This is a genomic window from Brevundimonas sp. (assembly GCF_051860745.1).
Classification (GTDB): domain Bacteria; phylum Pseudomonadota; class Alphaproteobacteria; order Caulobacterales; family Caulobacteraceae; genus Brevundimonas.
Map to the genome: position 1 here is coordinate 51,781 of NZ_JBHYDN010000008.1, position 57,388 is coordinate 109,168.

The 57,388-nt window shown below is 67.1% G+C and carries 47 protein-coding genes, 1 tRNA gene and 1 riboswitch (1 of these 49 cut by a window edge); of the genes, 12 read left to right on the plus strand and 36 right to left on the minus strand.

The window, feature by feature from the left end:
• Positions 1–5: 5 nt before the first annotated feature.
• Both ACTIEW_RS10405 and ACTIEW_RS10410 read right to left on the minus strand, forming a co-directional pair.
• Positions 6–788, minus strand: coding sequence for an NAD kinase (locus ACTIEW_RS10405; RefSeq protein WP_439477832.1), 783 nt, complete (start codon positions 786–788; stop codon positions 6–8).
• 31 nt (positions 789–819) lie between these two features.
• Positions 820–1,962, minus strand: coding sequence for a DUF2336 domain-containing protein (locus ACTIEW_RS10410; protein WP_439477833.1), 1,143 nt, complete (start codon positions 1,960–1,962; stop codon positions 820–822).
• A 143-nt stretch (positions 1,963–2,105) separates the two neighbouring features.
• Here ACTIEW_RS10410 and ACTIEW_RS10415 point away from each other — a divergent pair, with 143 nt between their 5' ends.
• From ACTIEW_RS10415 to ACTIEW_RS10430, 4 genes are all read left to right on the plus strand, one after another.
• Positions 2,106–2,870 (plus strand): class II aldolase/adducin family protein, encoded by a 765-nt coding sequence (locus ACTIEW_RS10415; protein WP_439477834.1) that lies wholly within the window; start codon positions 2,106–2,108, stop codon positions 2,868–2,870.
• Positions 2,867–3,658: a hypothetical protein gene (locus tag ACTIEW_RS10420; RefSeq protein WP_439477835.1), complete on the plus strand. Its 792-nt coding sequence runs from the start codon at positions 2,867–2,869 to the stop codon at positions 3,656–3,658. The genes ACTIEW_RS10415 and ACTIEW_RS10420 overlap by 4 nt, the downstream gene beginning before the upstream one ends.
• Positions 3,659–3,781: 123 nt before the next feature.
• Complete coding sequence (locus ACTIEW_RS10425; protein ID WP_439477836.1) at positions 3,782–4,924, plus strand: efflux RND transporter periplasmic adaptor subunit; 1,143 nt, start codon at positions 3,782–3,784, stop codon at positions 4,922–4,924.
• Positions 4,924–8,139 (plus strand): efflux RND transporter permease subunit, encoded by a 3,216-nt coding sequence (locus tag ACTIEW_RS10430; protein ID WP_439477898.1) that lies wholly within the window; start codon positions 4,924–4,926, stop codon positions 8,137–8,139. Before ACTIEW_RS10425 ends, ACTIEW_RS10430 begins: the two co-directional genes overlap by 1 nt.
• A 3-nt stretch (positions 8,140–8,142) precedes the next feature.
• Here the strand turns inward: ACTIEW_RS10430 and ACTIEW_RS10435 are convergent, their stop codons facing one another.
• Entirely contained in the window at positions 8,143–8,652 is a 510-nt protein-coding gene (locus ACTIEW_RS10435) for a c-type cytochrome (protein ID WP_439477837.1), read from the minus strand.
• A 150-nt stretch (positions 8,653–8,802) separates the two neighbouring features.
• Here ACTIEW_RS10435 and ACTIEW_RS10440 point away from each other — a divergent pair, with 150 nt between their 5' ends.
• Together ACTIEW_RS10440 and feoB are read left to right on the plus strand one after the other, a co-directional pair.
• Complete coding sequence (locus ACTIEW_RS10440; protein WP_439477899.1) at positions 8,803–9,111, plus strand: FeoA family protein; 309 nt, start codon at positions 8,803–8,805, stop codon at positions 9,109–9,111.
• Positions 9,111–10,982 (plus strand): ferrous iron transporter B, encoded by a 1,872-nt coding sequence (gene feoB / locus ACTIEW_RS10445; RefSeq protein WP_439477838.1) that lies wholly within the window; start codon positions 9,111–9,113, stop codon positions 10,980–10,982. The genes ACTIEW_RS10440 and feoB overlap by 1 nt, the downstream gene beginning before the upstream one ends.
• 10 nt (positions 10,983–10,992) lie before the next feature.
• Here the strand turns inward: feoB and ACTIEW_RS10450 are convergent.
• The 5 genes from ACTIEW_RS10450 to ACTIEW_RS10470 all read right to left on the minus strand — a co-directional run bounded on the left by ACTIEW_RS10450 (position 10,993) and on the right by ACTIEW_RS10470 (position 17,574).
• Positions 10,993–11,068, minus strand: a tRNA-Thr gene (locus tag ACTIEW_RS10450).
• Between the two features lie 46 nt (positions 11,069–11,114).
• On the minus strand, positions 11,115–12,200 hold the full coding sequence (locus ACTIEW_RS10455) for a DUF2891 domain-containing protein (protein ID WP_439477839.1): 1,086 nt from the start codon (positions 12,198–12,200) through the stop codon (positions 11,115–11,117).
• A 2-nt stretch (positions 12,201–12,202) separates the two neighbouring features.
• Positions 12,203–13,168: a DUF979 domain-containing protein gene (locus ACTIEW_RS10460; protein ID WP_439477840.1), complete on the minus strand. Its 966-nt coding sequence runs from the start codon at positions 13,166–13,168 to the stop codon at positions 12,203–12,205.
• Positions 13,165–13,890 carry a DUF969 domain-containing protein gene (locus tag ACTIEW_RS10465; RefSeq protein ID WP_439477841.1) on the minus strand — a complete coding sequence of 242 codons (726 nt, stop codon included), beginning with the start codon at positions 13,888–13,890 and terminating at the stop codon, positions 13,165–13,167. Before ACTIEW_RS10465 ends, ACTIEW_RS10460 begins: the two co-directional genes overlap by 4 nt.
• A 42-nt stretch (positions 13,891–13,932) precedes the next feature.
• Complete coding sequence (locus tag ACTIEW_RS10470; protein ID WP_439477842.1) at positions 13,933–17,574, minus strand: hydantoinase B/oxoprolinase family protein; 3,642 nt, start codon at positions 17,572–17,574, stop codon at positions 13,933–13,935.
• Positions 17,575–17,697: 123 nt separating this feature from the next.
• On the opposite strand from ACTIEW_RS10470, the gene ACTIEW_RS10475 reads away from it, so the two are divergent.
• Complete coding sequence (locus tag ACTIEW_RS10475; RefSeq protein WP_439477843.1) at positions 17,698–19,140, plus strand: aldehyde dehydrogenase family protein; 1,443 nt, start codon at positions 17,698–17,700, stop codon at positions 19,138–19,140.
• Between the two features lie 160 nt (positions 19,141–19,300).
• On the opposite strand, the gene hemN is transcribed toward ACTIEW_RS10475, so the two are convergent.
• The 12 genes from hemN to ACTIEW_RS10535 are packed head-to-tail and all read right to left on the minus strand — an operon-like array spanning position 19,301 to position 34,320.
• A complete protein-coding gene (hemN, locus tag ACTIEW_RS10480; protein ID WP_439477844.1) occupies positions 19,301–20,659 on the minus strand; it encodes an oxygen-independent coproporphyrinogen III oxidase in 1,359 nt (452 codons plus the stop codon).
• Positions 20,656–21,237, minus strand: coding sequence for a molybdenum cofactor guanylyltransferase (mobA, locus tag ACTIEW_RS10485; RefSeq protein ID WP_439477845.1), 582 nt, complete (start codon positions 21,235–21,237; stop codon positions 20,656–20,658). Before mobA ends, hemN begins: the two co-directional genes overlap by 4 nt.
• Positions 21,234–21,932, minus strand: coding sequence for a carbonic anhydrase (locus ACTIEW_RS10490; protein ID WP_439477846.1), 699 nt, complete (start codon positions 21,930–21,932; stop codon positions 21,234–21,236). Before ACTIEW_RS10490 ends, mobA begins: the two co-directional genes overlap by 4 nt.
• Positions 21,929–22,489 (minus strand): hemerythrin domain-containing protein, encoded by a 561-nt coding sequence (locus ACTIEW_RS10495; RefSeq protein WP_439477847.1) that lies wholly within the window; start codon positions 22,487–22,489, stop codon positions 21,929–21,931. The genes ACTIEW_RS10490 and ACTIEW_RS10495 overlap by 4 nt, the downstream gene beginning before the upstream one ends.
• Positions 22,490–22,519: 30 nt before the next feature.
• Positions 22,520–23,758, minus strand: coding sequence for an alginate export family protein (locus ACTIEW_RS10500; RefSeq protein ID WP_439477848.1), 1,239 nt, complete (start codon positions 23,756–23,758; stop codon positions 22,520–22,522).
• Between the two features lies 1 nt (position 23,759).
• Positions 23,760–24,872, minus strand: coding sequence for a peptidylprolyl isomerase (locus ACTIEW_RS10505; RefSeq protein ID WP_439477849.1), 1,113 nt, complete (start codon positions 24,870–24,872; stop codon positions 23,760–23,762).
• On the minus strand, positions 24,869–25,588 hold the full coding sequence (gene narI / locus ACTIEW_RS10510; RefSeq protein WP_439477850.1) for a respiratory nitrate reductase subunit gamma: 720 nt from the start codon (positions 25,586–25,588) through the stop codon (positions 24,869–24,871). The genes ACTIEW_RS10505 and narI overlap by 4 nt, the downstream gene beginning before the upstream one ends.
• 11 nt (positions 25,589–25,599) lie before the next feature.
• A complete protein-coding gene (narJ, locus tag ACTIEW_RS10515; RefSeq protein ID WP_439477851.1) occupies positions 25,600–26,310 on the minus strand; it encodes a nitrate reductase molybdenum cofactor assembly chaperone in 711 nt (236 codons plus the stop codon).
• A gap of 2 nt (positions 26,311–26,312) precedes the next feature.
• The gene (gene narH, locus ACTIEW_RS10520) at positions 26,313–27,839 is read right to left on the minus strand and encodes a nitrate reductase subunit beta (RefSeq protein WP_439477852.1); all 1,527 of its coding nucleotides are present in this window, start codon (positions 27,837–27,839) and stop codon (positions 26,313–26,315) included.
• Positions 27,836–31,567, minus strand: coding sequence for a nitrate reductase subunit alpha (locus tag ACTIEW_RS10525; protein WP_439477853.1), 3,732 nt, complete (start codon positions 31,565–31,567; stop codon positions 27,836–27,838). The genes narH and ACTIEW_RS10525 overlap by 4 nt, the downstream gene beginning before the upstream one ends.
• A gap of 2 nt (positions 31,568–31,569) precedes the next feature.
• Positions 31,570–32,964 carry an MFS transporter gene (locus tag ACTIEW_RS10530; protein ID WP_439477854.1) on the minus strand — a complete coding sequence of 465 codons (1,395 nt, stop codon included), beginning with the start codon at positions 32,962–32,964 and terminating at the stop codon, positions 31,570–31,572.
• A 12-nt stretch (positions 32,965–32,976) separates the two neighbouring features.
• Positions 32,977–34,320 (minus strand): MFS transporter, encoded by a 1,344-nt coding sequence (locus tag ACTIEW_RS10535; protein WP_439477855.1) that lies wholly within the window; start codon positions 34,318–34,320, stop codon positions 32,977–32,979.
• A gap of 293 nt (positions 34,321–34,613) precedes the next feature.
• Here ACTIEW_RS10535 and ftrB point away from each other — a divergent pair, with 293 nt between their 5' ends.
• Complete coding sequence (gene ftrB / locus ACTIEW_RS10540) at positions 34,614–35,399, plus strand: transcriptional activator FtrB (protein WP_439477856.1); 786 nt, start codon at positions 34,614–34,616, stop codon at positions 35,397–35,399.
• Here ftrB and moaA read toward each other — a convergent pair whose 3' ends face one another.
• The gene (gene moaA / locus ACTIEW_RS10545) at positions 35,400–36,392 is read right to left on the minus strand and encodes a GTP 3',8-cyclase MoaA (RefSeq protein WP_439477857.1); all 993 of its coding nucleotides are present in this window, start codon (positions 36,390–36,392) and stop codon (positions 35,400–35,402) included.
• A riboswitch (molybdenum cofactor riboswitch) is annotated at positions 36,381–36,518 on the minus strand. (Overlaps the previous gene by 12 nt.)
• A 162-nt stretch (positions 36,519–36,680) precedes the next feature.
• Between moaA and modA the strand changes: the two genes are divergently transcribed.
• The 3 genes from modA to modC are packed head-to-tail and all read left to right on the plus strand — an operon-like array spanning position 36,681 to position 39,256.
• Positions 36,681–37,487, plus strand: coding sequence for a molybdate ABC transporter substrate-binding protein (gene modA / locus ACTIEW_RS10550; RefSeq protein WP_439477858.1), 807 nt, complete (start codon positions 36,681–36,683; stop codon positions 37,485–37,487).
• A 9-nt stretch (positions 37,488–37,496) separates the two neighbouring features.
• Positions 37,497–38,192: a molybdate ABC transporter permease subunit gene (modB, locus tag ACTIEW_RS10555; protein ID WP_439477859.1), complete on the plus strand. Its 696-nt coding sequence runs from the start codon at positions 37,497–37,499 to the stop codon at positions 38,190–38,192.
• The gene (gene modC / locus ACTIEW_RS10560) at positions 38,192–39,256 is read left to right on the plus strand and encodes a molybdenum ABC transporter ATP-binding protein (RefSeq protein ID WP_439477860.1); all 1,065 of its coding nucleotides are present in this window, start codon (positions 38,192–38,194) and stop codon (positions 39,254–39,256) included. Before modB ends, modC begins: the two co-directional genes overlap by 1 nt.
• Positions 39,257–39,262: 6 nt before the next feature.
• Here the strand turns inward: modC and ACTIEW_RS10565 are convergent, their stop codons facing one another.
• The 6 genes from ACTIEW_RS10565 to ACTIEW_RS10590 form a co-directional block, all read right to left on the minus strand.
• The gene (locus ACTIEW_RS10565; RefSeq protein WP_439477861.1) at positions 39,263–40,447 is read right to left on the minus strand and encodes an NnrS family protein; all 1,185 of its coding nucleotides are present in this window, start codon (positions 40,445–40,447) and stop codon (positions 39,263–39,265) included.
• 87 nt (positions 40,448–40,534) lie between these two features.
• The gene (locus tag ACTIEW_RS10570) at positions 40,535–40,837 is read right to left on the minus strand and encodes a chorismate mutase (RefSeq protein ID WP_439477862.1); all 303 of its coding nucleotides are present in this window, start codon (positions 40,835–40,837) and stop codon (positions 40,535–40,537) included.
• Positions 40,834–41,766: a ubiquinone anaerobic biosynthesis protein UbiV gene (ubiV, locus tag ACTIEW_RS10575; protein WP_439477863.1), complete on the minus strand. Its 933-nt coding sequence runs from the start codon at positions 41,764–41,766 to the stop codon at positions 40,834–40,836. The genes ACTIEW_RS10570 and ubiV overlap by 4 nt, the downstream gene beginning before the upstream one ends.
• Positions 41,763–42,776 carry a ubiquinone anaerobic biosynthesis protein UbiU gene (gene ubiU / locus ACTIEW_RS10580; protein ID WP_439477864.1) on the minus strand — a complete coding sequence of 338 codons (1,014 nt, stop codon included), beginning with the start codon at positions 42,774–42,776 and terminating at the stop codon, positions 41,763–41,765. Before ubiU ends, ubiV begins: the two co-directional genes overlap by 4 nt.
• Positions 42,773–43,297, minus strand: a complete 525-nt coding sequence (ubiT, locus tag ACTIEW_RS10585; RefSeq protein ID WP_439477865.1) for a ubiquinone anaerobic biosynthesis accessory factor UbiT — start codon at positions 43,295–43,297, stop codon at positions 42,773–42,775. The genes ubiU and ubiT overlap by 4 nt, the downstream gene beginning before the upstream one ends.
• Positions 43,288–45,534 (minus strand): adenosylcobalamin-dependent ribonucleoside-diphosphate reductase, encoded by a 2,247-nt coding sequence (locus ACTIEW_RS10590; RefSeq protein WP_439477866.1) that lies wholly within the window; start codon positions 45,532–45,534, stop codon positions 43,288–43,290. Before ACTIEW_RS10590 ends, ubiT begins: the two co-directional genes overlap by 10 nt.
• A 198-nt stretch (positions 45,535–45,732) precedes the next feature.
• On the opposite strand from ACTIEW_RS10590, the gene ACTIEW_RS10595 reads away from it, so the two are divergent.
• The gene (locus ACTIEW_RS10595) at positions 45,733–46,377 is read left to right on the plus strand and encodes a DUF542 domain-containing protein (protein ID WP_439477867.1); all 645 of its coding nucleotides are present in this window, start codon (positions 45,733–45,735) and stop codon (positions 46,375–46,377) included.
• Positions 46,378–46,383: 6 nt separating this feature from the next.
• Here ACTIEW_RS10595 and ACTIEW_RS10600 read toward each other — a convergent pair whose 3' ends face one another.
• The 9 genes from ACTIEW_RS10600 to ACTIEW_RS10640 all read right to left on the minus strand — a co-directional run.
• Positions 46,384–47,571 (minus strand): molybdopterin molybdotransferase MoeA, encoded by a 1,188-nt coding sequence (locus ACTIEW_RS10600; RefSeq protein WP_439477868.1) that lies wholly within the window; start codon positions 47,569–47,571, stop codon positions 46,384–46,386.
• Positions 47,568–48,056 (minus strand): cyclic pyranopterin monophosphate synthase MoaC, encoded by a 489-nt coding sequence (moaC, locus tag ACTIEW_RS10605; RefSeq protein ID WP_439477869.1) that lies wholly within the window; start codon positions 48,054–48,056, stop codon positions 47,568–47,570. Before moaC ends, ACTIEW_RS10600 begins: the two co-directional genes overlap by 4 nt.
• Positions 48,053–48,592 carry a molybdenum cofactor biosynthesis protein B gene (gene moaB / locus ACTIEW_RS10610; RefSeq protein WP_439477870.1) on the minus strand — a complete coding sequence of 180 codons (540 nt, stop codon included), beginning with the start codon at positions 48,590–48,592 and terminating at the stop codon, positions 48,053–48,055. The genes moaC and moaB overlap by 4 nt, the downstream gene beginning before the upstream one ends.
• On the minus strand, positions 48,592–49,062 hold the full coding sequence (locus ACTIEW_RS10615) for a molybdenum cofactor biosynthesis protein MoaE (RefSeq protein WP_439477871.1): 471 nt from the start codon (positions 49,060–49,062) through the stop codon (positions 48,592–48,594). Before ACTIEW_RS10615 ends, moaB begins: the two co-directional genes overlap by 1 nt.
• 1 nt (position 49,063) lies before the next feature.
• Positions 49,064–49,312 (minus strand): MoaD/ThiS family protein, encoded by a 249-nt coding sequence (locus ACTIEW_RS10620; protein ID WP_439477872.1) that lies wholly within the window; start codon positions 49,310–49,312, stop codon positions 49,064–49,066.
• A 13-nt stretch (positions 49,313–49,325) separates the two neighbouring features.
• Entirely contained in the window at positions 49,326–51,104 is a 1,779-nt protein-coding gene (locus tag ACTIEW_RS10625) for a pyridoxal phosphate-dependent decarboxylase family protein (RefSeq protein WP_439477873.1), read from the minus strand.
• A 214-nt stretch (positions 51,105–51,318) separates the two neighbouring features.
• Positions 51,319–51,561: a hypothetical protein gene (locus ACTIEW_RS10630; RefSeq protein WP_439477874.1), complete on the minus strand. Its 243-nt coding sequence runs from the start codon at positions 51,559–51,561 to the stop codon at positions 51,319–51,321.
• A gap of 311 nt (positions 51,562–51,872) precedes the next feature.
• Positions 51,873–52,475: a hypothetical protein gene (locus tag ACTIEW_RS10635; protein WP_439477875.1), complete on the minus strand. Its 603-nt coding sequence runs from the start codon at positions 52,473–52,475 to the stop codon at positions 51,873–51,875.
• 20 nt (positions 52,476–52,495) lie between these two features.
• A protein-coding gene (locus ACTIEW_RS10640) for a tandem-95 repeat protein (protein WP_439477876.1) crosses the window boundary here: on the minus strand, positions 52,496–57,388 show its 3' portion. 3,591 nt of this gene lie beyond the right edge of the window; 4,893 of the gene's 8,484 nt are visible here — the last part of the coding sequence; its start codon lies beyond the right edge, outside the window; it ends in the stop codon at positions 52,496–52,498.

A 57,388-nucleotide genomic window follows, 5' to 3' on the forward strand; every position in this document is an offset into this window, starting at 1 on the left:
GTGCGTCAGGATGCGAATTGTTCAGCCAGAACCCGCTCCTCGAATGACTTGCCGGCGTCGAACAGCATGGTCAGGGCGATGTCGCGGCGTTCCCTGACCTCGACACGGGCGACCCGCCGGATCTCGAGGTCGTCGGCCGTGGCGCTAACGGGCCGCTTGTCGGGTTCCAGCACCTCGAAGCAGACCTTCGATTGATGGGGGAGCAGGGCGCCCCGCCAGCGCCGCGGGCGGAAGGCGCTGATCGGCGTCAGAGCCAGCACCCGCGAGTCGAGAGGAATGATGGGTCCGTGGGCGGACAGGTTATAGGCCGTCGATCCCGCGGCCGTGGCCAGCATGCAGCCGTCGCACGACAGCTCCTCCAGTCGCACGCGGCCGTCGACCGAAATCCGCAGCTTGGCGCTCTGGCGGGTCTGGCGCAGCAGAGAGACCTCGTTGATCGCTACGCCGCTGTGCGTCTGCCCGGCCTCGGTCCAGGCGTCCATCTGCAGGGGGTGGATCACCGCTCGTCCAGCGCCCGCCAGCCGCTCAAGCAAACCCTCTTCCTCGAAATCGTTCATCAGGAAGCCGACCGAGCCGCGATTCATGCCGAACACCGGGGTTCGTTGATCCATGACCGTGTGCAGCGTCTCCAGCATGAAGCCGTCGCCGCCGAGCGCCACGATGACCTGGGCGTCGATGGGTTCGACCGTGCCGTAACGCGCAATCAGTCGTTCTCGCGCCGCTTGGGCCTCGGGTCGATCCGAGGCGGCGAAGGCGATTCGGATGGGGGCCGGCGCTGGTTCGGTCACGAATGCACGCAAGCCGAGCCCGGCGGGGAAGTCAAACGGCGGTTTGCAGCGCGCCTTGATCGGCGCCGATCAGAACCTTGAACGCGCGCGCTGCAGAGCCCTGCGACAGGGCTCCCCGCAACCAGACCGGTTCACCCCGATCGCCGGGGAGGGACTCATTGAGCTTCCGCAACTCGACCAACAGCGTCGGGAATACGGCCCGGTCGATCCCGACCGCGGCGCAGGCGTAGTAGAGGGCTTCCGGCGTCGGCGCTGAGAGAGCCATGCGGACCTGACCAACGGCGAACCCGCCCAGCGCCGACAGGCCGTGCGCGAACAGGCTCAGTCGCTTTTCACGGACAGCGCGGATCAGCAGGCCGGCGCGCAACTGCCCGGCGGATTGCAGCTTGTCGATCAGTCGCCGCTCCATCTCATCGCGGTCGCCCTGATCCACCGGGTTCTGTTCAGGAGCGGGGGGACGCATGACATGCTCCACCGCGTCATAGACCGCGGCCCCCAGCGCCCGCTCGTCGACGGTGAACCGGGCGGCGATTGATTGGCGCAATGCGGTCCCGACCCACTGGTAGAGCTGTTCGGCCAGGGCCTCGGTCAGCAGCGGATGGCGGGTGAGGGGGCCCCGCAGGGCGGCGATGCGCCGGGAATGCTCGACCAGCCGCCGCACGCCCTCGGTGCTGATCTCGGCTGTGCGATTGGTGGTGAGGGCCATGAGCACGGCCGGTTCGGCCTGGTCGATCACGGCGTCCGCCACCCGTCCGCTGATCCGAGGGCGGCGGGCAACAGCGATCTGGTGTTCCAGCGACGCCTCGATCAGCACACGCAACAGGTCTTCGTCCTGCAGGATGGGGCTGGACTCGAGGATGGGCCGCGCGATCTCGATCTCGTCCAGCGCCAGGACGTTCAACAGGGCGGCGGGCGCCCATTCGGCATGAGCCAGCTTTTCGGACAGGACCTTGCGCACTTCGCGCTCGGCCTGACGGGCGAGGGTCAGGAATATCTCGCTGAGCACGGGGGACAATTCCCCTGACGGCGGACAGGCGTCGCACAGGGCCACGACGCCCAGCAACAGGCGCTGGCGGGCTTCTGTGCTGGAGTTGTGGGCCAGGGCCAACAGGTCGCTGGCCCGCGGCGCGGCGCCGGCGGTGCGACTGGCGGGCACGAGTTTGACGAGGACCACAGGCGTCTCCGGCGCGCCGAGGATGGAACAGTTGGGGCGAAGCTAGGCCGGGGCCACTAAGACGCAGTTAACGGAAGCTGAATCTTGACGGCGGCTCCGCACGGCGCGAGCGTGCGCGGCCAAGTAGAATGAGGACCGAGACCATGGCCGACGGCGCCGCTGTTTCCCTGAAATCCAGGGTGTCCGAGGCGGAATGGACCGCACGCGTCGAGCTGGCGGCCCTGTACCGCCTGGTGGCGCTGCACGGGTGGGATGACATGATCTTCACCCACATCTCGGCTCGCGTGCCGGGACCTGAGCATCATTTCCTGATCAACCCCTACGGCTGGTATTTCGAGGAGATGACGGCCTCCTGCCTGGTCAAGGTCGATCTGGATGGAAATATCGTCCAGGACACGACCAGCTTCATCAATCCGGCCGGTTTCACCATCCACTCGGCGATCCACGGCGCGCGCGAGGATGCGCATTACGTCATTCACCTGCACACGGTGGCCGGCGTCGGCGTGGCGGCGCAGACCGAGGGGCTGCTGCCCATCGGCCAGAACGCCTGCCTGCTTCAGCATCAGGTCGCCTATCACGGCTATGAGGGACTGGCGCTGAACCACGACGAGCGCGCGCGTCTGGTGGCTGATCTGGGCGACAAGCCGCTGATGCTGCTTCGCAACCATGGCACGCTGGCGGTGGGCCAGACGGCGGCAGCGGCCTGGGTCGCGATGTTCTTCCTCGAGCGCGCCTGCGCCCAGCAAGTGGCGGCCCTTTCAGGCGGGCGCGAGCATGTGCTCTTCGCGCCGGATGCGGCCCAGGCCGAGACGAAGGAGCAGGGCCGGGGCATCGGCTTTATCTCGTCCCTGGCCTGGCCGGGCGCCCTGAGGATGCTCGATCGGAAATCACCGGGCTACGACGTTTGAAGTTCGCCGGCGGACTTCTGGTCGTGGTGACCCTGCTGGTCGGGACCGAACCCGCCGTGGCCGGCCCCTGGACCCAGGCGAAGGCTCAGGGCCAGCTGATCGTCAAATACGAGGATATGCAGGCCGACCGGGGCTTTGATCCAGACGGCTCGCTCGCGGACCTGCCGGGCGAACGCCGCGACATGGTCGCCGGAGTGTTCGCGGAGTATGGCGTCACTGACCGGCTGACCGTGCAGTTCAAGGGCGACTGGCAGTCGGGCGAGGACGCCTTTGTCGACTATGACGGTCGGGGACCACTCGAGATCGGAGTGACCTGGCAGGTGTGGCGCGACGAGCGCGGGGCGGCCAGCCTGTACGCAGGCTACGCGGACGGCGGCGAGGGGCGCAACGCCGGCTACGCGGCGCCCGGCGTCGGCGACAGCGACTGGGAGGTCCGGGCCTCCGTGGGTCGCTCGTTCGGCGGCCCATCGTCCGGTGGATTGGGGCGCTGGGGTCCCAGTGGCTCTTTCATCGATCTGCAGGCCGCGCGGCGGATGCGGCAGGGGCTGCCGGACGAAACCCGGATCGACGCCACCGCAGGGGCGCATCTCAACGAGGACTGGATGGTTCTGGCCCAGGCTTTCGGCGGGCAGGCCGACGACGGCGGGCCGCGCTGGCTGTCGATCGAGGCGTCGGTCGTCCGCGACCTCGGCGACTGGAGCATTCAGGCGGGCTGGCGCCGGGCCGTCGCGGGCCGTGAGACCCCCGAAAGCGGCGGCCCGGTCATCGCCCTGTGGAGGCGGTTCTGAGCGCGACATTGAGGCGCGCCTTTCGGCGACGGAAACCCAAACAGTATCCGTTACATGGACTTTAGTTGCGTCGACGGCGGCAGCCGTTAAGTCGGCTCGTTCAGTCGCCAGAAAGCCTCACGCGTGATCAAACGCCACTTCTTCCTCGTCGCCGCTGTTGTCCTGCTGGGCCTGATGATCGTGGCCGTCGTCCTGAGGATGGCCTTCGCCGGCGATGAGAAGGCCGGCGGTGGTCCGGGCGGACGCGGCGGCCCCGGCGGCGGGCGCGGTCAGACGGTCTCCGAAGCGGTCATCGGCGCACGGTCCTTCACCGATGAGATCCGGGTACTGGGCGTGGCGCGGGGCCGGCGGTCGGTCAACATCACCTCGTCAACCAGCGAACTGATCACCCGTGTCCTGTTCACCGACGGCCAACGGGTTTCTGCAGGAACGCCCCTCGTCGAACTTCAGGCGCGTGAGGAAGACGCCGGCATTATCGAGGCGCGGGCCGAGGTGGCCCAGGCCCAGCGCCAGTTTGATCGCTACCAGACGCTTGCTGATCGCGGCATCGCCCCGCGCGTGACGGCCGAAGACGCCGAAACGGCGCTGGCGACGGCCCAGGCCTCGCTGACAGCGGCCCAGGCCCGGCGCGGCGACCGCCTGATCCGGGCCCCTTTTGCAGGCGTCCTGGGGCTCAGCTCCGTAACGGCGGGCACCCTGGTCAATCCGGGCGGCGTGATCACCACCCTGGACGATATTGACGTCGTGCGGGTCGATTTCCCTGTGCCCGAACGTTACCTCGGAGTGCTGCGCGCGGGCACGCCGATCCGGGCGAACATCGATGCTTATGGCGATGAGGCCTTCGGGGGCCGGATCGCCCTGATCGACACCCGCATCAACGAACAGACCCGGGCCGTTACCGCTCGGGCCGAAATTCCCAATCCGGGCGCCCGCATACGGCCCGGCATGGCCGTGCGGGTCGCCGTCCAGCAGGGCCAGCGCACCGCGCCGGCCGCGCCGGAAGCGGCCGTCCAGTATGAGGGCGACGGCGCCTTCGTTTATCGCATCGCCCGCGGTGATCGTGGCTCGACCGCCCAGCGCGTCGAGGTCGAGACGGGCTCGGTCGAAGGCGGCTTCGTCGAAATCCTGTCCGGGCTTAACGTCGGCGATCGCATCGTCGGATCGGGCCTGAACCGCATTCAGCCCGGCGCCCCCGTCACGGTCGCGGGGCAGGGCGGGGCCAGAGGCCCGGCTGCCGCCCGCCCTGCACGGGGCGCCGCGCAATGATGCTGTCCGATCTCGCCGTCCGCCGCCCGGTGTTCGCGGCGGTCGCGGCCATCGTCCTGTGCGTGATCGGGGCCGCGGCCTTCTTCTTCCTGCCGGTGCGCGAACTGCCCGATGTCGATCCGCCGATCGTCTCGATCAGCACCGCCTACGCCGGGGCCTCGGCCGAGGTGATCGAGAGCCGGATCACCGAGCCGATCGAGCAGCAGATCGCCGGCATCCAGGGCGTGGAGCGGATCAACTCCACCAGCCGTGACGGCCGTTCCAACGTCTCCATCGAGTTCTCGCTGGACCGCGACATCGATGCGGCGGCCAACGATGTCCGCGACCGCGTTTCCCGCGTCGTCGGCCGCCTGCCGGATCAGGCCCAGCCGCCGGAGGTGTCCAAGGCCGACACCGACAGCCAGCCGATCATGATCCTGTTCCTGCGCTCCACCGCGATGAACCGGCTGGAGCTTACGGACTACGCCGACCGCTATCTGATCGACCGTTTGGCGACCGTGCCCGGTGTGGCCCAGGTGCAGATCTACGGCGAGCAGCGCTACGCCATGCGCATCTGGCTGGACGCCGCCGCACTGGCCGCCCGGGGCCTGACGGTCACCGATGTCGAATCCGCCCTGACCACCCAGAACGTCGAACTGCCGGCCGGCCAGCTGGAGTCGGGACAAAAGGACTATACCGTCCGGGTCGCGCGCACCTATGCGCGGGCCGAGGACTTCCGCCAGCTGCCCATCGGCACCCGCGGCTCGGGAACGGCCGCCGCCGCCCAGACAGGCAGCGCCACGGCCCTGCCCAGCGGCGCGTCCGGCGCCATCCAGGGCCAGTCCGGCTATGTCACCCGGCTGGGGGACATAGCCCGCGTCGTCGAGGGGCCGGCCGAGGACCGCCGCCTGTTCCGCGGCAACGGGCAGGACCAGATCGGCCTGGCCGTTACGCGTCAGGCCCAGTCCAACGACCTGGCCATCTCTGAAGGCGTCGAGGCGATGCTTGAGCAGGTTCGGCCCAGCCTGCCAGAGGGGACCGAACTGGTCGTCGGGTCTGACAACTCCGTCTTCACATCCCATGCCATCGACGAGGTCTGGATCACCATCGGCATCTCACTGGCCTTGGTGGCGCTGGTGAATTTCATCTTCCTGGGCAGTATGCGGGCGGCGTTCATTCCGTCGATCGTGGCTCCGATCTGCCTGCTGTCGACCTTCATCATCCTGGCTCCGCTGGGCTTCTCCCTGAACCTGCTGACCCTGCTGGCGATGGTGCTGGCCATCGGCCTGGTGGTCGATGACGCCATCGTGGTGACCGAGAACATCCAGCGCCGTCTGGACCATGGCGAACCACCGCTGGTGGCGGCCGAGCGAGGTGCGCGACAGGTGTTCTTCGCCGTTGTGGCGACCACCGTCGTGCTGCTGGCTGTGTTTGCGCCCCTGTTGTTCCTGCCCGGCTATGTCGGCCGGTTGTTCGTGGAACTGGCGGCGGCGATCGCGGCCGCCGTGGCGTTCTCCGCCTTCCTGGCTCTCACGCTTTCCCCCATGCTGGCGTCGCGCATCCTGCGGCCCGCGAAGACCGGCGGTTGGGTCGCTCGCAAGGTCGACCGCGCGATGGAGGCCCTGCGCAACTCCTATCAGAACTCGTTGCAGGCCATGCTGGGCAAGCGGATCGCGGTCGTCGGCATGGCGGGGCTCATCGTGGCCGTCGCAGGCGGCGCTGCGGTTATGTTCTTCACCTTGCCGAATGAACTGGTGCCGGGGGAAGACCGGGGCCGGGTGCAACTGCGTGTTCAGGGACCCGAAGGCGCAGGGTTTGACTACACCCGCAACATCATGATGGGGATCGAACCCATCCTGGCCGAGTACAAGGCCCGCGGCGAAGCGAGCAGCTATCTGATCTCCGCGCCCGGTTTCGGCGGCGGCAGCTTCAATTCCGGCAATGGTGTTCTGATCCTCAGCGACTGGTCCGAACGCGACCGCGCCGCAGACGAGATTGCTCAGGAACTTAACGGCAAGCTGCGGGGCCAGACCGGCGCCCAGGTCAACGCCTCGGTCCCTGGCGCCTTCCAGCGCGGCGGCGGGAACTCCAACTCGATCGAGATGGTCGTTACGGGCTCTGAATACGAGGACATCTACAACTGGCTGCAACCGGTTCTGGCCGCGTCGCTGGAGAACCCCGGCTTCTCACGCCCGCGCCTGAACTATGAGCCGAATGCGCCGCGGCTGCTGGTTGATGTTGATCCCGAGAAGGCGGCGGCGCTGGGCGTATCAGCCCAGACCATCGGGCGGACGCTGGAAACCATGTTCGGGTCCCGGCGCGCGACCACCTATCTGCGGGGCGGCCAGGAATATGATGTCATACTGCAGACCGAACGCGCCGAGCGCCGCAGCGTCGCCGACCTGGAGGCCCTGTACGTCGCGACCGGCTCGGGACAGCTGGTGCCCTTGTCGGCGGTGGTCACCACCGAGACCTCGGGCGATACGCCCGACCGACGGCGACTGGATCGCCAACGCGCCATTTCGATCTCCGCCGACCTCAATCCGGGCACGACCCTGGTGGAGGCGACCGAGTTCATGACTCGCATCTCGCAGGAGCAGCCGCAGGGCGTTGTCACGACCCAGTGGGGCGGCGCCGCGCGCGACCAGCAGGAGGCGGGCGGCGCTGTTGCAGCGGCCTTCGGCCTGGCGCTGCTGCTGGTCTTCCTGGTGCTGGCGGCGCAGTTCGAAAGCTGGATCACCCCGGCGGTCATCATGCTGACCGTGCCGCTGGCTGCGGCCGGAGGCCTGTTCGGTCTGGTGATGGCGGGCTCCAGTCTCAACATCTACAGCCAGATCGGCCTGATCATTCTGATCGGGGTGGCGGCCAAGAACGGCATCCTGATCGTCGAATTCGCCAACCAACTCCGCGATCAGGGCCGATCGATCCAGGAGGCGATCATCGAGTCGTCGACCTTGCGGCTGCGCCCGATCATCATGACTTCGATCGCCACCGCCTTCGGGGCCTTGCCGCTGGTGCTGTGGCAGGGCGCGGGCGCGGGCAGCCGTCAGACCATCGGCGTCGTGATCTTCTCGGGCGCCATGTTCGCGACCCTGCTGACCCTGTTTGTGGTGCCGGTGATCTATGGCGCGCTGGCGCGCTTCACCCGGTCGCCCGAGTACACCGCCCGCAAGATCGAGGAGTGGGAAGCTCAGGAGGCCACGGCCAACGACGCGGTTTCGGCGGCGGCGGAATAGTCTTCAGGACTGCGGCGGCGGCGTGTAGCCGGTCTCGACCTTGAGGAAGGCGATGACGTCGCGGCGATCCGTCGGGTCGGGGATGCCGGCGAAACTCATCTTCGTGCCCTTCAGGAAGGTGCGAGGGTTCTCAAGCCAGTCGTCCAGCCGGGCGCCGTCCCAGACGAAGGCCGCCTCCTTCATCGCTGTCGAATAGTTGAAGCCGGGATGGGCCCCCGCCTGACGCCCGAACACGCCGTACAGATTTGGCCCGGTCATGTTCGACCCGCCTTCTGTGATGGTGTGGCACGAGCGGCAGCGGGCGAAGGCGCGGCGGCCGTTGTCCAGATCAGCTGCGTTGTATGGGGCGGGCAGGGCGGCCAACAACGCCGCCTTATCCGCCGCCGTCGGTGCGGGACGGGCGGGCGTCGAGGCCGGGGAGGCGCGCGTGGCCGCGTTTTGGGGAGAAGCCTCGCCTTGACCGCAGCCGGTCAGCGCCAGGACGGCGAGGACGATCAGGGCGGGGCGGTTCATCGGCGGTCTCCGGTGGTGTGCGCCTGTGATAGCCCAACCATCACGGCGGACAACCGCCTGCGGCGAGATGCCGGGCTGGACGAATGCCAGTCGCACCTGATAATCAGTGTCAACAGGCGCAGAGGCATGCGCCGCTGGTCCACGAGCGTGATGTCCGACACCTTGAAACTCAGCCACGCCCGGAAAGGCGATCGCGGCGTTGTCGTCCGGGTGGGAGACCACGCCCGGACCGACGAGCATGCGTTGGAGCTGGAGCGTCGGTTGCTGGAACTGGGCTTCGTCGAGGGCGCCAACGTCGAACTCCTCCACGAGGGCCTGTTCGGCCGCGATCCCATCGCCATGAAGGTGGATGACATGCGGGTCGCGTTGCGTAGGCATGAGGCCGCCAGCCTGACCGTGCGGTTCGAACCGGCCTTCGTCGCCGGCCCTGAATTCGTGCCGGAAGAGGTTCCCGCCTGATGGACATGGCGGTGCGGAGCGCACGGGTCGCGCTCGTCGGAAACCCGAACAGCGGCAAGACAGCCCTGTTCAACGCCCTCACCGGCGCCCACCAGAAAGTCGCCAACTACGCGGGCGTCACGGTGGAGCGGAAAGAGGGCCTGATCCGGTCGGCGGCGGGCCGGACAATGTCGGTTCTGGACCTGCCGGGCACCTATTCCCTGCGCGCCCGCAGCCCCGACGAAGAAGTCACTCGCGACGCGGTTCTGGGAAAGCTGGCCGGCGAGGAGACGCCGGACGTGATCGTCGCCGTCGCCGATGCAACCAACCTGCGGCTGGTGCTGCGACTGGTGCTGGAGCTCAAGGCCGTCGGACGGCCGATGGTGCTGGCGCTCAACATGTATGACATCGCCCAGCGCCAGGGCCTGCGGATCGATCTGGAGCGGCTGTCGGCCGAACTGGGTCTGCCGATCCTGCCAACCACGGCGACGCGCAAGCGCGGCATTGAAGACCTGATCACCGCCATCGACGCCGCGGCGGGCGCGTTATCCGCCTCCGCGGAGAGCGCCTGGACCGCGCCGGACGCCGACGCCCTGCGCGGCGCGGCCCGCGAGGCCGAGCGGATCATGAAGGCCTGCGTCCGTCCGCCGGAACGGCCCGACACCCTGACCGGCCGGATCGATTCCGTCCTGTTGCATCCGGTCGGCGGACTGCTGATCCTGGGAACGCTTCTGTTCGTGATGTTCCAGGCCGTCTTCACCTGGGCCACCCCGCTGATGGACGGCATCGAAGGCAGCCTGGGCGCCCTGGGCGGCTGGGTGGCGGCGGTCATGCCCGACACTATCTGGCAGAGTCTGATCGTCGATGGCCTGATCTCTGGCGTCGGGAGCGTGCTGGTTTTCCTGCCGCAGATCCTGATCCTGTTCCTGTTCATCATCATGCTCGAGGACTTCGGCTACATGGCCCGGGCGGCCTTCCTGATGGACCGCATCATGGGCGGGGCGGGGCTGCACGGCCGCGCCTTCATCCCCCTGCTGTCCAGCTTCGCCTGCGCCATTCCCGGGATTATGGCGGCGCGGGTGATTGACTCGAAGCGGGACCGCCTGACCACTATCATGGTGGCTCCGCTGATGACCTGTTCGGCGCGGATTCCGGTCTACACCCTGATTATCGCCGCCTTCATTCCGAACGAGACGGTCTGGGGTTTCGCCAGCCTGCAAGGGTTGGTCATGTTCGGCCTCTACGCCGCGGGCATCGTCAGCGCCCTCGCCGTGTCCTTCGTCATCCGAAAGGTGTTCTGGCGCGGCGCGGTTGAGCCTTTCATGATGGAGCTTCCGGCCTACAAGACGCCCGATTTCAAGAGCGTGCTGTTCAATCTCTGGCTCCGGGCCCGCATCTTCCTTGAGCGGGCAGGGCGGATCATCCTGCCGTTGATGATCATCGTCTGGGCCCTGGCGACCTTTCCCTATCCGCCCGAGGGCGCGACCCAGCCGGCCATCGACTACAGTTTCGCCGGCATGATCGGCCACGCGCTGGAGCCCATCTTCGCCCCCATCGGTTTCAACTGGCAGATGGTCATCGCCCTGGTGCCGGGCATGGCGGCCCGCGAGGTCGCGGTTGCGGCCCTGGGCACAGTCTATGCCGTCGCCGATCCCGAAAGCGCCACCAGCCTGCTGGGCGCCACCCTGGCCGCCCAATGGTCGCTGGCCACGGGTCTGGCCTTCCTCGCCTGGTATGTCTTCGCGCCCCAGTGCGTGGCGACGCTGGGCGTAGTCAAGCGCGAGCTGAACTCCTGGAAATGGATGTGGGTGATGGTCATCTACATGTTCGGCCTGGCCTATCTGGCGGCCTTTGTCGTGTACCGGATCGCGGTCGCCATGGGCGGCGGCTGACGGAAGACGATGGTGCCGGCTGCAGGAATCGAACCCGCGACATCCAGTTTACAAAACTGGCGCTCTACCAACTGAGCTAAGCCGGCCGCCGCCTTGACCGGCGGCCCTTATGCTGGCGCATGGCGGACGACGTCAAGACAGGTCCGCCATGCCGGTTTCGTTCGCCGTGATTGTCGCCGGAGCCTGGTTCGTGTTCCGCGGACCGCTCCAGGCGGCAGGATCGGCCAGCAAGGCCAGAAGGGCGAAACTGGCCAGCCAGTGCTCACCCATATAGTCGCCGGTGACATGGGGCAGGGCGGCGTGGAGATGGTCGCGCGCCGCCTCGAGGACGATGGAGCGCCGCGGATCGTCAGGCGACAGGGCCGAGGCGATCTCGCGCCAGCACCAGGCCCGGCTCAGGTTCAGACCGTCGAGATGGGCGATCTTGCCGTCGGACCGGTCGCTGACGCCGGCGGGCTGGAACAGTGTCGCGGGCTCGCGCCGGTCAAGCCGGGGCAGGAAGCCCGCGAACCAGTCAGCAAAGGCGTCCGGCGTCATCACCCGCCGCATCAGGACGGCCTCCATCAGGGCCGGGGACAGGAACTCGTCCTGCGAGGGCTCCCATGCCTGGCAGTCACGGTCTCCCGAGTGCCAGCGCAAGGCGCGGTCGCGGCAAAGCGCGACCGTTGAGGCGTCGCCGGCGCTCTCGGCATAGTCGAGCGTCAGTCTCAGGGCGAAGGCGGTGTTATAGTGGGTCCCGACCCGGACCGGGTAGTCCGCCAGCGGCAGGAAATCGGTGAACCGTTTGGCGAAGGCCAGCGCCAGGGGACGCAGGGTCGATGCGCGGTCGCCATCGTGTCGCGCCAGTTCCGCCGCCAGCATCAGCAGCCAGGCCCAACCATAGGGGCGCTCGAACCCCCGACTGCCGGGACGATCCAGATAGGCGGTTTCAGCGGCGACATTGTCCGGCGTGAACAGTTCGTCCGCGAGGGCTCTGATCCGCACCGCTTCGGGCATGTCCGGATAGAGCCGCAAGAGGGTGAACAGCGTCCACCAGCCGTGCACGCAGGAATGCCAGTCGAAACTGCCGAAGAAGAGCGGGTGCAAGGCGCGGGGGCCCAGGACGTCCCCGGGTCCGGCGAGAACGTGATCCATCTTGTTCGGATATTCGCGCGTCACATGGCCGAGGGCGGCGGCGGCGAAGCGGGAGGCGGTGGCGGCGTCGAGGGCATGCGTCATTGTCAGAACCGGAAGGCCAGGGCGTACATCAGGGCGATGTTGACGCCGAGCAGGATCAGGGCGGTCGGAATCTGGGCGCGGATGACGCCGTTCAGGGCCGAGTTTCGATCAGGCAGTTCCAGAAGATTGGCCGGCACCACGTTGAAATTGGCCGCCATCGGCGTCATCAGCGTACCGCAGAAGCCGGCCAGCATGCCGATGGCGCAAACGATGGCCGGATCGCCTCCGAACTGCCCCACGACGAACGGCAGGCCGATGGCGGCGGTCATCACCGGGAAGGCGGCGAAGGCGTTGCCCATGATGATGGTGAACAGGGCCATGCCCAGGCAGTAGGCCGCCACGGCCAGCAGGGGCGAGCTCATCGGTACGGCCCGGGTGACAAGTTCTCCGACCACGCTCCCCACGTCCGCCGCGAGGAAGACGGCGCCCAGCGAGGCCAGCATCTGGGGCAGCAGGGCCGCCCAGCCGATGGAGTCCATCAGCCGCCGTCCTTCCTGCACCGGGGCCATGACGGGGGCGCGCAGCCAGGCCATGGCCGCGACGAGTGCAAGGATACAACCGAGGCCAAGCGCGATCAGGGTCGTCTGGGTCGAGGAGATCAGCCATTCCCCGACGCTGGTGTGTTTGGCGGCGAGGGTGCCGCCGACCGCCACCAGCGGCACGATCAGGGCCGGGATGAACAGGATGTTGCGTCGCCGGGCCGCGCTCTCGCGCCGTTCCTCCGGTGTGGTCGTCACGGGGCGACCGACTCCCAGCGCCTTGAGGCCGCCGACGGCGACGAGCGCAAGAACCAGCACTCCGTTGCCGAGTCCGCCGAGCCACGAGCCAAACAACATGGAGGCCGCAATCAGGCCCCAGAAGACGGCGCTGCGGATCCGGGTTGGATGCCCGGGGTCGCGAAGGGTCAGGACGGCGAATGCCAGAAACATGAGGCCGACGAGAATGTAGGCGTGCTCCAGCGTGATCATTGGCCCGCCTCCGCGTCACGGGCGGCCAGGTCGCGCCGGATCTCCCGGTCGAACAGCAGCAGGCGCGCGCCATGGACGGCGAAGGCTGCGATGGCGGTGGGAATGGCCCAGACCGACAGCTGCAGCGGCTCGACGATGATCCCCGCCTGTTCGAGGAAGCCGACCATCAGGACGATCGAGCCGATGGCGATGAAGATGTCCTCGCCGAAGAACAGGCCGATGTTGTCGGTGGCGGCCGACATGCCGCGGATGCGGAAGCGGACCTTGTCGGGCAGATCGCCGCCCGCCAGGACCTCGGCCGCGCCCTCGGCCATCGGCGCCACCAGCGGCCGGACCATCTGCGGGTGGCCGCCCAGCGAGGTCAGGCCGAGGGCCGAGGTGACCTGACGCAACAGCAGATAGCTGAGCAACAGCCGCCCGGCCGTGGCCGCCCTGACCTGCGCGATCAGCATCCGTGCCCGCTCCTGCAGACCCGCCCGCTCCAGCAGGCCGATCACCGGCAGGATCAGCCAGGTGATGTGGAAATAGCGATTGTCGTTGAAGGCGTCGCCGAAGGCCGCCAGCGTGGCGACGCCCGCCTGCGCCAGCGCCCGGAGATCGACGCCCGGAGCCATGGCCGCCATCACCCCGGTGACGATGGCGGCGATCAATATGACCAGCAGCGGATTGATCCGGGCGACGAAGCCCGCGACCACGACCGCTATTCCCAGAAGCACCAGCATTGAATTCTCCCCTCGGGCGGATGGTTGCGCCGAACGCGCGGTTCAGGAAGCCCTTTTCGCGCCGAAACCGCCGCCGCCCGGTGTTTCGATGACGAAGACGTCGCCCGCGGCCATCCCGACCTCGGCCGTTGCGCCCAGCTGTTCGACCGAGCCGTCGATCCGTTCGACCCGGTTCACGCCGACGGCCCCGTCCTCGCCGCCGGCTGCGCCGAAGGGGGCGGTGCGCCGATGGTTGGACAGGATGGCCGCCGTCAGCGGCTCCAGGAACCGCACCCGACGCACCGCCCCGTCGCCGCCCCGGTTGGCCCCTTCGCCGCCGGAGCCGCGCCGGATCGAGAACTCCTCAAGCAACACCGGGAACCGCGTTTCCAGCACCTCGGGGTCGGTCAGACGGCTGTTGGTCATATGGGTCTGGACCGCCGACGCCCCGTCGAAGCCGGGCCCCGCCCCCGAGCCGCCGGCGATGGTTTCATAGTACTGGCGGGCGTCATCGCCGAAGGTGAAATTGTTCATCGTCCCCTGGCTGGCGGCCAGCACGCCGAGTGCCCCGTACAGGCAGTCGACCACTGCCTGGCTGGTCTCGACGTTCCCGGCTACCACCGCCGCAGGGTAACGGGGGTTCAGCATCGAGCCCTCCGGAACGATCAGCCGGATCGGCTTCAGACAGCCCTCGTTCAGCGGGATGGCGTCGTCCACCAGCGTGCGAAAGACGTACAGGGTCGCCGCCCGCGCGATCGACAGCGGGGCGTTGAAATTATTGGGCAGCTGCCCGCTGGTCCCGGTGAAGTCGACGACAGCGCTGCGGGCCTCGGTGTTGACGTCGATCCGCACCCGGATGACCGCGCCGTCATCCATCTCCAGTGCGAACGACCCTGGCTTCAGCGCGGCGATGGCGCGGCGCACGGCCTCTTCGGCATTGTCCTGGACGTGACCCATATAGGCGGAGACTACCGGCCGTCCGAACTCGGCGACCATCCGCGTCAGCTCGCCGCCGCCGCGGGCGCAGGAGGCGACCTGGGCCTTCAGGTCGGCCATGTTCTGATCGACATTGCGTGACGGATACCGGCCCGAGGCGAACAGGGCGCGGGTTTCAGCGTCTCTCAGCCGTCCGGCGTCGATCAGCAGGAAATCGTCGATCAGCACCCCTTCCTCCTCGACCGTCCGCGACGAGGGCGGCATCGATCCGGGGGTGATCCCGCCGACGTCGGCGTGATGGCCCCGCGCCGCGACGAAGAAGGCCGGCGCCTCGTCGGCGTCGAGGAACACCGGCATGATGACGGTGATGTCGGGCAGGTGGGTGCCGCCGTTGTAGGGGGCGTTCAGCATATAGACGTCGCCGCGTTTCATGCCGCGTCCGTCCGCGCCGCGGCCGCGCGAGGCGATGACGGTGCGGATGCTCTCGCCCATCGAGCCGAGATGCACGGGGATGTGCGGGGCGTTCGCGATCAGGGCCCCGGTGGCGTCGAAGATGGCGCAGGAGAAGTCGAGTCGCTCCTTGATGTTGACCGAATAGGCCGTGGCCCGCAGCGCCTCGCCCATCTGTTCGGCGCAGGCCATGAAGCGGCTGTTGAACACCTCCAGCATGATCGGATCGGCGTCTGTGCCGATGGCCGTGCGCGCGGGCAGGGGCTTAACCCGCTCGAGGATCAGGTTCAGCGCGGCGTCCGCCGAGGCGCGCCAGCCCGGTTCGACCACGGTGGTTCCTGTGTCCTCCAGGATGATGGCCGGACCGTCGACGGCGGCGTCGGGTCCGAAGTCGCTGCGGCGATAGACCGGCACATCATGGCCGGCGCCCGCCATGCGCACCGGGACTCGCGTGACGGCGACCGGGGCCTGGCCCGACGCGCCTCCCGCGACCGTGGACGGCGTTTGACCCGAGGCGGCGACGGCCTCGGCTTCCAGCGTCTCAACCAGCAGGGCCTTGTCCCCGGCGAAAAAGCCGAACCGGAGCCGGTGCAGGGCCTCAAAGGCCGCGCGCATCTCGTTGGCCGGGCCGAACGGAACGACCAGCGGGGTGTCGGAACCGGCGAATTTGATCTCGGCCCGGACCAGGGTGGAGAGCGCCGTATCAGCGAAACCCTGGGCGATCAGATCGCCGCGCGCCTGACGGTCCAGAGCCTCGACGCGTGCAGCCAAGGCGGCTTCGCCGGCGGTCCCGAGTGGCACGGCCACCGTCGCCTGCCGGATCGCCCGCACCTCGGCCAGTCCCATGCCGTATGCCGAGAGCACGCCCGCGAACGGGTGGAGCATGACCCGGGTCATGCCGAGGGCGTCGGCCACGAGACAGGCGTGCTGGCCTCCCGCGCCGCCGAAACAGTTCAGCACATAGCGGGTGACGTCATAGCCACGTTGGATCGAGACCGACTTGATCGCCTCGGCCATGTTCTGGACGGCGATGGTGACGAAGCCCTCGGCCAGGGTTTCGGGGGTCGCGTGGCGGCCCGTGGCGCGGGTTACCTCGGCAGCCAGCGTCTCGAAGCCCGCCTTCACCGCCTCCGCGTCGAGCGGCTGGTCGCCGTTCGGCCCGAACACCGCGGGAAACTGATCCGGCCGGAGCTTGCCCAGCATGACGTTGCAGTCGGTCACCGTCAGGGGGCCGCCCCGGCGATAGGCTGCCGGGCCCGGCACGGCCCCCGCCGACTCCGGCCCGACCCTCAGCCGCGACCCGTCGAAGCGGCAGATCGAGCCGCCGCCGGCCGCCACCGTATGTATGCCCAACATCGGCGCCCGCAGCCGGACCCCCGCCACCACGGCGTCCGAGGTCCGCTCATAGTCGCCGGCGAAATGCGAGACGTCGGTCGAGGTGCCGCCCATGTCGAAGCCGATGACCCGGTCGAAGCCCGCCGCCCGCGCGGTCTCCGCCATGCCGACCACCCCGCCCGCCGGGCCGGACAGGATGGCGTCCTTGCCGCGAAACGCCTCGGCCGCCGTCAGCCCGCCGCTGGACTGCATGAACAGCAGCGGGGTCGACGGGCCGAGGTCCGCGCCGACCCGGTCCACATAGGCTCTCAGGATCGGCGACAGATAGGCGTCCGCCACCGTGGTGTCGCCGCGCCCGATCAGCTTGATCAACGCCCCGACCTCATGGCTGACCGAGATCTGTTCGAACCCGATCTCGCGGGCGATGGCCGCCAGCCGCCGCTCGTGGTCGGTGAAGCGCCAGCCGTGCATCAGCACGATGGCCACGGCCCGGAATCCGGCCGCCCGCGCCGCCGTCAGGTCAGCCCGCGCCCGGTCCTCGTCCAGCGGCCGGTCGATCCCGCCGTCGGCCCGCACGCGTTCGTCGATCTCGATGACCCGGTCATAGAGCTGGTCGTTCAGCACGATGTGGCGGGCGAACAGGTCGGGCCGGCTCTGCCAGCCGATGCGCAGGGCGTCGCCGAAGCCGCGGGTGATGGCCAGCACGACCGGCTCGCCTTTGCGCTCCAGCAAGGCGTTGGTGGCCACGGTGGTGCCCATGCGGACCTCGGCGACGAGGCCGGCGGGCAGGGGGCCGGTCTTTGCATCCAGAATCCGCCGGACGCCTTCGACCGCGGCGTCGGCATACTGCTCCGGATTGTCCGACAGCAGTTTGCGGGTCTGCAGCGACCCGTCCGGCGCGCGGGCGACGAGGTCGGTGAAGGTGCCGCCCCGGTCGATCCAGAAGCGCCAGCCCGCCGCCGTTCCGGTCTGCGCTGCGCTCATGATCCGCTCCGACTCGCTCATTCCGACCAGCTTATCGCAGACTTTGCGGCTCCGGTTGGCTTAGAGGCCTGTCGCAAGGGCGTTCCGGTTGCTAGATCGACCCTACCAGACCGGGGACCCGCCATGACCGAGACGATCGAACTGAACCACTGGATCAACGGCGAGAAGGTCTCAGCCGAGCGTCCGGGCGAGAGCCTCAATCCGTCGGACACCCGCGAGGTGGTCGCCCGCACCCCCGACGGCGGCGAGGCCGAGGTCGATGCGGCGGTGGCGGCGGCCAAGGCGGCCTTCACAGGCTGGTCCGAGGCGTCGCCCGAGTTGCGCTCGGATGTTCTCGACCGCGCCGGGACGCTGGTGATGGAGCGGCGCGAGGCGCTGGGTCGGCTGCTGTCCCGTGAGGAGGGCAAGACCTTGGCGGAGGGGATTGGCGAGACGGTCCGCGCCGGTCGGGTGCTGAAATATTTCGCCGGCGAGGCCCTGCGCGTGCACGGCCAGAACCTGGCCTCGGTCCGACCGGGCGTCGAAATCCAGACCTATCGTCAGGCGGTCGGCGTCTATGGCCTGATCACGCCATGGAATTTCCCCATCGCCATCCCGGCCTGGAAGGCCGCCCCGGCCCTGGCCTTCGGCAACACGGTGGTGATGAAGCCCGCCGGCCCGACCCCCGCGACGGCCGAGGCCCTGGTCGCGATCCTGCATGAGGCGGGTTTGCCCAAGGGGGTGCTCAACATGGTCATCGGGCGGGGCCGGGTCGGGCAGGCGATCGTTGACCACCCGGACGTCGACGGCCTCAGCTTCACCGGCTCCCAGGGCGTCGGCGCGGGCGTGGCGGCGGGCGCGGTCCGCCGTCAGGCGCGGGTCCAGCTGGAGATGGGCGGCAAGAACCCCTTGATCGTGCTGGACGACGCCGACCTCGACCGGGCGGTGCAGATCGCGCTGGACGGCTCCTTCTTCGCCACCGGTCAGCGCTGCACGGCCTCAAGCCGGCTGATCGTGCAGGACGGCATCCACGACCGCTTCGTCGCGGCCCTGGCCGAGCGGGTCGCGGCTCTGCGGGTCGGCGACGCCCTTGACCCCCAGACCCAGATGGGCCCGGCCGTGTCCGAGGACCAGATGGAGACCTCCTACCGCTACATCGAGGTGGCGCGCGGCGAGGGCGGCCGGGTGGTCACCGGCGGCCAGCGGCTGCAGCTGGAAAAGCCGGGCTGGTACGTCCAGCCGACCCTGATCGTCGACACCGGGGCCGGCATGCGGATCAACAACGAAGAAATCTTCGGCCCGGTCGCCTCGACCATCCGCGTCAAGGACTATGAGCAGGCGCTGGAGATCGCCAACGGCGTCGAGTTCGGCCTCTCGGCCGGCATCGTCACCAGTTCGCTGAAACACGCCCGCGATTTCCAGCGGCGGGCGAAGGCGGGGATGACGATGGTCAATCTGCCGACGGCGGGGGTCGACTATCATGTCCCGTTCGGCGGCTCGAAATCATCCAGCTATGGCGCGCGGGAGCAGGGGTTCGCGGCGGTCGAGTTCTTCACCCAGACCAAGACCAGCTACTCCGCCGGCTGACGGCCTCAGGGCGAAGGACCTCAGGCTGGCGCCAGGAGCTGGTTCATGACAAGGGGCGGTGGCGGTGCTGTCAGTCCAATGACAACTTGTCTCCGCGAGGCGCGCACGGGGCAGGGGGCGTGAGGCTGTGCGGCTGGCGTCTTCGACTCGGCCAGCGCCCTCAGATCGCCAGGCTGTGCCTCGCTGATGGCGGGGCTGCCTGATGATCGAAGCAGGCGGCGACCACCCGCACCAGCCGCGAAAGTTCAGGTGAAACGCGGATCCGCCGTCCGGACACGGCACAGAGACCAGCCGCCATCAGCGTCCGAGCCGACTCCAGTTCATCGTCGAGAGTGCTCACCGCGTAACCATGATCCGTGCAAACGGACTCCACGTCCACTTCCAGACTGCACATCAGTCGCTCAATGACGGCTCCTCGGAGGCGATCTTCTCTGGTCGTCGCCAGCTGGCGCGACACAGGCAACTGGCCGCGCTTCACGGCCATCGCCCATTGGTCCACGCGCGATGCGTTCTGGCTAAAGCCTTGAGGAAAAGCGCTGATCGCCGAGGGGCCAAGGCCGATCAGCACTGCGGCCGGGTCGTCGGTATAGCCCTGGAAGTTGCGGCGCAGGCCGCCGTTCGCCAGCTGCGCCGCCATGGGGTCGCCGGGGTGTGCAAAATGGTCCATGCCGATCCGGATGTAGCCGTGCGCCAGGAGAACAGCCTCGGCTGCCTCGGCTTGACTCCATCGTCCGGCGACATCGGCCAGATCCTGGTGGCGGATCATCGACTGGTGCTTTTTCATCCATGGGACATGGGCGTAGCCGAACAGGGCGACCCGGTCCGGGACCAGAGAGAGAGCGGTCGTCAGGCTGGCCGCGACATTGTCCGGAGTCTGGCCAGGCAGGCCGTACATCATGTCGAAATTGATCGCCTCGACCCCGCCCCGGCGGATGTCGCCGACCGCCGCTTCGACCCGCTCGAACGGCTGGATGCGATTGACCTGCCGCTGGACCTCAGGATCGAAGGTCTGGACGCCAAGACTGGCTCGGGTGACGCCGGTAGCGCCAAGTCCCCGGGCGAAGTCGGAGTCCAGATGGCCCGGGTCCAGTTCGACCGCCACCTCGGCCCCGGGCCGCAGCGTGAACCGGTGCGCAATCGACGTCATCAAGTCCGTGAAGTCGGCCGCCGTCAGCGAATTGGGACTGCCGCCCCCGAAATGGACATGGGCGGCGCCGGCGTGCGGCGGCAGGGCGTCGGACCACAGGTCCAGCTCTCTCGCGAGGTGGCCCAGAAAATCGGCGATCCGGTCATAGCCGTTCGGCACGCTGGTGTGGCAACCGCAGTACCAGCAAAGACGTTCGCAGAACGGAACATGGACGTAGATCGACAGGGCATCGGTCGGCTGGATCGCGCCCAGCCAGTCTCTCGTCAGGGTGTCGTCGGGGGCCGGCTGGAAGGCGAGGGCGGTGGGATAGCTCGTATAGCGCGGCAGACTCCGCGACGCATGGACCAGTAGCGGTTCCGCCAGCGCCGTCATGTGAGGGTCGCCTCCGCCGCTGCCAGGTCCTCGGCTGTGTTGATGTTGATGAAGGGGTCGCCCCCCTCGACGGGCCAGTCCACGACGGCGCAGCCGACGGCTTCGCTCAGTCCGCGAAGGGACAATCGCCCCTCGCCCGCCCGTCGCACCAGCGTCGACACAACGGCGGTGCGCCACAGGGCGCAGACCGGATGCAGCCGTCCGTGGCTGGCGGCGACTGCTACCCCGAGGTTCAGCGTCAAGGCCTGCTCCAGCCGATGGTGCAGGTCGAAAGGCAGGAAAGGCATGTCGCAGGGGAGGGTCAGCACCCGGTCGGCGCCGGCGTCCGCGGCCCACGTCAGTGCCGAGAGCAGGCCCGCGAGCGGACCCTCGATCCCGGGGGCATCGAGCACCACTGTCCCGGCGAAACCCTCAACCTGTTCGGGGTTGCGCGCGACCAGGATGAAGGGCGCTGCCGTACTGTGCGCCCTGGTCAGGGCATGATCCAGCAGACGAGATCCACCGAGCAGCCGGCGCGGCTTGCCTCCGCCGATCCGCCGTCCCGCCCCGCCGGCGAGGATCGCTACGACCAGGCTCATTCACGTGCCCCGGGTCGCCGCGGGATCGGTGGGCGTGAGGCGATCCGGGGGCCGCCGCCGCGTCGAGGAAGCGGGAGCGGCGCGACCAGTCGTCCGGCATCGCCAGCGTCACTGACCGTCGTCTCGAGGTCCCGGACCAGGCCGTCGCGGATGGAATAGATCCAACCGTGGATCGACACCGACTGACCCCGGCGCCAGGCGTCGGTGACAAAGGGATTGCGGGACAGCGCCCGCACCTGTGCCAGGACGTTCTTCTCGCAGATGAAGTTGACCCTGGTCTCGGGGTCCTGGATGGCGTCAAGATCCGGCTGATGGTCTTCGCACAGGCGCTGAACGCGCTGCATCCAGTGATCGAGGATGCCGTGGCGCTCACCGTCCAGCACGGCGCGCACACCGCCGCACCCATAGTGGCCGCAGACAATGATGTGCCGCACCTTCAGCGTCTCCAGGGCGAACTGGAGCACGGCCAGCAGGTTCATATCCTGGGCCGGCGCGAGATTGGCGACGTTGCGATGGACGAACAGTTCGCCGGGCTGCAGGCCGACGATCTCATTGGCCGGGACCCGGCTGTCGGAACAGCCGATCCAAAGATATTCCGGCGCCTGTTGTTCTGAAAGGCGGCGAAAATACTTGGGATCAAGCCGGGTTTTGGTGGCCGCCCAGTTGAGGTTGTTGCGCAGCAGCGACTCGATCATGACGCCGCCTCGTCTCCTTCAGGATCCAACAGGACGCCGCGACGCGCTGCCAGCCGAATGCTGAGCGACCTCAGGTCGGCGGCGGTCAGGCGAAGGCGGGCGATCGGCAGAACAACGGCGTTTTCCAGGGCAATATGGCGGCGCTCATGCAGCGCGAACTCCGTGAAAAGGCGTCGGCTCTCCCGATCATGACCCGGCGCCCGCCCTTCCGCTAAGGCCCGTTCCAGCGCGGCGATCAGGGTGCGGGCTCGGTCAAGATCATCGTGGTGCTCGGCCGAAAGCGCCCCCAACACGGCGTCCAGTTCGTCGGCGGGCTGACAGCGCCGTCGCAGCAGCGGAAACAGATCATCCTCCTCGTCGATGACGTGAAGCGGCATGTCATGGCGCAGGAAATCAAGGATCTCATGGGCCTCGTCGTTCAGCAGAACCGTCGCGTTGCCGACCCGTTCGATCAACTGGCACAACTGCCGATGGCGATAGTGTTCGGCGAACAGCCAGTTCAGCGGTTCATGAATCAAACCTGGCGGCAGCGGCTCGATCCGGGGGCTCTGGGTCATCGATCATGCGCTCCCTGCCCGGTCATCGGCCTAAAACCGATAGTCGAGGGCGGCCCAGACCTTGTCGCGGGCGGGGAAGGCAGCTGCGGCGCCGTCGAAGTGCGCGGCTTTGATCTCGATCGCCCAACGGGGGTCGAGCACCAACCGCGCCGACAAGTCCAATTCGCTGCCATAGCGCGCGGACCCGTCGACGTCGTGAAACTCACGCCAGGAGACGGTAAGGACGCCGCTGCGCCCCACGGGCGGATGGGCGACCGCATAGCTCACCGTGGCGGAGACGTCGCGCAAACCGTCCCTCGGCGTGGTCAGGAAGACGTCGGCCCAGCCCTGGAAGGCATGCAGGGTCGCCAGGGGTGTTTGGAACGCCTGGGCGCCGTTTCCGTCCAGTCGCTCAAGGGCCAACGTCCCCGTAAAGGGACCGCGCTTCAGACTCGCCGAGACCAGCCCATAGTCGAGGTCGAACCGGGCCGGATTGGCCCCGTACTCCGATTGGCGAGCGTACTCGACCGCATAGAGGGCCGACCAGTCCGGCGACAGGCTGCGGCTTCCCTCCAGTCGCGCGCCCCAGGTCGCCGAGGACTGGGCCGGGGCGTTGCTGAAATCCAGCAGATAGCCATAGGCCGTCAACTTGCCCGCCGGGGTCGGGGCCTCGACATTGATCAGGTGACTGTCCGAGCGCCACTCGCCCACGGGACTGTCGTCGCCGAACACCCTGTGAACCCGGTCGATCCAGGCATAGGTGAGGGTGAGCGGCTCAAACGCGCGGGTCGTCACCTTGACCGCGTCGAAGGTTTGCTCGTTCTGGCGGAAGCCCACATTGCCTACGAACCGGGCGGAGCCCAGCACGATGCGTTGTCGGCCCACGATCACCTCGGTATCCGGCAAACCGGTCCAGGCGACCTGAAGCCGGTTCAGTTCGAACACTTCCGGATCGGCCACCACGGGATAGCGGGCGGGCCCGCGGATGGTGTCGTTGTAGTCATCGACGAGGGCGACGACCGCCTCGCCCTCGACCAGCAGGCGGAAGCCGGAACGCTCCGGGCTTTGCCAACCCAGACGCGCGCGCAGCGTCACCGCCGTGGCGTCATCGAGCCCTTCCTGACTGACGCCCTCATAGCGCAGACGGCTCTCGAACAGGATATCGCCCGACCGGGTAGAGGCGGCCGCCGCCCCCGCCGCAGGCGACGGCGCGGGAGACTGGGCGTAGGCCAGGACCGGGGCCGCCATCACAGCGAGCGCCAGAAGGGCCGTGTGGCCAACTGTCGGCATATCAGTGTCTCCGGACGATAGCGTAGGATCGGGCTGGCGTTTTCAATTTCGATTTCAGGATCGCTCGCACACAGGCCAATGCCGGATCGTCCGAGCCTTGGGCGGCCGAAATCAGTCGGGTCCAGCCCTGGTCATCAGCGCCCTGGATGAAGCTGGCGATTTCACCCTGGACGAATTCGGCCAGACTGGCGCCGGTTGCGGCGGCGGTCTCCCGGGCATGCGTGGCCAGCGCCGCATCGGCCTGGTCCAACCAGACTTCCAGACGGGCCGTGACCGCGGACTGATCGCGTAGCAGGTCGCCCAAGGAGAGGGCTCCAGGCGCGAGCCCGCCGTCCTCGGTCACGCTTAGCGCGACGCCACAGTCGCGAGCGTCGGCCGCGAGGCCGGAGACGTAGCGGGCCGCAGCCGCCGTCCAGGCCCGGCTTTCCAGATGCAGGGCGATACGGGGCAGGACATGTTCGAAAGGCAGCCGGCGACCCTCGATGCGGCGCTCAAGGCGCAGGACGTGCCAGCCGAAACGTGATCGCACTGGCTCGGAGGCGGTTTCGCCGTCTTGCAGTTGGTCCAGCCCGGCCTCGACCTCGGCGGCGAGATCACCCGGCGAGAGCTGGCCCAGAGAGCCGCCGACGCCCTTGGACGGGCAGTCCGAGAGAGTTTCGGCCAGGTCCGCAAACCGGTGCGGATAAACCGCCAGCTCGGCGATGGCAGCCCGGGCCGCGCTGCGCGCCGCCGCCCAGGCGGCCTCGTCTTCGCCCTTCGGCGCGAACAGGATATGGGAGGCCTGGGTCAGGGCCGGGGTGCGGAACCGCTCGGGCGTGCTGTCATAGACTCGCCGGCATTCCGCCTCGCCGGGGCGCTCCACCTCGATCTCCACGTCCAGCACTGCCCGGACCAAAGCTTCCTCCGGCGTTTCCTCGCGACCGTCCTCATCCATCTCCGGCCGCGGCGACAGGCCGAGCTGATGCGCCCGGTTCAGCAACAGGGCCTTGATGGCCAGGGCGTGCGCCGCCGCCATCCGTGCCGCCTCGGGTGTCGCGGCGGGATGGTTCTGGGCCTCCTCGGCGACCAGGCGTTCGGGAAGCGCGACTCCGTCGATGACAATGACGGCGCTCATCGTCTCACGTTCCCGGTGCGGCGCGCGACGGGCATCTGGCGTTTGCTGCGGACGAGCTGCCAGCCGCGGCGGTTCAGATACCAGACTGGCGCCGACAGCATGTGGACCAGCCGGGTGAACGGGAAGATCAGGATGATGGTCAGGCCGAGGCTGAGGTGCGCCTTGAAGATCCAGTGGACGTCGGCGATGAAGCCCGCGCTGTCAGGATTGAGGGTGAAGATCCCCTGCGCCCAGGTCATGAATTTGATCATCTCGTGGCCGTCGAGATGGCCCAGCGAGAGAGGAATGGTGGCCAGGCCGAGACATAGCTGGATCAGCAGGATGGCCAGGATGGCGGTGTCGCCAAAACTGGAAGTCTGGCGGATCCGTGGATCAAATACCCGTCGATGCAACAGCAGGAGCCCGCCCACGAGGCAGAAGGCGCCGGCGACGCCACCCGCGACAATGGCCAGCATCTGTTTGAAGCCATGGCTGACGCCCAGGAAGTCCCACACTGCGATTGGCGTGAGCAGTCCAACGAAATGCCCGGCGAAGATGGCGAGGATTCCGAGGTGGAACAGGACGGAGCCCAGCATCAGCTGCTTGCGCCGCAGAAGCTGCGACGAGCCGGTGCGCCAGGTGTATTGCTCGCGATCGAAGCGCAGGATCGAGCCGATCACCAGAACCGCCATGGCGATATAGGGATAGACGCCGAAGACGATGAAATTCAGGTCCATAGTGGAGATCCTCAGGCAGCCGCGCCGGCGCGGCGGCTCTTGTCGGGGGGCGGGGCGGCGTTCATGGCGGACAGGATGGAATCGGCTTTTGGACAGCCGGCGTCGGCCGGGCCGAAGGTGACGGCGGTCTCTTCCCAGGCCTTGTCCAGCGCCTCCAGGTCGTCCGGATTGTCGTCGGGCTCCTGCATCAGGGCGGCGACGGCGTCGGAGTCGGGCACGGCTCCGGTCATGGCCGTGAGCGCCCCGAACACGGCCCGATAGGGGCTTTCGCGCTTGTGCAGCCGTTCGGTCAGGGCGGCGAGAACATGGGCCCCTTCGCCGAGCAGGGAGGCGGCTTCCTCGTTGGGCAAGGTGGACAGGAAGTCCAGGAACACCGGCAGGTGGTCCGGCAGCTCATTGGCCGTCAGCTCCAGCCCGTAGGAGCGATAAAGCTCGATCAGGGCTGCCATCGCCTGTCCGCGGTCTCGGCTCTCGCCGTGGATATGTTCATACAGATTGAGCGACAGCGACCGCGTCCGGTCGAACAGGTGAACGAAGCCCTCCTGGAGATCAAAGAGGTCCTCGCATTCCAGCTTGCGGACCAGCTTTTCCAGCGCCCCGACGATGGGCGCGGGGACCATGCCCTCCTCGCGGATGGCGGCCATGGCGGCCGGCGCGGCGGCCTGGATGTCCGCAGTCGGATAGCTGAGGAAAAGCGCGAGGGCGCGATAGGTCAATGCCATGATCAAGCCACCTCTGCTGTCGGTTTGGCGCGCGAGCGTTTGTCGGGGCCGAACAGACCCAGTTCGGTGCGCCCGCCCGAACAGCCGTTGCCGAAGGTGAAGCCGCAGCCGCCGCGGAGGTCATAGGCGTCCTCGACCGTCTCGCGATGGGTTGAGGGGATGACGAACCGATCCTCGTAATCGGCGATGGCCATGATCTTGTACATGTCGTCGATCTGGGCTGCCGTCAGGCCGACCGTCTCAGCCAGGCCGTGGTCGATGCGCCCGTCCACGGTCCTGGCCCGCATATAGGCGCGCATGGCCAGCATGCGTCGCAGCGCCAGGGTCACCGGCGCCTCGACCCCGGCGGTCAGCAGGTTGGCGAGGTATTTCACCGGGATGCGGAGCGAGTTCACATCCGGCATCTCGCCGTCCATCTCCAGGGCGCCGACGGCGGCGGCGTTCTGGATCGGCGACAGCGGCGGCACATACCAGACCATCGGCAGGGTCCGGTATTCGGGGTGAAGCGGGAAGGCGACTTTCCAGTCGATGGCCATCTTGTAGACCGGGCTGCGCCGCGCGCCTTCGAGCCAGGCCTCCGGCACGCCGTCGGCCCGGGCCTGGGCGATGACGGCCGGATCGTGGGGATCAAGGAAGATGTCGAGCTGGGCCTGGTAGAGGTCCTTCACGTCCGGGGTCGAGGCCGCCGCCTCGATCCGGTCGGCGTCATAGAGCAGCACGCCCAGATAGCGGATCCGTCCCACGCAGGTTTCCGAACAGACCGTCGGCTGGCCGACCTCGATCCGCGGGAAGCAGAAGGTGCATTTCTCCGATTTGCCGGAGTCCCAGTTGTAATAGATTTTCTTGTACGGGCAGGCCGAGACACACATCCGCCAGCCCCGGCACTTGTCCTGGTCGATGAGGACGATGCCGTCTTCCTCGCGCTTGTAGATTGCGCCGGAAGGACAGGCGGCCACGCAGGTGGGGTTGAGGCAGTGTTCGCACAGCCTCGGCAGGTACATCATGAAGGTGTTTTCGAACTGCCCGTAGATCTCCTTCTGGATGCCCTCGAAATTGGAATCCTCTGACCGCTTGGCGAACTCGCCGCCGAGGATTTCCTCCCAGTTGGGGCCCCATTCGATCTTCTCCATCCGCTTGCCGGTGATCTGCGAACGGGGCCGGGCGGTGGGGAAATGCTTCATCTCCGGGGCCGTCTGCAGGTGGCCGTAGTCGAAGTCGAAGGGTTCGTAATAGTCGTCGATCTCGGGCAGGTCGGGGTTGGCGAAGATCTTGGCCAGGATGCGCCATTTGGCGCCCATGCGCGGCTCGATCTTGCCGTTGGCCTTGCGCCGCCAGCCGCCGTTCCACTTCTTCTGGTTCTCCCACTCCTTGGGATAGCCGATGCCCGGCTTGGTCTCGACGTTGTTGAACCAGGCGTATTCAACGCCCTTGCGGCTGGTCCAGACGTTCTTGCAGGTGACCGAGCAGGTGTGACAGCCGATGCACTTGTCGAGGTTCAGCACCATGCCGATCTGCGCGCGGATCTTCATTGGCCGAACTCCTTGGACTCGAGCGGCTCATCCAGCCAGTCGACCGTCTTCATCTTGCGCAGGACAATGAACTCGTCCCGGTTGGAGCCCACGGTGCCGTAATAGTTGAAGCCGTAGGACAGCTGGGCGTAGCCGCCGATCATGTGGGTCGGTTTGAGCACGGTGCGGGTGACCGAGTTGTGGATGCCGCCGCGTCGGCCGGTGATCTCCGACCCCGGCGTGTTCACGATCTTCTCCTGGGCGTGGTACATGAAGGTCGTGCCTTCACGGATCCGCTGGGAGACCACGGCCCGGGCCGTCAGGGCTCCATTGGCGTTGAAGACCTCGATCCAGTCATTGTCGACGATGCCGGCCTTGCGGGCGTCCGTCTCCGAGATCCAGACGACCGGCCCACCGCGGTTGAGCGTCAGCATCAGCAGATTGTCGGAATAGGTCGAGTGGATGCCCCACTTCTGGTGCGGAGTGATGAAGTTGAGGACGATCTCGGTCTCGCCGTTGGGCTTGAGGCCTTTCACATGCGTCGTCTTCAGATCGATCGGCGGCTTGTAGACGCACAGCGCCTCACCGAAGGCCCGCATCCACAGGTGATCCTGATAGAGCTGCTGCCGGCCCGTGAGCGTCCGCCAGGGGATCAGCTCATGCACGTTGGTGTAGCCGGCGTTGTAGCAGACTTTCTCGCTCTCGATGCCCGACCAGATGGGCGATGAGATGATCTTGCGCGGCTGGGCGAGCAGATCACGGAAGCGGATCTTCTCATCCTCCTTGGGCAGGGCCAGGTGGGTGTGTTCGCGACCGGTCTGCTTCTCCAGCGCGGCCCAGGCCTTGACCGCGACCTCGCCATTGGTTTCCGGCGCGAGCATCAGGATGGTCTCGCAGGCGTCGATGTCGGTATCGATGCTGGGCATGCCCTCGGTCAGGCCGACGTCCAGCACCGCGCCGTTCAGTTCGCGCAACAGATCGACTTCGTGACCGGTCTTCCAGGCCAGACCCTTGCCGCCGTTGCCGACCTTGTCGAGCAGCGGGCCGAGCGCCGTGAACTGCTTGTAGAGGTTGGGGTAGTCGCGCTCGACCACGGTGATCTGGGGCATGGTCTTGCCGGGGATCGCCTCGCACTCGCCGAGGAACCAGTCCTTGACCTCGAAGGGCTGGGCCATCTCGCCGGGGCTGTCGTGCTGGATCGGGGTGAGGACGACGTCCTTCTCGACCCCGAGCACCTCCGGCGCGACAGCGGAGAATTTCTTCGCGATGGCCTTGAAGATCTCCCAGTCCGACTTCGACTCCCAGGCCGGGTCCACCGCCGCCGAAAGCGGATGGATGAAGGGGTGCATGTCGGAGGTGTTGAGGTCGTTCTTCTCGTACCAGGTCGCCGTCGGCAGGACGATGTCGGAGTAGACGGCCGTGGTCGACATGCGGAAGTCGAGGGTCACCAGCAGGTCGAGTTTTCCCTCCGGCGCCTCGTCATGCCAGACAACATCGACGGGCTTGACCTGCCCGGTCTCGCCCAGGTCATTGCCCTGGACGCCGTGCGAGGCGCCGAGCAGGTGTTTGAGGAAATACTCGTGGCCCTTGCCCGAGGACCCCAGCAGGTTCGAGCGCCAGATGAACATGTTGCGCGGCCAGTTGGCCGGGTCGTCCGGGTCCATGCAGGACAGTTCGATCGAGCGGTCCTTCAGCCCATCGAGGGTGTAGGCCTTGGGATCGACTCCAGCCGCTTCGGCGGCCTTGGCCACGTCCAGCGAGTTGGCTTTCAACGCCGGGGCGGAGGGCAGCCAGCCCATCCGCTCGGCCCGGACGTTGAAGTCGATCATCGAGGCCTTCCACGGCCCTTCGGGGGCCGTCGGCGACAGCAGTTCGTCGATGCCGACGGTCTCGTAACGCCACTGGTCGGAGTGGGCGTAGAAGAACGAGGTGGAGTTCTGCTGGCGGGGCGGCCGGATCCAGTCGGTGGCGAAGGCCAGCGGGGCCCAGCCCGTCTGAGGCCGCAGCTTCTCCTGTCCGACATAGTGGGCCCAGCCGCCGCCGGACTGCCCGACGCATCCGCACATCACCAGCATGTTGATGACGCCGCGGTAGTTCATGTCCATGTGGAACCAGTGGTTCATCGCCGCGCCGATGATCACCATCGACTTGCCGTTGGTCTTCTCGGCATTGGTGGCGAACCCCCGGGCCGTGGCGATGATCTGGTCGCGCGGGACCGAGGTGATGGCCTCGGCCCAGGCAGGCGAATAGGGCTGCAGGTCGTCGAACGACTCCGGCATGCAGTCGCCGCCGAAGCCCTGGTCGACGCCATAGTTGGCCAGGAACAGGTCATAGACGCAGGCCACTAGCGCCTCGCCATCCTTCAACATCACCCGCCGGACCGGCACGTTGCGGGTCAGGACGTCGGGGTGATCGGTAGAGGCGAAGCCGTTGCTGGCTGTGTTGGCGAAATAGGGGAAGCGGACGCCGGCGACCTCGTCATGCGCGTCCTTGAGACCCAGCTTCAGAGTGGTCTCGCGGCCTGCGGCGTCGCGTTCCTCGAGGTTCCAGCGGCCGTCCTCGCCCCAGCGGAAGCCGATAGAGCCGTTGGGCACGACGATTTCGCCGCTGGCCTCGTCGACGGCGACCGTCTTCCAGTCGGGATTGTTGACCTGCTCGAGATCACCAACGAAATCCGAGGCGCGCACGAGGCGCTCGGGGACATAGCCGCCCTCCTGGGGGACCAGCCGGACCAGCATCGGCAGGTCGCTGTACTGGCGGAGGTAGTCGCGGAAATACGGCACCTGCTTGTCGACGTGATACTCCTTGAGGATCACGTGACCGAAGGCCATGGCCAGGGCCGCGTCGGTGCCCTGTTTGACGGGCAGCCACAGGTCCGAGAATTTCGAGGCCTCGGAGTAGTCGGGGCAGATGACCACCGACTTGGCCCCGCGGTAGCGCGCCTCGGTGTAGAAATGGGCGTCCGGCGTGCGGGTCTGCGGAACGTTTGAGCCCCACAGCAGCATGAAGCTGGAATTGTACCAGTCGGCGCTCTCGGCCACGTCGGTCTGCTCGCCCCAGGTCTGGGGCGAGGCCGGGGGCAGGTCGCAGTACCAGTCGTAGAAGGAGCCGCAGGCGCCGCCCAGCAGCTGAAGATAGCGCGCGCCGGCCGCATAGGAGATCATCGACATGGCCGGGATCGGCGAGAAGCCGAACACCCGGTCCGGGCCCCAGCGTTTGACCGTGTGGGCGTTCGCGGCGGCGATGATCTCTGTGATCTCTTCCCAGTCGGCCCGCACAAAGCCGCCGGCTCCGCGCATGCTGGTGTAGGATTTTCGGGCGGCGGGATCGTTCTGGATCGAGGCCCAGGCCGCGACCGGCTCCATGGTCTCACGCGCCTTGCGCCACACCCGCAGCAGACGGGAGCGCACCAGCGGATATTTCACCCGGTTGGCCGAATAGAGATACCAGCTGTAGCTGGCCCCACGCGCGCAGCCGCGTGGTTCGTGATTGGGCAGGTCCGGTCGGGTGCGGGGGTAGTCGGTCTGCTGGGTCTCCCAGGTGACAATCCCGCCCTTGACGTAGATCTTCCACGAGCACGAGCCTGTACAGTTCACGCCGTGGGTCGAACGCACGATCTTGTCGTGACGCCAGCGGTTCCGATAGGCCTCTTCCCAGCTGCGGTCGTCGTCGTTCATGACGCCGTGGCGGTCCGAGAACAGTTCTGTCTTGCGCGTGAAGAAGGCGAGACGGTCCAGGGTATGGCTCATGATCAGGCCGCCGTGTTGGGAGAGAGGTTCAGGATCGAGCGCCGGCGGGCGTAGAACACCCAGTTCACGACGGCGCAGGTGATGTAGAAGACAAGGAAGATGTAGAGGGCCGTCGTCGGCCCTCCGGTGGCCTTCATGGAGTTGGCGAAGGCCAGGGGGATGAAGAAGCCGCCATAGGCGCCGATGGCCGAGGAGAAGCCGACGATGGCCGCCGACTCCAGCTCCGAGGCCTTCAGCCGCTCAGCCGGCGTTGCGCGGGGCAGCAGGCGGGGCATGTCGGCGCGCACCAGGGCGGGGATCATCTGGAAGGTCGAGGCGTTGCCCACGCCGGTCCAGAAGAACAGCCAGATGAAACTGGCGAAGAACAGACCGAACACCGGCTCGCCGCCGAAGGCGCCGACGCTGTAGAGCACCGCCAGCACCCCCATGATCAGGGCGGAGAAGACCACCTGGGTGACGTTCTGGCCGCCCCAGCGGTCTGACACCCAGCCGGTCATCGCCCGCGACGCGGCTCCGACCAGGGGCCCCAGGAAGGCGATCTGGAGGATATTCACGTCGGGGAACAGCGTCTTGCCCAACAGGGGGAAGGCCGCAGAGAAGCCGATGAATGAGCCGAAGGTGCCGATGTAGAGGTAGCACATCAGCCAATTGTGCTTGCGCTTGAACACCACGGCCTGCTCACGGAACGAGGCCCGCGCGGAGGCGACGTCGTTCATGCCAAACCAGGCGGCGGCGGCGGCGATCAGGATGAACGGCACCCAGACGAAGCCGGCGTTCTGCAACCAGACCTGATGCTGGACGCCATTTTCCAGGTAGGTCTGCGGCGCCCCGAAGAGAGGCGTGAACAGGGCGAGGCCGGTGACCAGCGGCGCCGTGAATTGCAGGACGCTGACCCCCAGGTTTCCGAACCCCGCATTCAGCGCCAAGGCGTTGCCCTTCTGGGCCTTGGGAAAGAAGAAGCCGATATTGGCCATCGACGAGGCGAACGCCCCGCCGCCCAGGCCGCACAGCAGGGCCAGGACGACGAACATCACATAGGGCGTGTCGGGGTTCTGCACCGCCATACCGATGCCGATCGCCGGGATCGCCAGCGACAGGGTGGACAGCGTGGTCCAGAGACGACCCCCGAAAATGGGGACCATGAAGCTGTAGAAGATTCGCAGTGTCGCGCCGGAAAGGGCTGGCAGCGCCGTCAGCCAGAACAGTTCGGCCGTCGAGAACTGGAAGCCGACCATGTTGAGGCGGGTGGCCGCCGTCGACCACAGCATCCAGACGGAAAAGGCCAGCAGCAGGTTCGGGATAGAGATCCACAGATTGCGACGCGCGATCTGCTGGCCGGTGGAGGCCCAGAACGCCGGCTCTTCCGGGCGCCAGTCGTGTAGAATGTGACGGGACATGCGCGTCTTTCTCTAGTTCGAGCGGAGGGATGAGGCGGCCGCTGCCTGGTCGGGACCGACGCCGGCCAGTTCGGGGAATTCCGGCAACGTCGCCAGCATGGGGGAGCGACGACGCTCCATCCGACGGACGGCGAAATGCATCCAGACGAGGGCGGCCAGGACCAGCAGGAACAGCAGCATGAAACAGCTGGTCCAGACGCCGGTCAGGTCATTCAGGACGCCGAAGGTGATGGGCAGGATGAAGCCGCCGAGCCCGCCGATCATGCCTACCAGCCCGCCGACCGAGCCGACGTGATCGGGGTAGTAGACCGGGATGTGTTTGAAGACGGCCGCCTTGCCCAGGCTCATGGCGAAGCCGAGGATGAAGACCAGCACGGTGAAGACCGGCAGGCTGATCGCCAAGCGGAATTGGATCGGCCCGTCGATGCCGTCGACTACATACGAGGTCGCCGGATAGGACAGGATGAAGGCGCAAACGACGCTGATGACGAAGGTCAGGTACATGACCTTTCGGGCCCCGATCCGGTCGGAGAGCCAGCCCCCGAACACCCGGAACAGTGAGCCGGGGATCGAATAGGCCGCGGCCAGCATCCCGGCCGCGCCGATTCCCAGCCCATAGGCGCCGGTCAGATAATGCGGGAGCCAGAGGGCGAGAGCGACGAACCCGCCGAAGACGAAGAAATAGTAGAGGGCAAAACGCCAGACCCGGATGTCTTTCAACGGCGCCAGTTGCATCCAGGCGGCCACGGGCTTCTGGCCCGTCCGCCGACGCTCGATCAGCTGGGGCTCGTCCCGGGTCAGGACGAAGGACACGAGGGCGACGATCAGCAGCGCCCCGGCCCAGATCTGGGCCACGGCCTCCCAGCCCAGCGCCAGCATGACGAAGGGCGCCGCGAACTTGGTCACCGCCGCGCCGACATTGCCCGCGCCGAAAATGCCGAGCGCCGTTCCCTGCCGGCCGGCCGGAAAGAATTTCGAGACATAGGCGATGCCGACCGCGAAGGCCCCGCCCGCCATGCCGACGCCGAGCGCCGCGACCAGGAACTGGGGATAGGTCTCAGCGTAGGACAGCAGGAAGGTCGCGGCTGCGGCCAGGATCATGACGATCAGATTGACGCGCCGTCCGCCGAACTGTTCGGTCCAGACGCCGAGAAACACCCGCACCAGCGAGCCGGTCAGAATCGGCGTCCCGACCAGCAGGCCGAATTGCGCTTCGCTGAGGCTGAGGTCAGTCTTGATCTGGACCCCGATGATCGAGAAGATCGTCCACACCGCAAAACACGCCGTGAAGGCGAAGGTGCTGACCCAAAGGGCGGACGCCGCGCCCGGCGCTGATGTTTCGGAGGCGGATACCACCTGGCCTGCTCCATGGAACGTCGCCGCTCGCCGGCTGTCGTTCCATGTGTCCTAGCGCGCGTTTCGCGTGCGCTATTTGATCGTTATCAATTGAACTCTTGGTGGAGTTGGACCAAATGGGTCTCGATACAAGAAAACTGCAGTAAATCTACAAGGTGCGGCTGGTGGATTGCCTTAAACATCTACGTTGATTGATAATCATCAAGTGGTGCTTTAGGGAGAGGCTGCGGTCGTGCGGAGCGGAGCCGATCAAGTTAGAGCCTCGCTAACGAACCGCACCAGGAGCAAGCCCGATGACCATGCGCGCCGCCGATCTTGACCGTGTCAGGGCGCTGCCGCTGTTCTCCCGGGCTTCGCCAGAAGTCTTCAGAGACGTCACGGCCGGGGCCTTCCTGCAGCGGTTTCCCGCGGGCACGACCCTGCTTATGGAAGGCGACACTGTCGATTTTCTCTATGTTGTGCTGGACGGGGCAGTCGAACTCCAGGGGTCCTGGAAAGAGAAGGAGACGACCCTGGCGCTGCTGCGGCCGGTGTCCACCTTCATTCTCGCCGCCGTCGTCCTGGATGCTGACGCCCTGATGTCCGCGCGGACCCTGGAGCGGTCCGAAATCCTGATGTTGTCGGGGGAAGCCCTTCGCCGCACCATGCGGCAGGACGCCGACTTCAGCTTTGCGGTGGCCCAGGAACTGTCCGGCTGTTACCGCGGCCTGGTCCGGGCGGTGAAGAACCAGAAGCTCCGGGGCGGGGTTGAGCGGCTGGCCAATTATCTGATCACCCAGAGGGTCCGTCAGGGGATGAGCGACCCGATCGTCCTTCCTCATGAGAAACGGGTGCTGGCCTCGTTGCTGGGCATGTCCCCGGAGAATCTGTCACGGGCCTTCGCCAATCTGTCCAGCTACGGGGTGGTCGTGCATGGGGCGGAGGTCAGCCTGGGCCGTCCGGAGGCCCTTGAACGGTTGGCGCGGCCCCACCCGCTGATCGACAATCACATGCCGCCCCCGTCTGGCGCCGTCGGCAAGGCCGAGAGCGAGCGATGGGCCACGCAAACGGGCCGAACCTGCGGCGCCGTTCTCGGCTGATCAGCCTCCGAGCTGCGCCAGGTTTCGTAGGTCGCCTGAACGCCCCAGGGCGAGAGAATGGCCGGCTGACTTGCCTCCCAGAGACGAGACGATGCGCTGCGTCAGCGCATCGCGGTCGTCGTCGTCCTGCAGGAGATCGCGCAGATCGACGCCGCCGTCCCCGAACAGGCACAGGCGCAGCTTGCCCCGCGCGGTGACCCTCAGACGGTTGCAGCTGTCGCAAAAGCCTGGAGCGTAAGGCGCGATCAGGCCGATGGCCCCCGCGTGATCGGGATGACGATATTCCAGCGCCGGCCCCGCGTCGAAGGCGCGCGGCGTCGGCGTCCACCCATTCTGGTCCAGCCAGTCGCGCAGGCCTTGGGCCTTTACATGATGGCGGGCGAAGTAGTCGTCATTGTCGGTTGTCTTCATCAGCTCGATGAAACGAACAGCGACCGGCCGATCGCGGACAAATCGCGCCCAGCCGTCGAATCCGGCCTCGACCGTCTCGCGCAGTAGAACGGCGTTGACCTTTACGGCGGAGAAGCCCTCGGCCAGGGCCAGGTCCAGGCCTGTCAGGACCTGGTTCAGCTTGTCGTGACCGGTGATCTGGTGGAACGTCTCCGGGTTGATGGAGTCAATGCTGACGTTGATGTGACTGAGGCCCGAGCTTCGCCAGGCCGGTGCGTGACGCGCCAGATTCCAGCCATTTGTGGTCATGGCGACCTTTGCCACTCCCGGCGCGGCCGAGACCGTTTCGATGATGGCGTTGAAGTCCTTGCGGACGGTGGGTTCGCCGCCGGTCAGGCGAACCTTACTGAGCCCCAGATCGGAAAATCCGGCCACCAGCCGGCCAATCTCCTCCACCGTCAGGAAGGAGAGGGGGCCAGTCTTTTTCCAGCCGTTCGGCAGGCAGTAGGTGCAACTGAAATTGCACACCTCCGTCACCGACAGGCGAAGGTAGTGAAACCGACGGCCGAAGCCGTCGGCCATGGGGGCGGCGTCAAGCGCCATGGAAGCTCCTTTCCAAACACGGGAGGCGAAGGGATTTCTCCCGCCGCCCTTGATCCTCGCGGATCCGGCTGCCGGACCGTGGCGCGGAGGCGCTTTAGGTCGGACAGCTCGGAGCGAACTCACGAAGATTACTATCGGACCAGATTGCCTCAACCTATAACGCGAGGCCTTCCGGGCCTTGATGAAGATCAAGCCCTATCGCAGCGTCCCCTGTCCCGCTAACGACGCTGGCCATGCTAGTCAGGAGCTGCGGACCAGACCAACTGGCTCAGGAAGAGACGCGGATCCATGGCGAATGCGCGGGGCATCGGACGGCGAAACGGGGTGATGCTGCTTGCGGCTACGGTCCTCGCCGGCTGCGCGCCGCGCCGCCGCGCCGGCCCTGCGCCGATCGACCTCTTCGCTGCGGCCAGTCTTCGGGAGGTGCTGGACGCAGCTCTCGCCGATCACCGGGGGCGTTCCGGCCGAACCGTCCGGGCCATCTATGCGGGCAGCGCCCAATTGGCCCGCCAAATCGAGCAGGGTGCGCCCGCTGACCTGTTCGTTTCAGCCGACGAGGTTTGGATGGACTGGCTGGAACGACGCGGTCTGATCGAAACTGCGGCCCGATGCCGGCTCGCCTCCAACACCCTGGTGCTGATCGTCCCGGACGCGACCCCCCTCACTTCTGTCAATCTGGCCTCGCCAACCGACCTGGCCGCGCAGTTGGGCGATGGCCGGCTGGCGATCGCCGAAGCCAACGTACCGGCCGGGCGCTACGGGCGCGAAGCCCTGACCCGTCTGAACCTGTGGCAGTCGGTCGCAGACCGGCTGGCCCCCGGCGGCGACGTCCGCGCGGCGCTGGCCCTGGTCGCGCGCGGTGAGGCTCCCTTGGGCGTGGTTTATGCGACGGACGCACGCGCCGAGCCGCGGGTGCGGGTTGTGGCCGTCTTTCCCGCCGCCAGTCACGCACTGATCACCTATTCCGCGGCTCCGGTTCAGCGTCAGGACGGGGCTGGTGACCCTGCGGCGGCCAAGGCCTTTCTGGATTTCCTGAACGGCGCGGACGGACAGGCCCTGTTTCGGCGCTTCGGCTTTGCGCCGGCGCCTGTCTGAGCAGCCTGGATGATCGCGCTCAGTCCTGAGGAACAGCAGATCATTGGCTTGTCGCTGAAGGTTGCGGCGACGGCGACGCTGTTCAGCCTGCCGCCGGGCGTCGCCCTGGCCTACCTGCTGTCGCGTTGCAGCTTTCCCGGCAAGGGCCTACTTTCGGGCCTCACCCATCTGCCCCTGATCCTGCCGCCGGTGGTGACCGGCTATGTGCTGCTGCTGCTATTCGGTCACAATGGGCCGCTTGGCCGTCTGCTCGCACCGATGGGAATCGTCTTCGCCTTCGACTGGACGGGCGCGGCGCTGGCCGCGGCGGTCATGGGCTTTCCGTTGCTGGTCCGCGCCGCGCGATTGTCGTTTGACATGGTCGATCCCCGGATCGAACGCGCGGCCGAGACTTTAGGCGCCAGACCCATAACTCGCTTCCTGACCATTACCCTGCCACTCGCCCTGCCCGGAGTTGTTGCCGGGGCGGTTCTGTCCTTCGCCAAGGCGCTGGGCGAGTTCGGCGCCACCATCACCTTTGTCGCCAGCATACCCGGAGAGACCCGCACCCTGCCGCTCGCCATCTACAGCCTGACCCAGGTTCCCGGCGGCGAGGCGGCCGTGCTGAGACTGGTCCTGATCTCGGTCGGCGTATCGATCGGCGCTCTTGTCCTTTCCGAGTGGGGCGCGCGCTCCGTTGCCCGGCGGGTCGGAGGGACGCGGTGATGCTGGAGGTCTCGGCCCATATCGTCCGCGAAGATTTCTCGCTTGAGGTCGCGTTTTCGAGCGACGCCCAAATCACCTGTCTGTTCGGTCGTTCGGGGGCCGGCAAGACCACGGTGGCCGAACTGGTCGCCGGCCTGATCCGCCCTGTGCGCGGTCGGGTGCTGCTGGACGGAGAAGTGCTCCTGAACACCGACACGGGTCTGTCGGTCCCGGTTTGGAAACGGCGCATAGGCTATGTGTTTCAGGATGCGCGCCTGTTTCCGCACATGACCGTCCGCGACAACTTGTTGTACGGACCCCGTCGATCGGGTGACCTTCATCCCGCCCTTGACCAGGCGGTGGGTCTGTTGGGACTCGAAAGCATTCTGGAGCGCCGGCCGGGCGCGCTGTCCGGTGGCGAGGTCCGCCGGGTCGCGATCGGACGGGCCCTGCTGACCCGCCCCCGCCTGCTTATCCTCGATGAGCCTCTCGCGGGGCTGGACGGGGCGCGTCGTGGCGACATCCTGCCCTATCTGGACCGACTGGCCCGGGATGGACCGCCCATCCTCTATGTCAGCCACGCGGTCGAGGAGGTCGCCCGCCTTGCGGATCGCGTGGTGTTGGTCGGCGACGCTCGGGCCATGGGGGCGGAGCCGCCGGACGCGGCGTTCAACCGACCGGAGGCCGAGACCGCCGCCGGGCTGAGCGCGCCGCTGTCCATTCTCGACGGACGGGTCACCGCGCACGACTCCGCAAGGAACGCCACCCGCATCGATCTGGCGGGAACCCCGTTTCTGGCCCCGCTCCTCGACGTGCCCCCGGGCGATCGTTTGCGGGTTGTCGTCGACGCGCGGGATGTGGCGCTCGCTCTGACGGATCCGGTCGACGCCAGCTTTCAGAACCGGCTGCCGATGCAGGTTGCGGCGCTCGAACTCCGACCTGACGGCGTCCTCGTCCGGCTCGAGGCGGGCGGGCTGAGGCTGAAGGCACTGATTACCCGGCAGGCGAGGGAACAGCTCGCCCTCGCTCCGGGGAAGCGCGTGATCGCCCTGGTCAAGGCGACCGCCGCCGCCCGCTACGCCTGACTGCGATCAACCGCGATCAGGACGGGGCGACAGCAGCATCGGACCATAGCCGATCGCGAAGGCCAGAAACGCCGCCGACCAGAACCCGGCCGAGACGATCAACAACGGCTGATAGACGGTCGGCAACAAGCCGCCCGCCACCCGGGTCAGGGCCGCCGCATTGATCAGGGCATAGATCAATACCTCAACCTTGCCGGCCGTCAGGGCCCGACCGGTATGGCCCCGACTGGCGCGGGTCATAATGGCCAGCGTCATGACTCCGACGGCGCCGGCCGTAAGGGCATGGACGCCCGCAGAGGGGGGAACGAGGCCGGGAGCCGCGACCGACAACCCCGTCAGGACCAGACCCGCCGCAAGCCACAGGTAGCCGAGGTGAAGGATCCACACGAGCGGTTCGGCCAGGGTGGCGTCGCCGCGCCAGCGGATCAGCCGCACCAGATTCAGAATGCCCGCCGCCAGCAGCAGGGCGCCCGCCGCCGGATGCGTCGGGGCGAAGCTCCAGGCGGCCAGACCCACCGCGGTGGTCGCCAGGGTCACGGCGTCGAACCGGCCGGCGACGGCCGGCAGAGGGCCGTCGCGCTTGATCTGCCAGTTGCGGGTAAAGCTCGGGGTGACCCGGCCGCCAATCACGGCGATCAGAAGGGCCACGACCGCGAGGCCTATCCGGGTCGACAGGGTAGCGACGCCGCCGGCTCCGGCTTCCAGATGAAATCCCGCATTGGCCAGGGCGAACAATGTGACCATGACGGCCACCGGAACATTGCGCCAGTTCTGTCCTGCCAGCACCTCGCGCCAGACCACGAGGGCCATGGCGAACAGAAACAGGCCGTCAATGATCAATGGCCAGGCCGCCGCCGCCAAATCCGCATTCAGGGCCATGGCCAGCATGGCTGCCCGACCCGCCAGCCACAGGCCAAACAGCAGTGCCAGGGGCGTGCCCACCACGGGCAGGCGGCCGGTCCAGTTGGGCACGGCGGTCAGCAGGAAGCCGACGATGACCCCGCCCGTATAGCCGAACAGCATCTCGTGCACATGCCAGCTGAGCCCCACAGGCCCGCCGCTGAGAAAGGCGTAGAGCCAGAGCGGCGCGGCGATAGCCGACCACAGGGCAGAGAACAGAAAGAAGGGGCGCAGGCCGACGCTGAAAACGGCGGGACCGCGATGAGCGCGGATGGCGGCGGCGGTGTTCATAGGGACTCCCGAACGACGGATACGGTCTGCATAGGGGACCCGAGCGGAAACCCAGTTGACGAACTGGCCGCTGCGGCCTGCCCATCGTCAAGGCGATCGATCAGCCTGTTCGGCGCGCGCAATAAGCGTCTGCTGAGCCTCGGCCGACCGCTCGAGAAGTTCGCGCCAGACCGGAATCGCGATCGCCTCATCCAATCCGCAACGCCGCGCTGCCGACCGGACCCGGGCGAGGATGATGGCGATCCGGGCAGGGTCCCGAACGCTGTCTGGTCCGGCCTTGAGCGCAGCGATGACGGCGACCTGGCGCTGGCGCGCGGCGACAAGCCGCACCAGGACCGAGTCGATCCGGTCAATCCGGGCCCGGCGGGCCTCCAGTTCAGACATGCTCATGCCGCAACCCCGCCGGTCCCCCAGCGGGCTCCAGCCACCCCGTGCAGGTAACCGCTGACCAGAGGGCCAGGCGGCCCCAGGGACCCGATCCCCAGGGCAAGTTGCCGCGATGCAATCCGCCCGGTGATGAAATTCTGGAACAGGTCGCAGACCGCGACCATGTCCAGGCTGTGCGGCGATAGCCTCAGGACCGACACGCCGGCTCCCTTGAGCGCCTCGACCTCAACGTCGACCAGCTGGCATCCGTGCGACAGGGTCTGCAGCCCATTAACGGCCAGGAAGTCCTGTCCCTCAATTGTCGCGACATCCATCCCATCGGGATGTCGGTCGCAGACATAGCGGCAGGCGTCCCGGTTCAGCCCCTCCATCCGAGCCTGGGCACACCGGCTCGACAGGGCGAGCGGCAATCGGCCGAAGGCGAACAACTCAAGTTCGAGCCCAGGGCAGGCCTGCGCGATTTCGGCGATTGAGGTCAGGGGAAGTTCGACGTTGGCGCACAGACGCACACAGCCCAACCGCACCAGCTCTGCCGCCGCAGGGGCGTTGTAGATGTTCAGCAGGGGGCCGGCGACGAAGGGGGCGGGCGTCCGACTCCAGACTGCTGACATGTCCCCGGCCTCGATCAGATGATCGGTGTCCGCGGTAAGCTCGGCCGCCAACCGGCGCTCCCTGGGCGTGGAGGGGAGGGCGAGGGTGGACCAGATCACCGTCTTGCCCGCCCCCTCCAGCCGCTCGGCGGCCCGCGCCAGGACGTCCTGCAGCAGGGGTTGACGCTTTCCGCACACCACCTCGCCCAGATAGACCGTTCCGACCGGGGCCTCGTCGGCGATCCGGGCGTAGAAGGTCTCGACCCGGTCCGCCGCCCAGTTGAACAGCAGCGGTCCGATCGCCAGCTCCAACGTCCTGTCCGGTTTCGTCGACGCCTTCATCGCCAGCGCTTCCTGTAGGCGCCGGTAGTCTCTCTCGCGCCCTCGGCGAGATCGCCCAGCAGGGACTCATAGGGGGTCGGCGACTCCCCGCGCCCGATGGCGTCAATGGCGGCCCGGAAGGCGGCGGTGACGCGCGCCACATAGGCGCGGCCTCTCTGTCGCCCCTCGATCTTGACGGCGGTGACACCTGCCCGAGCCAGGCCGGCCAGCAGACTCATGGCGTTCAGGCTGACCGGGTCCTCGAACAGATAGGCCGGCTCGGCGGCCTCGCCCCCAAGAAACCGGCCCTTGCACAGGGTCGGATAGCCGCCCACCTCGCCCGCCGGCAGCCGATCGATGGCGAAGCCAGACAGTCGCGTTGTTCGCTCTCCATGATCGTCGGTGAAGCTTACCGCTTCGGGCGGCGAACACACTCCGGACAGGTTCGGCGATCGACCCGAGGCATAGGACGACAGGGCGCAACGGCCTTCCGCCATGACACACAGGCCGCCATAGACGAACGCCTCGGTTTCGACGGTTATCTCCGGAGTCAGGCTCCTGATTTCCTCGACGCTCAGGACGCGGGGCAGAACCACCCGCTTTACACCGTATTCGCGAGCGTAGAAGGCGATCGCCTCCGGGGTGCCCGCCGCCGCCTGGACCGACAAATGGAGCCGGGTATCTGGATGGTTGGCGCGCATATGCGACAGCACGGCGAGATCGGCGGCGATCACGGCGTCCACGCCGGCTGCGGCGGCTGCGTCGGCGGAGGCTCGCCAGAGGTCGGTGGCGTCGGCTCGGGCGAAGGTGTTAAGCGCCAGCAGAACCCGTGCGCCGCGATCATGGGCCCAGTCGGTCGCTGCCCGTAGTTCCTCGGAGGAAAAGTTCAGGCCCGGGAAATTGCGCGCATTGGTCTCGTCACGGAAGCCGCAGTAGACGCTGTCCGCCCCGGCGTCGATCGCCGCTTTCAGCATCGCAGGCGACCCGGCGGGGCAGACCAGTTCCAGCGTCGGGGAGGCCGTGTCGTTCATGGGCGGACCTCGCCCTGACGCCAGCGCCCGACGACGGAAAGCGCCGTCTGAAGCGCCGGATCGAAGCCCCGAGGCAAGCCCAGGATGTCAGCCATCGTCAACTCCGAGGCCTCAAGCGCATTGTGCAGGGCGAGGATGGCGGCGGTGTCGCCGTCGATATCAATGCAGCGTTGGAAGAAGGCCCCATCGGCGTCCCCGCGCCCGTCGAACAGGGCCAGAAGAGTCAGCAAGGGGCCGCTGATACTGGCCGAGGCCGCACCCGCGTTCGAGTCGGGCCGCACCACGCGGATGGACCCGGCCACGCCGTCTGGCCGCATCTCGAAGGCGACGGGCAGGTCGGCGGGGTTGATCCGGATGGTGGCATGGCGGACCGGTCCGAGCCGGTCGAAAGCCTCCGGCTGCCGTCGGGCGACGCTCCGCAGCGACGCCGTCAGAAGGATCTCCGCCGGTCGCCGCGCCCAGTACATAAGATTGGCCCAGCGACGGGTCGGCGGTCCACGGCGCAGGGAGGCTATCCGCACCGGGAGTAGCCGCAGTCCAGGCAACTGTCGCAGCCCTCCTTGCGGACCAGCCCCGGTGTTCCGCATCGCGGACAAGCCGAAGGGGCGTGGACGGCCGTGGTTGCCGGCCCAGGTGCGGGGTCAGGCGCAGAAGCGGCCCCGCCGGCCGAGAGGCTCATATGACGCTCGATCACGGCGCCGATGGCGGCCGGGAGTGACGGCGTATATCGCCCTTCCATCCAGGCCCCTCCGCCGGGATCGAACACAGCCTTCAGCTCTTCCGCCACAAAGGAGACGTCGCCGCCGCGCCGGAAGACGGCGGAGACCATCCGGGTCAGGGCGACCGTCCAGGCGTAGTGGGCCATGTTCTTGGAGTTGACGAAGATCTCCAGCGGACGGCGTTCGCCTCCATCCTCTTCGCCGGAATCGTTGATGGTCACATAGACCGCATGCGGGTCCAGCGGCCAACGCACCTTGTAGGTCGCGCCCTCAAGCCGCGCCGGCCTGGGCGTCAGGACGGGCCCGGTCGGAACCCTATCGTTCGCGGGCGGCGGTTCGACACTAAGCACCGAGCCGGTGATGGCGTTGGGCCGGTAGGTGGTCAGCCCCTTGCAGCCCAGACGGTAGCCTTGGCGATAGACATCGGAAAAGGCGTCGAAGGCGATGTCTTCCGGGCAGTTAATGGTCTTGGAGATCGAGCTGTCGATCTGGGCCTGGGCCGCCGCCTGCATCCGCAGGTGATGCCCGGGGGTCAGGGTCTGGGCGCTGACGAAGGCGTCACCAGGCGCGCTCTCCAGCGGAGCGTCCGCCCCCTTGAGCCGCTTCCAGAGCGCCAGGGCGTAGTCCTCGACAGCCTCCTCGCGCTTCGTGCCGTCAGGCTGCAACACCTTGCGGGTATAGGCGAAGGCGAACACCGGCTCGATCCCCGACGAGACATTCCCGGCCAACAGGGAGGTCGTGCCGGTCGGGGCGATCGAGGTCAGACAGCCGTTGCGCAGGCCGTGGCGGGCGATCAGTTCACGGGTCTCAGGGTCCAGCCCTGCCAGGTTGGGCCGCTCGAGCATGGCCAGATCGTAAAGGGGGAACGCCCCCTTTTCGGCGGCGAGTTCAGCGGAGGCGCGATAGGCTTCGCGTCGGATCACTCCCAGCCATTGTTCGGTCAGGGCCACGGCCCGGTCCTCGCCATAGCGGGCGCCGCAGAAGATCAGGGCGTCGGCCAGTCCCGTCACGCCCAGGCCGAGGCGGCGCTTGGCCCGGGCTTCCGCCTCCTGGGCGGGGAGGGGAAAACGGGAGATGTCGATGACATTGTCCAGCATCCGCACGGCCGTTCGGGTGAGGGTCGCCAGCTCCACCTCGTCCATGGCTGCGCCGGCTTCGAACGGCGCGGAGATGAGACGGGCCAGATTGATCGACCCCAGCAGGCAGGCCCCATAGGGCGGCAGCATCTGTTCGCCGCAAGGATTGGAGGCCGAGATCACCTCGCAATGGGCCAGGTTGTTGGCAGCGTTGACGCGGTCGATGAAGATCACCCCCGGTTCGGCGGCGTCATAGGTGGCCTGCATCAGACGGGTCCACAGGTCCGCCGCCCGGACGGTGCGCCGCACCTCGCCGCCGAAGACCAGAGGCCAGTCCGCGTCGGCGTCCAGCGCGGTCATGAAGGCGTCCGGCACCAGAACCGAGAGATTGAAATTCCTGAAGCGAACCGCGTCCCGTTTGGCGTCAATGAACGCCTCGATGTCCGGATGGTCGATCCGGAGACAGCCCATCATCGCCCCGCGTCTCTGACCAGCCGACATGATGGTGCGGCACATGGAGTCCCAGACGTCCATGAAGCTGAGCGGGCCTGAGGCCTCCGCCCCGACTCCCCGCACTGGCGCTCCTGACGGTCGGACCGTCGAGAAGTCCATGCCCACGCCGCCGCCCTGCTGCATGGTCACCGCGGCCTCCCGCAGATGCTGGAAGATGCCGTCGAGGTCGTCAGGCACCGTGCCCATGACAAAACAGTTGAACAGGGTTACGGCGCGTCCGGTGCCGGCTCCGGCGAGAATTCGCCCGGCGGGCAGGAAGCGGTAGCCTTCGAGCGCTTCCCGGAACCGGTTGCGCCAGCGACCGCGCGACTTTACCGGTTCAGCTTCGGCGAGGGCGGCGGCGACCCGGTCCCACGTGGCCTCGACGGTCGCGTCTCCTGCCCCGTCGAGAGGCCGGAAACGATACTTGCTGCTCCAGATTTCACCGGCCAGCGGACTGTCGAACGCCATGTCTGCACCCTTAAAAAACGGAGGTCAGACTCGGTGATTCCCTGCGGCGCGGTGAAGGGTTCCGGGGGTGTCGCAGACCCGGACCGCCGTCAACGGGAGGCTTGACTGACGTCAAGTGACGGTCGGCTCCAGCGGCCTAGGAAGACGCATCGCCGCGCCCGGGAATCGGAGCGTGAAACGGAGAGGACACCCCGGAACATGGCGCTTGAGCATCTGTCTGTGGGCGAGATCGCCGTCATCCTGCCGGGAGCCACCGCGGTCTTTCGCCGTCACAAGATCGATTTCTGCTGCAAGGGCGAAAGCCTGCTCGCCTGGGAAGCGGAAAGCCGCGGACTGGACCTGTCGGCCCTCGAGGCGGAACTCCATGCTCTGGAGACACCGGGCGTCCATGCGCCCGCCGAGACCGCTGATCTGATCGCCCACATCATCGAGCGCTATCACAAGGTGCACCGGCGCGAATTCCCGGCGGTCATCGAATTGGCCCGCCGCGTCGAGTTCGTGCACCAGGACAGGATCGACTGTCCGCGGGGGCTCGCCAATCTGCTGTCCGACATGTTCGAGGACCTGGAAGACCATCAACACAAGGAGGAGGCGGTTCTGTTTCCGGCCATGATCAACGGCGTGGGCCCGGTCCTGCGTATTCCGATCGCCCGGATGATGCAGGACCATGAGGAATTGGGGGAACTCCTCGCCTTCATGGCGGACCTGACCGACGATTTCGTCGCGCCGGAGGGAGCCTGCGCTACCTGGCGAGCCCTGTATGCCGGCTGCAGCAAGCTGGATATGGACCTGCGCGAGCACGTCCACCTCGAGAACAATATCCTGTTCCGGCGCTTCCTCTGAGCCGGATCAGAAGTCCAGAACGGCCGCGACGTCGCCGGGGCCGAGGCCGGGGGCGCCGGGGCGGCGACGGATCAGGACGTCGGCTATGGCCAAGGCTTTCTGGGTCGCGGAATCCTGAACGTCCAGTCCTGCGACGCCGTCGCCGACCAGACGGCCGCGCTCGAATGTCTCCCGATCTCCACAGGGCTTTAGCGGCGTGGTCAGGGTCAGGTTCCGCCAGTTCAGCAGCGCGGCAGGATCCCGGCCCGTCAGGCCCGCGATCAGTGGCGCGAGGAAGAGTCGGGCGGTCACCATCGCCGAGGTCGGATTGCCCGGCAGGCCCAGAATCAGTACGCTTCCCACCCGTCCAAACCAGACGGGCTTGCCGGGCTTGATGGCCACTTTCGAGAAGATCAACTCCAGACCCAAAGGGGCGAACATGGAGCGGGCGTAGTCCTTCTCCCCGACGGACGCCCCGCCCGTCACAACCACCAGATCAGCCTCGCTGAGGGCAAGACCAGCGGCGGCCTCAAGCGTCTCAGGCGTGTCGGTCAGCCGACGGCGGGCGATCACCTCGGCGCCGCATTGCCGCGCCAGGCCGGCGACACCGAACGAGACGCTTTCCGGGATACTGCCGGGGGTCTCCAGAGCCTGTCCCGGTTCCGCCAGTTCATCACCGGTGCCGAGGATGATTACGCGCGGCCGGCGCACGACCGACAGGTTGGCGACATCCGCCGCCGCGGCGGCCACCATGGCGCGGAAGCCGAGGACGGTCCCGGCCGGAAGCAAGGTATCGCCGGACCGGAAATCCGACCCGGCCGCGCGGATGTGGTTCCCCGGTCCGGGCGAAACCTCGAACAGGGCCGCGTCGCCGTCGCGGCCGACGATCTCCTGGACCACGATCCTGTCAGCCCCGGGCGGCACCGGTCCTCCGGTGAAGACCCGGGCGCATGTCCCCGGAAGCAGGACGGGCACGTCGGCTCGCCCCGCGAAGGCGACAGTAGCGATCGGCAATCGAGCCGGCAGTGTCGCGAGGTCGGCGTCGCGCACGGCATAGCCGTCCATGGCCGATACCGCCGCGCGCGGGGCGTCGCCGCGCGCCCTCAGATCGGTGGCCAGGACCCGATCGGCGGCGGCGTCCAGGGCTACGGACTCAGAGGGGAGGGGGCGGGCCTCGTTCAGGACCAGGGCCAGGGCCGTGTCGAAATCGATCACGTCGCGGGCCCATCGCCGGCGATCCAGTCCCCTGATCGTCCGCCGGACTTGGACAGCAGCCGGACCTGGCTGATGACCATTCCGCGGTCGGCCGCCTTGAGCATATCGTACAGGGTGAGGCAGGCCACCGAGACGGCGGTCAGGGCCTCCATCTCGACACCGGTGGGCCCGGAGACCCGGGCCTCCGCGGTGACGACGAAGCCTGGCAGGGCGTCGTCCAGGGCCACCGTCACCGAGACCTTGTGCAGGCCGAGCGGGTGGCACAGCGGAATCAGATCGGCCGTGCGCTTGGCCCCCATGATCCCGGCCAGTTCGGCGGTCGTGATGACCGCACCTTTGGGGGCATGGTCGTCACGAACCAGTGCGAGTGTCGCAGGCGCGCAGATCACTCGACCTTCAGCCACAGCCCGCCGCGCCGTCGCCAGCTTGTCGCCGACGTCGACCATGTGCACGCGCCCGCCGCTATCCAGATGTGTCAGGGTCACGGGCAGATGCCCCGGAAGCGTGGGATCTGGCCGACGAGGGAACAGGGCCGGAAGCGGCTGTCCAGTTCCTCGGCCAGCACCAGATCCCAGGCGTCACGGCAGGCCCCGGTCGAACCCGGCACGCAGAAGACGAAAGTGTCCTCCGCCTGGCCTGCCAGAGCCCGCGACTGCAGCGTCGCCACGCCGACGGTGCCCAGGCTGGCCAGATGGAAGACCACGGAAAAGCCCTCCAGCTCCCGCCGGAACAGCGGCTTCACTGCTTCGGGAGTCACATCGCGAGGTGAAAAGCCGGTGCCCCCCGTCGTCAGCACGACGTCGACGTCCGGGTCCTGTATCCAGATCTTGAGCTGGCCGCGAATGGCGTCCACCTCGTCGTGGACGATGGCCTTCCCCTTCAGCACATGGCCTGCCGTGGTCAGCCGTTCGACCAGCGTGCCGCCCGAAGTGTCAGTGGTTTCGTCGCGGGTGTCCGAGATGGTCAACACTGCGATGTTCAGCGGGTGAAACGGCAGCGTCTCGTCAATTTTACCGGCCATCAGGGCGTCTCGTCCTTCCAGCGCGCCAGGGCGGCGCGGTCCTCGTCTACGGGCTCGATCCAGCGCGTGCCGGAGGGGCCGGTCTCGCGCTTCCAGAATGCAGCCTCGGTCTTGAGCCTGTCCATCAGATAGTCCGCTGCCGCGAAGGCTTCGCGCCGGTGGGCCGCGGCGGCGGCGACGAAAACGATCGTCTCGCCCGGGACGATCTCGCCACAGCGATGGACCACGACCAGATCCGTAACCGGAAAGCGCGCTGCGGCGGCTTCGGCGATATCCCGCATAGAACGCTCGGTCATGCCCGGATACCAGTCGAGGGTGAGAGTCTGGACGATCGACCCGTCCTTGCTGGTGCCTCTCGCAAGACCGGTGAAGGTCACCACAGCGCCCTCGAACGCGCGGCCGGCAAGAAAGGCCTCCAACTCCGCGGGAGCTGACAGAGGTGTTCGGATCAGCCTGACGTCGAGGGCCATCCTAGCCCCCCGAAAAGAGGGAAAAGAAGGCGATCTCCTGGTCCGGCCGGGCCAGGGCGTCCTCACCGACCACGACCAGGTCGACCGAGGCGCGGACGTCCGGGCGCAGCAAGGCGTCTGCCGCGACCTCGTCGCGCTCGGCCAGCAGGCGACGGATCTCCCGGACGGGTAGTCCCTCAGCCGGCAAGTCCACGCGCCCCTCAGGGCCGAGGCGCTCACCGACCCGGCCGAAGAACAGGATGCAGGTCACGGTCGTCTCCATATCAGGCCGTCTGCGCTACGATCGGGCTGACCAAAGCCTGGCGCAACTCCTCGATGAAGCGCGGCAGCAGGTCGTGCCGCACCGAGGGGTCGGACCAATAGGGATTCATAAAGACGCAGCGGATCACCAGCATTTCGGCATCACCCTCCGGCCGGTCATTGTAGCCGCCATAGCCGCCGAGCAAGTCGGCGATGAGCGCAGCGTTATCGACGCCCAGAGTCGTCTTGGACACGGCGAAATGGGGCGATCTCTGGAAATAATCAAAGACGCCCTGGGTTCGGGCGTTGGAACGGCTCAGCCCCTCGTCGGGTCGGGCGAGCGAGAAGCAGGCGATATTGCTGTCGGCGGGCAGGAATCGCGCTTCCGGGACAGCCTCTCGCACCGCGGCTTCGAACGCCTGACGTGCCTCAAGCGTGGCGGCCATCAGGGACCCGAGGCCATCGGCGCCGAAGCCCAGGGTTTCCGCCGTCAGCCAGGTCGCCGCGGCGCCCGCCGCCGACCGTGATCCTTCAAGCGTAGACGACCATTTTCCATCGCCCAGTTCCGGCCGGTCCAGGTAAGGGGCGTCAAAGGCGGAGACAGCATAATGTTCCGGGTCGGGCGTCAGGAACGCCCCGCAGGCGTAAGGCACATAGCCCAGCTTGTGAGGATCGATGGTGATTGAATCCGACCGCGCTATGGCTCGCAGTGCGGCGGCGGTCTCCGGGGCCAGAGCCGCCTCGGACGGACCGTCCAGCATCGCCCGGAGGAAGCCGCCATAGGCCGCGTCGACATGACGCCAGATGCGCCAGCCCCGCTCCGCCCGCCACAGGTCCAACCGGTCATACAGGCGGTCGAGAGGATCGACGGCTCCGGTCTCGGTAGCGCCGGCCACGGCGACGGCCATCAGGATTGGTCTTCCGTCAGCTCGGGCGCTTTCCACCCGGCGTTCGAAATCGGCGAGATCCAGGTGTCCACTCTTGTCCAGGGCAATGCTCCAGATCGCCTCGCCGCCGAGACCAAACACATTGGCCGACTTGCTCCAGGAATAGTGTCGGTTTCCAGGAACCAGCATCACCGGCCCCCGGTAATCCCGCCCCGAAGCCTGGCTGATCCGACGCCAGACATCGCCTGGATTGGACGCCGCCGCGCTACAGGACTTCAGGATATCGTCCGACACGGCGTGCGTGGTCTGTAGCCTGCGGAACTGGTTCCAGCCCATATGGGCGGCCGCGAAGGCATCCAGTGTTCCGCCGGTCGTTTCGGAGACATGCAGCGCGAGGGCCAGCCAATGGTCCAGTCGGTAGCGCGCGCGCCAGACCGCCTCGAAATTGGCCACCGTCCCGCCGGAAGTGAAATGACCCTGGGCCCGGGCAGGATCATAGCCCAGCATTCCGGCCAGGGCGGCGATGGCCTCGGTCTCGATCACGCTGCCGACCCGGCTGGCGTCGCGCGAACTGTTGTTGGGATTGTGCAGCATGGCCGCGAACCAACCCAGCAGGCCGGGCAGAGACAGATCGGCCTTCATGTGGGCGATGTAGCGTGGGGAGAAGGTCGGCGTTTCCGCCGTCAGAGCGTCGCAGAGCGTCAACAACCGGCGCCCGAGTCGATCGCCCTCGCGCGCGGGAGAACTGGCAGCGGCTGGCGCGCAGTTCGAGGCGCTGTCCTCGAACCGGCCGGAGCGCCATCGAAACCAGTGGTCGAGGGTGGCGTCGATCTCGCTGCGCAGACGGCGTTCGTTTTCGGATCGCGCGCCGGGGAAATAGGTGCGGACGAGTTCGCGCGACGGGTCTGCGGTCATCGGGACGTCGGTTGCCTCTTTGCCCGAAACGGGCCGGTCCGCTGGACTTACAGCCCGCGTCGCCAAAACGAATTGGCATCGATCAATTGCCCGGACGAACCTCGTCAAGGAACTACGCGAGCGGCTACTATCCGGTCGGTCACCGCCACCTTGAGGGGCAGAAGGGCGCGGCTCCGGGACCGCGTTCACCAAGGTCGGACGGGCCCTCTCTGCGTTATCCGATGTCGAGGAATTCGCCCTGAGGTCTGTAGGCGGCGAACCCGTCAACCCGGCCGTCGCGCACGGCCGCGGTCATGGTCTCCAGGGCGAGGTCGATCCGGGCCTTGTCCGGCGGACGCCCGGCCTGTCCGGACAGGCCGGCGGCAAACACCACGCTCCAGGGCAGGCCGGCCCGCCCGGCTTCCGCGACCAGGGCCGGGAAGTCGGCCAGATCCCGCGGGGCCTTGTCCACGCACATCAGCGGCGCAAGTGCGCCTCCACGGCCTGATGCGCCCGCGCAATGCCAGCGCCAGTTCTTTCGGACGGCGGTTCCGGCGCTCGGCGGCTTTTCCGCGGTCAAAGGGTCTGGTCTGCGGCTTGTTGGAGCATACCGTCAGAGTTTGCAGATCCCCATGCGAACCCAACGATCAACCAGGCGTGCATACTGCCGCGTTCCAATATGCCCACCGGCTTGGCTGCGGCTCGGGAATAACCAGTCACCCGGCCGACAGCTTCGTCGGTCAAGCCATTGCGTCAGCGTTACCCAGCAGGATCGGGCGGGCGAAATCCCTAGGCCCAGTCGTAGAGACCGCTGGTGTCGATCCAGTTTTCTCCACCCAAAATTTGGCCATCCTCTGTAACCGCCAGCTGCATCACCCCGTGTCTAGCCGCGAAAAGGTCCGAGAGCGGTCCGACATGCAACGGAGCGATGTCCGGAGCGGCCGGCAGAACCCAGGGCTGGTCAATGAGATCGCCAGACAGGACGAACAGGTCCTCTTCGGCGTCCAGGCCGCCGAAGTTGAACGACCCGTCCCGACCGTCGAGGCCTCCGAGCACCCGACCGTCATCAGTGACCGTCAGATGCATGTCCCCGTGCCGGCCCGAGTAGAGGTCGGACAGCGGTCCGACATCGAACTGGCCGGCGTCACGCTCACCCGGCAGGACCAACGGTTGGTCGACAAGATCGCCGAACAGGACGAACGGATCTTCGTGGGCGCCCATCCCTCCAAAGTTGGTGGAGCCGTCCTGGTCGATAGTCAGGAAACGGTCGTCATCCGGCATCACAAACCAGCCGGCAGGCGCGTCGTAGAGATCGGGGCCAACCGTCTCGCGGGGCAGGATTTCCGGGCCAGCGACCGGCGACGCAAGGCCGTCGTCGGGGGACAAGGGCATGATCTCGCTCATTATCCGGTTCATCCCAGGAACTCCCAGTCGGTGGAATGGATTGCGCCGCCGTTCTCGATGGTGATCACATCATGGATCGTACCGTCGGCGGAGTTGATCTGCCAGTGGGTCGCGTCCAGCTGCACGAAGGTGGCGCCCTGGGCCGCTGTACCGTACCCGCGGAAGACCAGTTCGTCGCCGGCGGCAGCGCCATTGCCGATGAAGTCAACGATAACGTCGCCATTGGCCTGACCGGCGTGGAAGATGAAGTCGTCGTCACCGAGACCGCCGATGAGCCGGTCCATACCCGCGCCGCCGTCGATGACGTCGTTGTTGTCGGGTGTGACCACGCCATCGCGGACATTGAACACATAGACCCCGGCGATGCCGGTGTTCCCCAGCGTGTTCTCCAAGTCTAGCATGGCCGACGTGCCCGACGAGGCGAACTCGAACGAGGTGCCCGTTCCGGAGTTGTAGCCGGCTCGTGCGTTGGCGCCCCAGTTGATGTCCTCATAGCGGTAGATGATGTCGAAATCGCCGCCGCCCCGGCTGATCAACTGGATCTGGAAGGCGTTTGGCGTCGTGCCGTTCGAGTATTGGCCGACGTCATCCCAGGTGAAGGTCAGGACTCCGTTGGCTGCATCCAGATCGTAATAGACCTGGTTGGTGCCCTGCGACGTTCCCCCCGGACTGGTTTGGCCCGCGGCGTTGCGGGTGTCGATATCGGTCCAGAAGGCGGCGATCAACGGGTTGCCGATGCCGGCGCTGATGCTCGACGGCGTGTAGCCGCCAAACGCGGTGTTGAAGGTGATGTTGCCGTTGTTGTTCAGGAACAGCGAGGTGTAGGTCGTGCCGAAGAAGTCCAGACCGGCGGCCCCGAACACCGAGGTGATGTCGATGGGGCCGAGCGACGAGTCGTCATTGCGGAAGAACAACTGCTCGCCAAACCCTTGTGCGCCGCCCAGTCCCGTCACCAGATTGTGGTTGGCCGTGTAGTAGGACGCGGCGGTCGCCGTAAGCGGGGCCTGCACCGCCCCCTGGACGCCGGCGACATTCTGGGCGTCGCCCGATATTGTGTCATTGCCTGCGCCGCCGTTCAGCGTGTCGCTGCCGTCGCCGCCGACGATGGTGTCGTCGCCCACATTGCCCGTCAGGGTCTGGGCTCCGGCGGCGCCCGTCAGCGTCAGGTTGACGACGTTGACGTCCAGGCTGAACACATCGGACACCGGCTGGCTGCTGCCCGAGGCCGTGACCCTGACCTCGAGGTTACCCACGTCAACCCCTTGGGGCGTGCCGGAGAAGGTCCGTGTCGCGGCATTGAACGTCAGCCAGGACGGAAGCGGGTCGCCGTTGGCGAGAGTCGCCGTCAGCGTCAGCGTTGAGTCGGGGTCCGTGAAGGTGTTCGCCGCCAGCGTGTAGCTGAATGCGCTTAGCATGTCGGTCGACTGGTCCGTCGCGGCGTTGGCGACCACGGTCGCGTCGTCCTTGCCGATCACCGTGACGCTGGCCGTGGCGGTGCTGAAGCCGCCGCGACCGTCGCTGAGGGTATACTGGAAGGTGTCGACCAGCTGCTGTCCGGCGGTCAGGAAGTCCAGGTGGCCGGCGGGGTTGTACAGGACCGTGCCGTCGGCGTTCAGGGTGACGGTCGCGCCATTGGCGCTGGCGCCGACCGACACCACGCTCAGGGCGCCGCCGTCGGGGTCGATCGCCCCGGCGGTGAAGTTCGAGGCCGCGAAGGTGAAGCTCTCGTCCTCGCCGACGCCGTTCCGCAGGATGCCGGCGAAGCCGAGATCCAGACGCGCGCCTACGTAGCGACCGCCCGTCGCGTCATACGAGCCGACCCGGAAGTCGATCGTATAGTTGCCGCTGCCGGTCAGGACGACGTCCTGGGTCACCACCCCGGTCGAGCCGGTGAACGGAGTCTGGTAGTTGAAGATCGTCTGCACGATCGCCCCGGTCACTGCGTCGCGGATGTAACCCGTGCCGATCGCATAGTCGCCGCCTGAGGACAGCTGGTAGATGAAGCGGACAGTGTCGCCCGCCTGTCCTGTGAACGCGGCGCTTGTGATCGACGGTCCCTGAGCGGTTCCGTAACCGTTGGGAACATTGCCGGTGAACTGGAGCACGGCGACCGCCGCGTCACCCGCGATGATGGCCCCGCCCCGGTCAATCGTAGCCGTGCCGTTGCTGGCCGAGACCAGGCCGCTGGTCGCGGTGTTGACCGTCCATCCCGAGAAGTTCGGGGTGGCGTCGAAACCCCCATTGCCCAGCTGGTTGGCCTGCAGGGTAACGTTCTGGGCCACCGGCGCGTCGTTGGCACCGTTGATCGTGATCGTGAGCTGGGCGGTATCGGTCAGGCCGGCGGCGTCCCTGGTCGTATAGGTGAAGGTGTCGGTCAGCGTACCGCCCGTGTTCAGCGCCTGGACCGCCGCGTTGGTCTCATTCACGGCGTAGCTGTAGCTGCCGTCGGCGTTGAGGAGGAGGGTGCCGTAGGCGCCCGCAAGTGGCGATCCCACTGTTCCGCTGGTCCCGCTGCCGCCTTCGGGGCCCCGGCGTTCGGCGGAAACCACCAGAACAGCGTCGTCGATGTCCAGGTCGTTGGACAGTACATTGCCGGTGGCGGCCTGCCCGGCCGTCCCGTTCAGAACACCGCCGGCCTCCGTCGCCGAGGCGACGTCGTTGACGGCGACCGGACGGTCGTTGACCGGGTTGATCGTGAGGTTGACCGAGCTGGTAGCCGAGCCGCCCTGACCGTCGCTGATCGTGTAGTCAAAGGTTCGGGCGCCGTTGACGTTCGCTGCCGGCGTATAGGTCAGGGTGCCGTTGCTGTTCAGTACAACGCGGCCACCGTCCGACAGGATCACCTGACCGCCGGCCGCGATGGCCGTGCCATTGATGTGGGTCACCGTGCGGGATCCGCCGTCGATATCCGTGTCATTGGAGCGGACGTCGAAGTTGACCGACGCATCCTCATTGACGGTGACCGAGTCGGGGTTGGCCACGGGTGCGTCATTGACCGGAGTCACGGTCAGATTGACCGTGCTGCTCGCCGAACCGCCGTCGCCGTCGCTGATCGTATAGCTGAAGCTCCGGGCGCCGCTGGCGTTCAGGGCCGGCGTATAGGTCAGGGTGCCGTCGGTGTTCATTCCGACGAGCCCGCCGTCCGCCAGCGTCACCGAACCGCCGGCTGCGATCGCCGAGCCGTTGATGTGGGTGACGGTGCGGGCCGCGCTGTCGATATCCGTGTCGTTGGCGCGCACGTCGAAGGTGACGGGCGTGTCCTCGCTCGTGGTGACGGCGTCCGCGTTGGCCACCGGCGCATCATTGACCTGCGTCAGTGTGACCTCGACCGTGGCAGTCGTCGCCGCACCCAGTCCGTCCGTGACGGTATAGGCGAAGGACCTCAGGCCCGTGGCGTTGGCCGCGGGGAAGTAGCTCAACGTGCCGTCCGCGTTCAGGCGAACGCTGGCGCCGTCGCCGAGTGCGACCGTGCCGTTGACCGCGATATTGACTCCGTTGACATGGGTGACGGCGAGGGTGTCGCCATCCGCATCGCTGTCGTTGGCGAGGACGTTGATGGTGACCGAGGTCTCCTCCGCTGTTGTCGCCGTGTCGAGCGTCGCCACCGGAGCGTCATTGGTGCCCGCGACCCGGACGGTGACCGTGCTCGGGCTCGAGACCACGCCGTGCGCGTCGGTCGCGGTGTAGGTGAAGGTCACCGTACGGGTTTCGCCCTGTCCCAGATCCTGGAAGTCCGTTCCCGGCGAGAAGCCGAAGGTGCCGTCGCCGTTGTTGACCACGGAGCCTTCCGAAGGGGCCGAGGTGATCGTGTAGGTCAGGCTTGCGCTGTCGTCGTCGGAGTCGATGTCATCGCCGTCGAACGAACCGGTGACCGTCGGACCGTCTTCATAGGCGCCCGAACCGCCGCCGCCGCCGCCCTGGGGCGTGAACTCCGCGTCCCACGACATGTCGACGCCGGTCATCTGGACCGAGGTGAAGTTCAGCTGGCCGTCGTTGTCGGTGTCGCCCTGGTTCTGAAGGTAGGAGGCGTAGCCGTTGTTCAGCGACGGGATGACGATATCCATGTCGCCGTCGCCGTCCATGTCGCCCACAGCGAGGCCATAGCTGTAGTTGTTGCTGGTCCCGATCGCACTCTGGACGGTGAAGTCGACAAGACCGTCGTTGTTGGTGTCGCCGTTGTTGTAGGCGATCCTGACGTCGCCCCAGCCAGCGTCGGACGTAACGATGTCCAGGTCGCCGTCGCCGTCGATGTCGACCAGCTCGCTTTCCATGGTGTAGCCGCCGGTCTGCACCTCAAAGGTGCGGAACTCGATGTCGCCGTCGCCGTCGGTGTCGCCGTCATTGATGTAGACGACTTCGTCCTGTCCGTTCCAGCGCGAGAGGACGAAGTCCTGGTCGCCGTCGCCGTCGAGGTCGCCGGTATCAACGCCCATGTCTGCGTAGTTGGAATAGTTCTCGGTGAACTGCTGAACCAGATAGTCCACGTCGCCGTCGCTATCGGTGTCGCCGAGGTTCAGGAACAGTTCCGAGACGCCATAATAGCTGGCGACCAGGACATCCATGCGACCGTCGCCGTTCATGTCGGCGGTCGTGAGGCCGTACGAGTATTGCTGGCCCGTGGTGTACAGCGAGGTCTGGTTGAAGTCGTTGATCAGCCCGTCGCCGTTGGCGTCGCCCGTGTTCAGGAGTTGCACCAGCCCATTGTACGACGACGTGACCACGTCGAGCCGTCCGTCGCCGTTCAGGTCCGCGAGTGCGACGTCATATCCGTTGAAGCCGGACGCGATGACCGTGCGGGTGAAGTTCGCCACACCGTCCCCGTCGGTGTCCCCGACGTTGGTGAAGGAGACGATGCCTTCGTTGTTGGCTGTGACGACATCAACGTCGCCGTCGCCATCGAC

What these genes read in the sequence shown, in the direction of transcription:
- ACTIEW_RS10415 (WP_439477834.1), top strand. Translation starts at nt 2,106, where the DNA reads ATGGCCGACGGCGCCGCTGTTTCCCTGAAATCCAGGGTGTCCGAGGCG.
- ACTIEW_RS10430 (WP_439477898.1), top strand. Translation starts at nt 4,924, where the DNA reads ATGCTGTCCGATCTCGCCGTCCGCCGCCCGGTGTTCGCGGCGGTCGCG.
- ACTIEW_RS10435 (WP_439477837.1), bottom strand. Translation starts at nt 8,652, where the DNA reads ATGAACCGCCCCGCCCTGATCGTCCTCGCCGTCCTGGCGCTGACCGGC.
- ACTIEW_RS10440 (WP_439477899.1), top strand. Translation starts at nt 8,803, where the DNA reads ATGTCCGACACCTTGAAACTCAGCCACGCCCGGAAAGGCGATCGCGGC.
- feoB (WP_439477838.1), top strand. Translation starts at nt 9,111, where the DNA reads ATGGACATGGCGGTGCGGAGCGCACGGGTCGCGCTCGTCGGAAACCCG.
- ACTIEW_RS10455 (WP_439477839.1), bottom strand. Translation starts at nt 12,200, where the DNA reads ATGACGCATGCCCTCGACGCCGCCACCGCCTCCCGCTTCGCCGCCGCC.
- ACTIEW_RS10460 (WP_439477840.1), bottom strand. Translation starts at nt 13,168, where the DNA reads ATGATCACGCTGGAGCACGCCTACATTCTCGTCGGCCTCATGTTTCTG.
- ACTIEW_RS10465 (WP_439477841.1), bottom strand. Translation starts at nt 13,890, where the DNA reads ATGCTGGTGCTTCTGGGAATAGCGGTCGTGGTCGCGGGCTTCGTCGCC.
- ACTIEW_RS10470 (WP_439477842.1), bottom strand. Translation starts at nt 17,574, where the DNA reads ATGAGCGCAGCGCAGACCGGAACGGCGGCGGGCTGGCGCTTCTGGATC.
- ACTIEW_RS10475 (WP_439477843.1), top strand. Translation starts at nt 17,698, where the DNA reads ATGACCGAGACGATCGAACTGAACCACTGGATCAACGGCGAGAAGGTC.
- hemN (WP_439477844.1), bottom strand. Translation starts at nt 20,659, where the DNA reads ATGACGGCGCTGGCGGAACCGCTACTGGTCCATGCGTCGCGGAGTCTG.
- mobA (WP_439477845.1), bottom strand. Translation starts at nt 21,237, where the DNA reads ATGAGCCTGGTCGTAGCGATCCTCGCCGGCGGGGCGGGACGGCGGATC.
- ACTIEW_RS10490 (WP_439477846.1), bottom strand. Translation starts at nt 21,932, where the DNA reads ATGATCGAGTCGCTGCTGCGCAACAACCTCAACTGGGCGGCCACCAAA.
- ACTIEW_RS10495 (WP_439477847.1), bottom strand. Translation starts at nt 22,489, where the DNA reads ATGACCCAGAGCCCCCGGATCGAGCCGCTGCCGCCAGGTTTGATTCAT.
- ACTIEW_RS10500 (WP_439477848.1), bottom strand. Translation starts at nt 23,758, where the DNA reads ATGCCGACAGTTGGCCACACGGCCCTTCTGGCGCTCGCTGTGATGGCG.
- ACTIEW_RS10505 (WP_439477849.1), bottom strand. Translation starts at nt 24,872, where the DNA reads ATGAGCGCCGTCATTGTCATCGACGGAGTCGCGCTTCCCGAACGCCTG.
- narI (WP_439477850.1), bottom strand. Translation starts at nt 25,588, where the DNA reads ATGGACCTGAATTTCATCGTCTTCGGCGTCTATCCCTATATCGCCATG.
- narJ (WP_439477851.1), bottom strand. Translation starts at nt 26,310, where the DNA reads ATGGCATTGACCTATCGCGCCCTCGCGCTTTTCCTCAGCTATCCGACT.
- narH (WP_439477852.1), bottom strand. Translation starts at nt 27,839, where the DNA reads ATGAAGATCCGCGCGCAGATCGGCATGGTGCTGAACCTCGACAAGTGC.
- ACTIEW_RS10525 (WP_439477853.1), bottom strand. Translation starts at nt 31,567, where the DNA reads ATGAGCCATACCCTGGACCGTCTCGCCTTCTTCACGCGCAAGACAGAA.
- ACTIEW_RS10530 (WP_439477854.1), bottom strand. Translation starts at nt 32,964, where the DNA reads ATGTCCCGTCACATTCTACACGACTGGCGCCCGGAAGAGCCGGCGTTC.
- ftrB (WP_439477856.1), top strand. Translation starts at nt 34,614, where the DNA reads ATGACCATGCGCGCCGCCGATCTTGACCGTGTCAGGGCGCTGCCGCTG.
- moaA (WP_439477857.1), bottom strand. Translation starts at nt 36,392, where the DNA reads ATGGCGCTTGACGCCGCCCCCATGGCCGACGGCTTCGGCCGTCGGTTT.
- modA (WP_439477858.1), top strand. Translation starts at nt 36,681, where the DNA reads ATGGCGAATGCGCGGGGCATCGGACGGCGAAACGGGGTGATGCTGCTT.
- modB (WP_439477859.1), top strand. Translation starts at nt 37,497, where the DNA reads ATGATCGCGCTCAGTCCTGAGGAACAGCAGATCATTGGCTTGTCGCTG.
- modC (WP_439477860.1), top strand. Translation starts at nt 38,192, where the DNA reads ATGCTGGAGGTCTCGGCCCATATCGTCCGCGAAGATTTCTCGCTTGAG.
- ACTIEW_RS10565 (WP_439477861.1), bottom strand. Translation starts at nt 40,447, where the DNA reads ATGAACACCGCCGCCGCCATCCGCGCTCATCGCGGTCCCGCCGTTTTC.
- ACTIEW_RS10570 (WP_439477862.1), bottom strand. Translation starts at nt 40,837, where the DNA reads ATGAGCATGTCTGAACTGGAGGCCCGCCGGGCCCGGATTGACCGGATC.
- ubiV (WP_439477863.1), bottom strand. Translation starts at nt 41,766, where the DNA reads ATGAAGGCGTCGACGAAACCGGACAGGACGTTGGAGCTGGCGATCGGA.
- ubiU (WP_439477864.1), bottom strand. Translation starts at nt 42,776, where the DNA reads ATGAACGACACGGCCTCCCCGACGCTGGAACTGGTCTGCCCCGCCGGG.
- ACTIEW_RS10590 (WP_439477866.1), bottom strand. Translation starts at nt 45,534, where the DNA reads ATGGCGTTCGACAGTCCGCTGGCCGGTGAAATCTGGAGCAGCAAGTAT.
- ACTIEW_RS10595 (WP_439477867.1), top strand. Translation starts at nt 45,733, where the DNA reads ATGGCGCTTGAGCATCTGTCTGTGGGCGAGATCGCCGTCATCCTGCCG.
- moaB (WP_439477870.1), bottom strand. Translation starts at nt 48,592, where the DNA reads ATGGCCGGTAAAATTGACGAGACGCTGCCGTTTCACCCGCTGAACATC.
- ACTIEW_RS10615 (WP_439477871.1), bottom strand. Translation starts at nt 49,062, where the DNA reads ATGGCCCTCGACGTCAGGCTGATCCGAACACCTCTGTCAGCTCCCGCG.
- ACTIEW_RS10625 (WP_439477873.1), bottom strand. Translation starts at nt 51,104, where the DNA reads ATGACCGCAGACCCGTCGCGCGAACTCGTCCGCACCTATTTCCCCGGC.
- ACTIEW_RS10630 (WP_439477874.1), bottom strand. Translation starts at nt 51,561, where the DNA reads ATGTGCGTGGACAAGGCCCCGCGGGATCTGGCCGACTTCCCGGCCCTG.
- ACTIEW_RS10635 (WP_439477875.1), bottom strand. Translation starts at nt 52,475, where the DNA reads ATGCCCTTGTCCCCCGACGACGGCCTTGCGTCGCCGGTCGCTGGCCCG.